The 48,008-nt window shown below is 59.8% G+C and carries 42 protein-coding genes; 22 read left to right on the top strand and 20 right to left on the bottom strand.

Going from position 1 to position 48,008, the window contains the following annotated elements; genetic code table 11:
* The first annotated feature begins 436 nt into the window (after positions 1-436).
* The 8 genes from HMPREF2857_RS01285 to HMPREF2857_RS01250 all read left to right on the top strand — a co-directional run bounded on the left by HMPREF2857_RS01285 (position 437) and on the right by HMPREF2857_RS01250 (position 9,547).
* Positions 437-1,822 (top strand): dipeptidase, encoded by a 1,386-nt coding sequence (locus HMPREF2857_RS01285; protein ID WP_069358940.1) that lies wholly within the window; start codon positions 437-439, stop codon positions 1,820-1,822.
* 237 nt (positions 1,823-2,059) lie between these two features.
* Positions 2,060-2,614, top strand: coding sequence for a 2-isopropylmalate synthase (locus tag HMPREF2857_RS01280; RefSeq protein WP_070642301.1), 555 nt, complete (start codon positions 2,060-2,062; stop codon positions 2,612-2,614).
* Between the two features lie 219 nt (positions 2,615-2,833).
* Positions 2,834-5,971 (top strand): Na+/H+ antiporter subunit A, encoded by a 3,138-nt coding sequence (locus HMPREF2857_RS01275; protein WP_070642299.1) that lies wholly within the window; start codon positions 2,834-2,836, stop codon positions 5,969-5,971.
* Positions 5,968-6,483 carry a Na(+)/H(+) antiporter subunit C gene (locus tag HMPREF2857_RS01270; protein WP_016421505.1) on the top strand — a complete coding sequence of 172 codons (516 nt, stop codon included), beginning with the start codon at positions 5,968-5,970 and terminating at the stop codon, positions 6,481-6,483. The genes HMPREF2857_RS01275 and HMPREF2857_RS01270 overlap by 4 nt, the downstream gene beginning before the upstream one ends.
* Entirely contained in the window at positions 6,473-8,179 is a 1,707-nt protein-coding gene (locus tag HMPREF2857_RS01265) for a Na+/H+ antiporter subunit D (RefSeq protein ID WP_070642296.1), read from the top strand. The genes HMPREF2857_RS01270 and HMPREF2857_RS01265 overlap by 11 nt, the downstream gene beginning before the upstream one ends.
* Positions 8,176-8,793, top strand: a complete 618-nt coding sequence (locus tag HMPREF2857_RS01260; protein WP_070642293.1) for a Na+/H+ antiporter subunit E — start codon at positions 8,176-8,178, stop codon at positions 8,791-8,793. Before HMPREF2857_RS01265 ends, HMPREF2857_RS01260 begins: the two co-directional genes overlap by 4 nt.
* Positions 8,790-9,200 carry a monovalent cation/H+ antiporter complex subunit F gene (locus HMPREF2857_RS01255; RefSeq protein ID WP_049189490.1) on the top strand — a complete coding sequence of 137 codons (411 nt, stop codon included), beginning with the start codon at positions 8,790-8,792 and terminating at the stop codon, positions 9,198-9,200. Before HMPREF2857_RS01260 ends, HMPREF2857_RS01255 begins: the two co-directional genes overlap by 4 nt.
* On the top strand, positions 9,197-9,547 hold the full coding sequence (locus HMPREF2857_RS01250) for a monovalent cation/H(+) antiporter subunit G (protein ID WP_016421509.1): 351 nt from the start codon (positions 9,197-9,199) through the stop codon (positions 9,545-9,547). The genes HMPREF2857_RS01255 and HMPREF2857_RS01250 overlap by 4 nt, the downstream gene beginning before the upstream one ends.
* Before the next feature lie 122 nt (positions 9,548-9,669).
* Here HMPREF2857_RS01250 and HMPREF2857_RS01245 read toward each other — a convergent pair whose 3' ends face one another.
* The 4 genes from HMPREF2857_RS01245 to HMPREF2857_RS01230 all read right to left on the bottom strand — a co-directional run bounded on the left by HMPREF2857_RS01245 (position 9,670) and on the right by HMPREF2857_RS01230 (position 13,007).
* Positions 9,670-10,893, bottom strand: a complete 1,224-nt coding sequence (locus HMPREF2857_RS01245) for a glutamate--cysteine ligase (RefSeq protein ID WP_016421510.1) — start codon at positions 10,891-10,893, stop codon at positions 9,670-9,672.
* A gap of 17 nt (positions 10,894-10,910) precedes the next feature.
* Positions 10,911-11,468: a hypothetical protein gene (locus tag HMPREF2857_RS01240; RefSeq protein WP_049169906.1), complete on the bottom strand. Its 558-nt coding sequence runs from the start codon at positions 11,466-11,468 to the stop codon at positions 10,911-10,913.
* Positions 11,469-11,693: 225 nt separating this feature from the next.
* Positions 11,694-12,620, bottom strand: coding sequence for a LytR C-terminal domain-containing protein (locus HMPREF2857_RS01235; protein ID WP_246819571.1), 927 nt, complete (start codon positions 12,618-12,620; stop codon positions 11,694-11,696).
* A gap of 42 nt (positions 12,621-12,662) precedes the next feature.
* The gene (locus HMPREF2857_RS01230) at positions 12,663-13,007 is read right to left on the bottom strand and encodes a DUF3263 domain-containing protein (protein WP_224786666.1); all 345 of its coding nucleotides are present in this window, start codon (positions 13,005-13,007) and stop codon (positions 12,663-12,665) included.
* A gap of 196 nt (positions 13,008-13,203) precedes the next feature.
* Here HMPREF2857_RS01230 and HMPREF2857_RS01225 point away from each other — a divergent pair, with 196 nt between their 5' ends.
* Both HMPREF2857_RS01225 and HMPREF2857_RS01220 read left to right on the top strand, forming a co-directional pair.
* On the top strand, positions 13,204-13,785 hold the full coding sequence (locus HMPREF2857_RS01225) for a peptide deformylase (RefSeq protein WP_069358948.1): 582 nt from the start codon (positions 13,204-13,206) through the stop codon (positions 13,783-13,785).
* Positions 13,786-13,788: 3 nt separating this feature from the next.
* A complete protein-coding gene (locus HMPREF2857_RS01220; protein ID WP_083310480.1) occupies positions 13,789-14,907 on the top strand; it encodes an N-acetylglutamate synthase, CG3035 family in 1,119 nt (372 codons plus the stop codon).
* A gap of 49 nt (positions 14,908-14,956) precedes the next feature.
* On the opposite strand, the gene HMPREF2857_RS01215 is transcribed toward HMPREF2857_RS01220, so the two are convergent.
* A complete protein-coding gene (locus HMPREF2857_RS01215) occupies positions 14,957-15,772 on the bottom strand; it encodes an RDD family protein (protein ID WP_246819570.1) in 816 nt (271 codons plus the stop codon).
* Between the two features lie 121 nt (positions 15,773-15,893).
* Here HMPREF2857_RS01215 and HMPREF2857_RS01210 point away from each other — a divergent pair, with 121 nt between their 5' ends.
* From HMPREF2857_RS01210 to HMPREF2857_RS01200, 3 genes are all read left to right on the top strand, one after another.
* The gene (locus HMPREF2857_RS01210) at positions 15,894-16,691 is read left to right on the top strand and encodes an exodeoxyribonuclease III (RefSeq protein WP_070642287.1); all 798 of its coding nucleotides are present in this window, start codon (positions 15,894-15,896) and stop codon (positions 16,689-16,691) included.
* A gap of 243 nt (positions 16,692-16,934) precedes the next feature.
* Complete coding sequence (locus HMPREF2857_RS01205) at positions 16,935-17,498, top strand: MarR family winged helix-turn-helix transcriptional regulator (RefSeq protein ID WP_016421518.1); 564 nt, start codon at positions 16,935-16,937, stop codon at positions 17,496-17,498.
* Positions 17,499-17,540: 42 nt separating this feature from the next.
* On the top strand, positions 17,541-17,858 hold the full coding sequence (locus tag HMPREF2857_RS01200) for a hypothetical protein (protein WP_172620224.1): 318 nt from the start codon (positions 17,541-17,543) through the stop codon (positions 17,856-17,858).
* 115 nt (positions 17,859-17,973) lie between these two features.
* Here the strand turns inward: HMPREF2857_RS01200 and HMPREF2857_RS01195 are convergent, their stop codons facing one another.
* Entirely contained in the window at positions 17,974-18,477 is a 504-nt protein-coding gene (locus HMPREF2857_RS01195) for an NUDIX domain-containing protein (protein ID WP_070642283.1), read from the bottom strand.
* 135 nt (positions 18,478-18,612) lie between these two features.
* Between HMPREF2857_RS01195 and HMPREF2857_RS01190 the strand changes: the two genes are divergently transcribed.
* The 4 genes from HMPREF2857_RS01190 to HMPREF2857_RS01175 all read left to right on the top strand — a co-directional run bounded on the left by HMPREF2857_RS01190 (position 18,613) and on the right by HMPREF2857_RS01175 (position 24,732).
* The gene (locus tag HMPREF2857_RS01190) at positions 18,613-20,229 is read left to right on the top strand and encodes a hypothetical protein (protein WP_070642280.1); all 1,617 of its coding nucleotides are present in this window, start codon (positions 18,613-18,615) and stop codon (positions 20,227-20,229) included.
* Complete coding sequence (locus HMPREF2857_RS01185; RefSeq protein WP_070642277.1) at positions 20,226-21,305, top strand: glutamate ABC transporter substrate-binding protein; 1,080 nt, start codon at positions 20,226-20,228, stop codon at positions 21,303-21,305. Before HMPREF2857_RS01190 ends, HMPREF2857_RS01185 begins: the two co-directional genes overlap by 4 nt.
* Complete coding sequence (locus tag HMPREF2857_RS01180; RefSeq protein WP_070642274.1) at positions 21,302-23,767, top strand: serine/threonine protein kinase; 2,466 nt, start codon at positions 21,302-21,304, stop codon at positions 23,765-23,767. Before HMPREF2857_RS01185 ends, HMPREF2857_RS01180 begins: the two co-directional genes overlap by 4 nt.
* A gap of 113 nt (positions 23,768-23,880) precedes the next feature.
* Positions 23,881-24,732 (top strand): L,D-transpeptidase, encoded by an 852-nt coding sequence (locus tag HMPREF2857_RS01175; RefSeq protein ID WP_016421524.1) that lies wholly within the window; start codon positions 23,881-23,883, stop codon positions 24,730-24,732.
* A 244-nt stretch (positions 24,733-24,976) separates the two neighbouring features.
* Here HMPREF2857_RS01175 and HMPREF2857_RS01170 read toward each other — a convergent pair whose 3' ends face one another.
* Both HMPREF2857_RS01170 and pta read right to left on the bottom strand, forming a co-directional pair.
* On the bottom strand, positions 24,977-26,173 hold the full coding sequence (locus tag HMPREF2857_RS01170) for an acetate kinase (RefSeq protein ID WP_069358955.1): 1,197 nt from the start codon (positions 26,171-26,173) through the stop codon (positions 24,977-24,979).
* A 5-nt stretch (positions 26,174-26,178) separates the two neighbouring features.
* Positions 26,179-27,504, bottom strand: a complete 1,326-nt coding sequence (gene pta, locus HMPREF2857_RS01165; protein WP_246818311.1) for a phosphate acetyltransferase — start codon at positions 27,502-27,504, stop codon at positions 26,179-26,181.
* A gap of 741 nt (positions 27,505-28,245) precedes the next feature.
* Between pta and HMPREF2857_RS01160 the strand changes: the two genes are divergently transcribed.
* Entirely contained in the window at positions 28,246-29,634 is a 1,389-nt protein-coding gene (locus tag HMPREF2857_RS01160; protein WP_070642271.1) for an FAD-dependent oxidoreductase, read from the top strand.
* A 33-nt stretch (positions 29,635-29,667) separates the two neighbouring features.
* On the opposite strand, the gene HMPREF2857_RS01155 is transcribed toward HMPREF2857_RS01160, so the two are convergent.
* The 6 genes from HMPREF2857_RS01155 to HMPREF2857_RS01130 all read right to left on the bottom strand — a co-directional run bounded on the left by HMPREF2857_RS01155 (position 29,668) and on the right by HMPREF2857_RS01130 (position 36,729).
* Positions 29,668-30,438: a sirohydrochlorin chelatase gene (locus HMPREF2857_RS01155; RefSeq protein WP_070642268.1), complete on the bottom strand. Its 771-nt coding sequence runs from the start codon at positions 30,436-30,438 to the stop codon at positions 29,668-29,670.
* 55 nt (positions 30,439-30,493) lie between these two features.
* Entirely contained in the window at positions 30,494-31,795 is a 1,302-nt protein-coding gene (locus HMPREF2857_RS01150) for a sulfate adenylyltransferase subunit 1 (RefSeq protein WP_070566331.1), read from the bottom strand.
* On the bottom strand, positions 31,795-32,721 hold the full coding sequence (gene cysD, locus HMPREF2857_RS01145; RefSeq protein WP_049189477.1) for a sulfate adenylyltransferase subunit CysD: 927 nt from the start codon (positions 32,719-32,721) through the stop codon (positions 31,795-31,797). The genes HMPREF2857_RS01150 and cysD overlap by 1 nt, the downstream gene beginning before the upstream one ends.
* 117 nt (positions 32,722-32,838) lie before the next feature.
* Positions 32,839-33,603 (bottom strand): phosphoadenylyl-sulfate reductase, encoded by a 765-nt coding sequence (locus HMPREF2857_RS01140; protein WP_048734528.1) that lies wholly within the window; start codon positions 33,601-33,603, stop codon positions 32,839-32,841.
* 250 nt (positions 33,604-33,853) lie between these two features.
* Positions 33,854-35,560, bottom strand: a complete 1,707-nt coding sequence (locus HMPREF2857_RS01135; protein WP_016421533.1) for a nitrite/sulfite reductase — start codon at positions 35,558-35,560, stop codon at positions 33,854-33,856.
* Between the two features lie 143 nt (positions 35,561-35,703).
* Entirely contained in the window at positions 35,704-36,729 is a 1,026-nt protein-coding gene (locus HMPREF2857_RS01130; protein ID WP_070642267.1) for a sulfite exporter TauE/SafE family protein, read from the bottom strand.
* A gap of 253 nt (positions 36,730-36,982) precedes the next feature.
* Between HMPREF2857_RS01130 and HMPREF2857_RS01125 the strand changes: the two genes are divergently transcribed.
* Together HMPREF2857_RS01125 and HMPREF2857_RS01120 are read left to right on the top strand one after the other, a co-directional pair.
* A complete protein-coding gene (locus HMPREF2857_RS01125; protein WP_069358961.1) occupies positions 36,983-38,488 on the top strand; it encodes an FAD-dependent oxidoreductase in 1,506 nt (501 codons plus the stop codon).
* Between the two features lie 64 nt (positions 38,489-38,552).
* Positions 38,553-39,056, top strand: coding sequence for a phosphoribosyltransferase (locus tag HMPREF2857_RS01120; protein WP_048734520.1), 504 nt, complete (start codon positions 38,553-38,555; stop codon positions 39,054-39,056).
* Between the two features lie 86 nt (positions 39,057-39,142).
* Here HMPREF2857_RS01120 and purT read toward each other — a convergent pair whose 3' ends face one another.
* The 6 genes from purT to HMPREF2857_RS01090 all read right to left on the bottom strand — a co-directional run bounded on the left by purT (position 39,143) and on the right by HMPREF2857_RS01090 (position 45,995).
* Entirely contained in the window at positions 39,143-40,363 is a 1,221-nt protein-coding gene (gene purT / locus HMPREF2857_RS01115) for a formate-dependent phosphoribosylglycinamide formyltransferase (protein WP_070642264.1), read from the bottom strand.
* Positions 40,364-40,479: 116 nt separating this feature from the next.
* Entirely contained in the window at positions 40,480-41,511 is a 1,032-nt protein-coding gene (locus HMPREF2857_RS01110; RefSeq protein WP_070642368.1) for a nucleoside hydrolase, read from the bottom strand.
* 96 nt (positions 41,512-41,607) lie between these two features.
* On the bottom strand, positions 41,608-42,864 hold the full coding sequence (locus HMPREF2857_RS01105) for a glycerophosphodiester phosphodiesterase family protein (protein ID WP_049169869.1): 1,257 nt from the start codon (positions 42,862-42,864) through the stop codon (positions 41,608-41,610).
* Positions 42,865-43,056: 192 nt separating this feature from the next.
* The gene (locus HMPREF2857_RS01100) at positions 43,057-43,695 is read right to left on the bottom strand and encodes an LppP/LprE family lipoprotein (RefSeq protein WP_070642262.1); all 639 of its coding nucleotides are present in this window, start codon (positions 43,693-43,695) and stop codon (positions 43,057-43,059) included.
* Between the two features lie 162 nt (positions 43,696-43,857).
* The gene (locus HMPREF2857_RS01095; protein ID WP_070642362.1) at positions 43,858-44,448 is read right to left on the bottom strand and encodes an LppP/LprE family lipoprotein; all 591 of its coding nucleotides are present in this window, start codon (positions 44,446-44,448) and stop codon (positions 43,858-43,860) included.
* A 257-nt stretch (positions 44,449-44,705) separates the two neighbouring features.
* Complete coding sequence (locus tag HMPREF2857_RS01090; protein WP_016421542.1) at positions 44,706-45,995, bottom strand: adenylosuccinate synthase; 1,290 nt, start codon at positions 45,993-45,995, stop codon at positions 44,706-44,708.
* Between the two features lie 51 nt (positions 45,996-46,046).
* On the opposite strand from HMPREF2857_RS01090, the gene HMPREF2857_RS01085 reads away from it, so the two are divergent.
* Together HMPREF2857_RS01085 and HMPREF2857_RS01080 are read left to right on the top strand one after the other, a co-directional pair.
* Positions 46,047-46,991, top strand: coding sequence for a hypothetical protein (locus tag HMPREF2857_RS01085; RefSeq protein WP_246819569.1), 945 nt, complete (start codon positions 46,047-46,049; stop codon positions 46,989-46,991).
* Between the two features lie 133 nt (positions 46,992-47,124).
* Positions 47,125-47,817 carry a DUF1707 SHOCT-like domain-containing protein gene (locus HMPREF2857_RS01080; RefSeq protein WP_070439015.1) on the top strand — a complete coding sequence of 231 codons (693 nt, stop codon included), beginning with the start codon at positions 47,125-47,127 and terminating at the stop codon, positions 47,815-47,817.
* Positions 47,818-48,008 lie beyond the last annotated feature (191 nt).

Raw genomic sequence — 48,008 nt, 5'->3', positions numbered from 1 at the left:
CGTTGCGACCCTTCGGGCCCAGCGTGACCTTGACAGCGTCTGCCAGGGTATTCAGACCCGTTTCGAGACCGCGGCGGGCCTCCTCGTCAAATGCAATCATCTTAGCCATGAGGTTTGAAGAATCCTCCGTCTATTTATGTGGCACTTACATTGGAAGTTGACCCAGGCGCCCGCGACGGCATGTGATTCGAGGGAAGCGCCGCCCTCTCCATCACCGGAGTCAACACTGTACTTTTTAACGACTTTTCAACACTTGTTTCAGCACACGCATACACAAGGTGTGAAGTTGTTTTTATTAGCACTCAATTAGAGCAAGTGCTAATTCACTTTTCTAGCACTCAACCCCATCGAGTGCAAGGTTAAGCATTGTCACTCCTGGCGTCACTCCTGATGCCACTTCCAACGCCATCATGGTTGTGCGCCTACACTGTCGCACATGAGCATTATTAATAAGGAACTCACGGAGACCCTGCGAGACCACATCTCCAGCCAACGCGAGACCATCCGCACCCAGCTGACCGAGCTGGTGGCCTTCCCCTCCGTACACGGCACCGAAGAAACCAAGCAGGCCTGCATTGACGCAGCTCAGGCGGTTACCGACATGTACGCAGAGCTGGGCATCGAACTGGAGGCGCACCACACCGTCGACGGCTCGATTGCACTGTCGGGTTTCGTCCCCGGGTCGTCGGAAAGCGCGAAGACCGTACTGCTCTACTCCCATTACGACGTTCAGCCGGCGGGCGACGAATCCGCCTGGACCGCAGATCCATGGACGCTCGACGAGCGCGACGGTCGCTGGTACGGCCGTGGCACCGCCGACTGCAAGGGCAACGTGGTCATGCACCTAGCTGCGCTGCGCGCGCTGCGTGACGACGCGCTTGCGGGCCGCGTCGACATGCCAAACATCAAGCTCATCGTGGAAGGTTCCGAGGAGCGCGGATCGGCGGGCCTGAACAACCTCATCGCCACGCAGCCGGAGCTTTTCGACGCCGACGTCATCCTCATTGCGGATGTCGGCAATGCCGAGGTTGGCCAGCCGACACTCGTGACCACCCTGCGCGGCACCGCTGATGTGGAAGTTCGCGTCGATGCGCTGGAGCAGCCGGTGCACTCGGGCATGTTCGGCGGCGCAGCTCCGGATGCACTGGCGGCGTTGATTCGTATGCTCGACAGCCTGCGCGATGAAAATGGCTTTACCTCTATTGACGGCCTGGACTGCTCGCAGCGCTGGGAGGGTCTGGACTACGCGCCAGAGACTTTCCGCGCCGACGCAGGTGTACTCGACGGCGTGGACCTAATTAGCAACGAGGACGCTTCCGTCTCTGACCTGACCTGGGCTCGCCCGTCTGTGATTGTGACCGGAATCGACTGCCCACCAGCGACCAATGCTGTCAACGCAATTTCATCGACTGCTATGGCGCACATCAACTTCCGCATCCCAGGCGGCGTCGACCCGGCCGAAGCACAGGAGGCACTGGAGAATCACCTGCGCGCGCATGCTCCGTGGGGCGTGAAGGTGACGGTCGAGCGCGACGAGCTAGCAAACCCATTCCGGGCCAATGTTGAGGGCAAGGTTGTGCAGCTGGTTGCCGACAGCCTGTCGGCCGCCTACGGCAAGGAGACGGCAAGCATGGGCGAGGGAGCCTCGATTCCGCTGTGCGCCACTTTGCTGGAGGCCGTACCAGGTGCTGACATCGCACTCTACGGTGTGGAAGAGCCACAGGCCCGCATTCACTCGGCCGACGAATCGGTGGACCCGAACGAGATTCGCGACATCGCTATTGGCGAGGCGGTTTTCCTAGCTTCCGTCAACGGAATTTAACGGGCACATCAAAAAATCTGTCAGATTATTAGATGAATGACTTGTGTCACATCTTTTTTCTGTAGTAAGGTTCGACCCATGCAGCAGAACATTCTTATTCGAGTAGCGAAGGCTACGAACCCCGGTGGAGGCCGACAGGACTGACCCCTCCACGCGGGGTCTCTGGCCGCAACTTCTCGAAGCACTTGGTTGGTCCGCCACTCACAGCAAAGCAATTAAGCAAAGGACCAGAAAAGAATGTTTTCCACTCGCACCCAGAAGAACATGTCCACTTCGACGACCTTCACGGGCAAGCGCCCTTCGTTGGAGCACCAGGACAACGGAAATGTGCGAACTTATTCCGACGATCCGTTTAGGGCTCGCTTCGGACATCGCCTGCCTCGTGGCTTGAGGCAGGAAGCTCGTGGCATGAACTGGCAGAAGTTCAAGGACATTTACTCCCCCACGAACGGCCCGGTTCAAATCAAGAATTTCGAGGCAACTCGTGGCACCCTGAGCCGCTGGAACTTCAACGCTGATTTGTCGCTGACCGACAAGGACGGCCGTACCCGTACCTTCACCCAGGAAATCACCGCTATGGGGCCGGTGTCGGCTTGCACCAACTTGCTGGCTGATGCAGGTTACCGCGTTGAAATCGTGGAGTTCCACCAGTTCGAGATTTTCGAGGCTACGGCTACCTTTGTCTACGCAGGTCACAACAATGACCATGTGTGGACCATGGGCTTTGGCCAGACTCCGGAAGCTTCCGTGCTCTCCGCTTTGGTCTGTGCTGCTAACCGCTTGCATGGCTAATGCGCAGCTGACATTCGAGTAGCGCACGAGTAATAAATGCGCCAATCTTGGGGCTTGGCAGTCGATTGCCAAGCCCTAAAAAATGCCCAAATCCTCACCCCCAAATTTTCACCACACCGGAAAAAATTTCCCGTTTTCTCACACTCGGTTAACCCCGTTTTGAATGCTTAAGTCCCTAAAACGGGGTTGCATGAACCGGTGTGTTCCGTTCATTATGGAATGGTGACTTCTCTCCTGTGCATCCTGTTCCTTACGGCAGCGATTGCACCATGGACGATTAAGTGGCTCGGAACCCGCGGGTTCCTCGTTCTCAGCCTCCCTCTGGCAGGTGGCGCTATCTACACCGGCGCCCATCTGGTTCGCTTAGCTCTAGCGAATGGAAACGGGGAAACTTCCGCCACCACGCAACCCGCCGTCACGCATTTTTCGTGGATGCCCATTATCCACTTGGATGTAAACCTGCGATTAGGTCCTATTGAATCGCTCTTCGGCACACTGGTTTTGACCATCGGCTTTCTCGTACTGGTGTATTGCTCCGGATACTTCGTCAATCCGCCGCCCGGAAAACGTCGTCGAATAGGCTCCTTCGCAGCCCAAATGGTTGCCTTCGCCGCGGCTATGTACGGGCTGGTCATCAGCGACAACATCATGCTGATGTTTGTCTTCTGGGAAATTACCTCGGTTCTTTCCTTCCTCCTGGTGGGCTACTACGCCGAGCGAGCTTCCTCCCGTCGCGCAGCAGGCCAGGCACTCCTGGTCACGACACTGGGCGGGCTAATCATGCTGGTCGGTATCGTCCTGATGGGAGTGACCACTGGGTTCTGGAACTTCTCCGACCTCACAGCACCTGGCGCGCTGACCACGTCACAGCTGAACTCCACAGCAATCTCCACCGCCGCAATCCTGCTGGTCATCGGCGCACTTTCTAAATCCGCTATCGCGCCCTTCCACTTCTGGCTGCCCGGCGCAATGGCCGCCCCTACCCCGGTTTCTTCCTTCCTGCATTCGGCAGCGATGGTCAAAGCCGGTGTGTTCCTGGTCGCCCGACTTGCGCCAACTTTCAATGCCACCAACGCGTGGCAACCAATCATCATCCCGCTCGGCCTTTTGACCATGATTATGGGCGGCTGGATGGCTCTGCGCCAGAAGGATCTCAAGCTGATCATGGCGTATGGCACTGTCAGCCAGTTGGGATTCATCATCACGGTAGCGTCGATAGGCACGCGTGCGACGATGCTGGCGGCCCTGGCGCTGACTCTCGGACACGCCATGTTCAAGGCCACTCTGTTTATGACGGCGGGAACGATTGACAGGCTGACTGGTACGCGCGATATCCGTAAGCTCTCTGGCTTGGGCAAGAAGTCGCCACAGTTGCTGGTGATTTCGATTCTCGCTGCCGCCTCGATGATGGGTGTGCCGCCGTTCTTCGGCTTTGTCGCCAAGGAAGCGGCGCTCGAGGCCACGCTCAATGCTGAACCACTGCACGGTATGCCGGCGGTGTTCACCACTATTGGCCTGGTCGTAGGCTCGATTCTGACCGTGGCGTACTCGCTCTACCTGCTGCGTGCCGCGTTTGCGACCAAGCCCAGCACGCACGCCAGCGGCGGTGGCACTTCCCCCGCCGTCGCCGAGATGGATTCCCCGACCTGGGATCAGATTGGCCCGGCATGGCTGCTGGCGCTGGCAGGTCTGGTTTTCGGTCTGATTCCGCGGGTCCTCGACTCGACTATCTCGCCCTACCTCACCAATGCCTACCCGAATGCGGAAGCAGAATCGCACCTGGCTCTCTGGCACGGTTTCACCCTTCCTCTGGCGCTGACAGCCACAATTCTGATCACAGGTGGCATCATGCACTGGCAGCGCAAACTGGTGCGTCAGCTACAGTTTGAACAGCCGGCTCTCGGTAGTGCCGATGCGCTTTACGACGGCATCCTGGACTTGGCCCGCCGTCTTTCTCTCCGTGCCACTGCTGCGACCCAGCGTGGTTCCCTTCCGTTGAATGAGGCGGTCATTTTGCTGACCCTCATCGTGCTGTCCATCGGCGCCTTGTTGCTCGGTGAGCGTGATGAGCTCCGGATGGAACTGTGGGACTCTGCACCGCAGGGCGCGGTCGCGTTGATTATGATCATCGCGGCTCTGGCCGCCACCCAACAGAAAAACAGGCTCTCCGGTGTCATCCTGGTAGGTGTGACCGGCTACGGCTTGGCCATTATCTTCGCCATGTACGGTGCACCTGATTTGGCTCTGACGCAGCTGCTGGTTGAGACGGTCTCAATGATTGTTTTCGTGTTGGTGCTGCGCACGCTCTCGCCGCGGGCACCGGCATCAAATCCGAGGTGGATACGACACCGTGCATGGCTGGCCATCGCAGTCGGTGTCACTGTCCCAGTGTTGGCCGCCTACGCTATGGGCTCCCGTCGTACTGAGCCAATCTCCGGCGACATTCCGCCGCTGGCTCACGACATTGGGCACGGCCAGAATGCGGTCAACGTACTTCTTGTCGATATCCGCGCCTGGGATACCTTCGGTGAAATCACCGTGCTGGTGATGGTGGCGCTGGGGATTACCTCGCTGGTATTCCGCACGCACACGATGCACATGCGCTCAAAGATTAAGCCACAGCGGAATCGTGCTCGCCGCAACACCCGCTGGTTGAACACCATCGATGAGTCCGGTGAAGCCGAGCGGTTGCGCTACCCAATCATGGTTCTGGTGGCATCGCGCGCGCTCTTCCCCGCCATGATGGTGGTTTCCATCTACCTCTTCTTCGCCGGCCACAACGATGTCGGTGGTGGCTTCGCAGGTGGCCTCGTGGCTGCGCTGGCACTGACCATGCGTTATCTCATCGGTGGGCATCGTGAACTGGCAGCAACTCTGCCAATTCCTACCGAGGTACTTCTCGGCGGCGGTCTGCTGGTGTCGGCTCTTAGCGCCGTATGGCCACTGTTCGTGGGTTGGGCTCCGCTGACTTCCTGGTACGGCTCGCGGGAAATTCCGCTGCTCGGCGACGTCACCGTTGTCTCCCCTATGCTCTTTGACCTGGGTGTGTACATGATTGTCGTTGGCACGATTGTCTACATCCTGCGCAGTTTGGGCGGCGGCATCGATGCTCAGATAAACCTTCGCGCTGAGCGTGATCGTTCACGTCGTGTGAATCGAGCCGCACTCGGCCAGTCCCGCCAGCTGCGCAGCAAGTTGGCGGCGGCTAAGCCCGCAGGTGTTAAGTCCGCAGGTGCTAAGCCCGCAGGCGTTAAACCTGCCGGCACTAAACCCGCAGGCACTGCCAACACAGCCACCTCGGAGGCCTCAGAACCGACAGCCCCAGCTAGGACCGAAGGAAAGGACACTCACCAGTGATTCTCAATTTTGTTCTGCTAGCTACTGTCGGCACGCTGATCGCCACAGGGGTGTACCTGTTCCTCGATCGTTCGTTGACCAGGATGCTCATGGGGCTGTTGCTGATGGGCAACGGTATCAACCTGCTCATCCTGCTTGGCTCTGGTGCACCGGGGCAACCACCGATCTGGGATAGAGAATCGCTAGTCAGCGATGCCCAGGCCGACTCGCTGCCTCAGGCCTTCATCCTCACCGCGATTGTTATCTCTATGGGCATGACCGCCTTCCTGCTGGCCCTGCTCTATCGCCAGCACCGCTACCACATCGGCGATCACGTGCAGGATGACCACGAAGACCGCAGTCTGGCACTGCGTCGCGCCAGCGACCCGTCGGCTGCTCCGGATCACGACAAGTCCGACGACCCCACCACCGGTCGTCCCACGGAGGCCGGAGATAACTTCGGTCCGGTCTGTTTCGAAAAACCCGTTACCCCACCATCCAACACCCCAGGAGGTGACGACGATGACGACTGAGCAATTAATCCTGGCGCTAATCCCGCTTCCTATCATCGTCCCCGCCGCCACCGCCGCAATTGCTCTGCTGCTGGCACGTTTTCCCAAAGCACAGCAGGCGATCGCGCTGTTTTCACTCGGCAGCCTGCTGGGAGTCGCCAGCGCACTGGTGTATCTCATCTACGCGCACGGCATCCACACGGTCCAGGTGGGCGGCTGGGACGCACCAATCGGCATCACGCTCGTGGCCGACAACCTCGCAGTGCTGATGATTACCGTCTCCCAGCTGGTCCTCTTTGCCGTGATGTGGTTCGGCATCGGCCAGGGTATTAGCGACGGTGACGAAGATGAGCCGATCTCCGTCTTCGTTCCGACGTACATGTTGCTCAACATGGGTGTCTCGATGGCCTTCCTGGCTGGCGACCTGTTCAACATGTATGTCGGTTTCGAGGTTCTGCTCGTAGCCTCCTACGTGCTGCTCACGCTGGGAGCATCGTCATCACGCACTCGCGCAGGCGTGTCGTATGTGATGGTCAACATGCTGTCCTCGATGGTGTTCCTGCTGGCGATTGGCCTGGTTTATCAAGCGGTCGGCACGGTGAACTTCGCGCATATTTCCCTGCGTATGGAGGACATTCCCGATGGCACCCGCACCGCAATCTTCGCAGTGTTGCTCGTTGCCTTCGCGGTGAAGGCGGCGGTGTTCCCGCTGTCGGCGTGGTTGCCAGACTCCTACCCCACCGCACCGTCCATGGTCACCGCAGTCTTCGCGGGTCTGCTGACGAAGGTGGGTGTCTACGCGATCATCCGCACGCGCAGTGTCGTCTTCCCCGACGGCAGGCTTGACGACGTCCTGATGTGGGCCGGCCTAGCGACAATGCTCATGGGCATTCTCGGCGCCATGGCCCAAAATGACATCAAACGTCTCTTGTCATTTACGCTGGTGTCCCACATCGGATACATGATCTTCGGTATTGCCGTCGGCAATACGCTGGGGCTCGGCGGCGCAATCTTCTACATCGTCCACCACATTCTGGTGCAGACGGCGTTGTTCCTGGTGGTCGGACTTATCGAACGCCAGGCGGGCTCCTCCTCCCTGCGCAGTCTCGGTGGCCTGGCCAAATCCTCGCCGCTGCTGGCGCTGCTATACCTCGTGCCCGCGCTCAACCTCGGTGGTATCCCACCGTTCTCGGGCTTCCTGGGCAAGGTCATGCTGATTGAGGCGGGTGCCCAAGACGGCTCCGCCACCGCGTGGATTCTGGTTGCGGGTTCGATTATCACTAGCCTGCTGACCCTCTACACCATGATTCTCGTCTGGTCGAAAGCCTTCTGGCGTGACCGTTCCGATGCCCCCGAGGGTGACACCGTGCTGGCGCAACCAGCTGCACTCCGGGAAAGGACGCAGATGGTCGCTATCGCAGAACGTGACGACGTCGGCCGGATGCCACTCGGCATGGTGATGCCGACGGCCCTACTGGTGATTGCCTCTGTGGGCGTGACTCTTCTGGCCGGACCGCTGTCTAATGTGGCTACCGAAGCGGCGAGCAACGTCGCGAATGTTGATGACTACCGCGCGGCAGTTCTCGGTATCGAATCGGCTGATGGCAAGGGACTGGAGCAGCTGAAGAACCCAGGCCGCACCAAGAGCCCGTGGGAGTCGGACCCGGTGACCGAACATGCCACCAGCACGTTGGAAGGAGCAGGTGAAAGCTCATGAGTAAAGCTCGCGCCAGGGTGGCCGCAAAACGACCACCGCGTATTTCAATCCTGTTGTTCCTGTTCACGCTGATTATTTGGGTCATGCTGTGGGGCGAAGTGACATTTGCCAATGTGCTTTCGGGAATCCTGGTAGCCACGTTGCTCAACCTCGCCATGCCTATCCCGCCAAACAGCGCGCTGGACATCAACTTCGGTGGCATGGTGCGACTGTTCGGTTCCTGGACAATCGACTTTGTGAAGGCCTCAATCAGTGTCTCCTGGCTGGCCATCCGACGAGCTGATCCACCACCGACGGCCATCATCAAGGTCCCTATGCGCACCAATGACGATATTTCGCTCACGACTGCAATGGCACTGATTAACTTGCAGCCGGGCGGCATCATCGCGGACATCGATAAGCGAGAAAAGACGCTGACCATGCACATTCTCGATGCGTCGTCGACAAGCAAGGTAGCCGAGCAAATCAACCAGCTGACACGAATCGAGCGTCGGGTTATTCGGGCGTTTGAAAACCGCGATGTCAACGAGCAACCGACCAAGCCGGTGCCAAGTGACAACCAGGCGAGCAGCGACAAGAGCGGCGAGAAGAGCAGCGAAAGGAGTAGCCGATGAACCCGGAAGTTTTTAACACTCTGCTCGGAGTGGCTGCCGCAGGCTATTTCATTGCGGTGATGATTACCCTCGGACACATGATCGCAGGCCCAAACTCGCTGGACCGCCTGGTGGCGCTGGAGTCGACGACTGCAATGCTGCAGGGCATGCTCGCTGCGTTCATGGCCTGGAGCTTGGACACTTCGGTGGTCTACCCAATGCTCATCATTGCGCTGCTCGGTTTCCTGTCTTCGCTGGCGGTCGCCAAGTTCCGTGTTCCGGATGACGGAAAGCAGCCCGCAAAGAGCTCCCGGAAGGGTGCGACGAAAGCAGCCGGAAAGGTCGCCACAAAGAAAACCGCACAGAAAGCGGCGCCTAAGGCAACACCGACAACGGCTCCAAAAACAGCGAAGGGAGAGTCCAAATGATTCTCGTGGCAGACATTATCGCCATCACACTCATTCTCACCGGAATGCTACTGTGCGTTGCAGCGTCCGTGGGATTGATACGCTTCCGCGACACCATCAGTCGGATGCACGCATCCTCCAAGCCACAAACACTGGGGCTAATTTTGACGCTGTCGGGCTCGCTTGTACACGTCGCCACGCACGCGTCAGCTCACACAACTACTAGCAGTGACTTGGCTCTATTGACCCTGATTATCCTGTTTGCTCTGGGAACATCGCCGATTGTTAGTAACCGCGTTGGCCACGAGGCGTTCAAGGAGAGGCTCGTCGACGAGGACAGCCTGGCCCGCGATGACAGCCGAGAATAACGAGAGGACAATGGCCTTAAGTTACTGACTGGGTTTATGACAAAGTGACTAGGTTTATGCACCTCAAAAGTGCTATAAGCCTAGTCACTATTTTTGTCTAGGAACACACCGCTTAACGACGGCTAGTCGTCTACTTGCTCGTGGAAATCTGCAGGCGCTATCGGATGCCCGGCGCGCAGTTCCTGCACCGCAAGATCCACGGCGGCACGCCACGGGGTGTGGCCAATGCGCTCTTCGTTCGCCCGTACGTCGTCCTCGGTAGCCATGGACGGCAGCGCCCCGGCCGCATCCGCCACAGTGCGCTGCCGCTCGTATGCCGCGCCCATTTCCACGATGTTGTTGACGAATTCCAGTTCGGCTCGGCAACCCAGTTCGTCGGCAAGCGGGGCGAGTTGAACCACAAGTTCACGGAGTTCGTCGCGAACCCACCGCTCGTCGGTATCGCGATTGACGATGACCAGCGCGTCCATGCCGTAGCGGGCGGCGCGCCACTTGTTTTCGGCGATGTGCCAGGACTGCAGCGACGGTAGCTCCTCGCCAGCCTCCCACATGCGGTCGTAGTAAACCGTCAGACAGTGCGTCAATGCCACGATAGCGGCGAGTTCCTGCAGGTTAGAGGTAGCGTCAGCGACACGAATCTCAATGGTGCCGTACTTTGATGCCGGGCGAATGTCCAAGTGCATCGAGCCGGTGTGGTTGATGACGCCGGAGCGGGACTGGTCGTGCATGTAGGACTCCCACTCGGGCCACGTGTAAATCGCCGGCGGCTGACCAGCGGTGGGAAGCTGCTGGTAGAGCAGGCTTCGGTTGGAAGCGTACCCCATGTCCTCGCCGTTCCAGGCCGGTGAGGAGGCAGACAGCGCCAACATGTGCGGCAGCTTCGTTGCCAGGGCCTGAATGATCGGCCAAACGCGTTCGGAATCCTTAATGCCAACGTGGACGTGGACTCCCCAGATGATCATCTGGTTGCCCCACCACTGAGTGCGGTTGATGATTTCGGAGTAGTGCCCCTTGGCGCTGACCTGCTGAGCAGTACCGCGGGCGAACGGATGCGAGCCCGATGACCACACATCCACCCCAACGCGGTCAGCGGCATCGAGAACCATGTCCAGCTGGCTTTGGAGCTCCGCTACGGCATCGGGCACGTTCATGTGCACACCGGTGACGAGCTCCACTGTGTTGGCGAGGAACTCGCGCTGGAGCCCATGTCCGGGATGCTCCGCATCGATGATGTCGAGCACCTCGGCGGCAGCGGGAGCGGTGTCGCGCGTTCGTCGGTCAACGAACGCCACTTCCCATTCCACTCCCAGAGATGGCTGCGCCGATCCGGAAAATTGCTCAGTCATACCGCTATTTTTTCACACTAGGAGTCGTTTTCCTCAGTTGGCTCCGTCCAGGTGACGGTTTTTGCGCACGAGGCAAGGTCACCGTTGGAATCGACAAGCGCAACTGTGGTGAAACTGTCTTCATCCACCTTGGACGGAACGTTCCAGACATCTGCATTCCGTTTGTCATCGACGTGCACTTCGCCGATGACACCCAACCCTTCGGTTGCGGGGCTGCCGATGCCACTGCAGCCAGATGCACCACGCGCCTGCACTGTGTACTTGCCCTTATCCAAGGTAGTGAACTGACCTTTTTCGTCGGAAAGGCCCATCCATCCCTTGGCGCTCATGACCTGTACAGTTGCCAGCATTTTCATTGATCCGTCGTCGTTTGTTCGGATGAAGTTATAGGCGCTGACTCGCTCGGTCAGCTTCGGTGCAGCCGGATCTACGCTCACTGGCGCAGTGCTTGTCGACGCGCCTGCGTTCCCGTCCTTGTCGCTGCTGGATTCAACCCCCGAGCAGGACACCAACAGTGTTGCAGCACAACCCAACGCGGTGGCGACAGCAACACGACGACGCTTTACGGCGAACATAAAAACCTCACAGACCTCACTGGCTACTAGCAGAATACTAGTACCCCTTTTTCAGCCGTGATCTGTTTGAGACTGCAAAATATGCAAAAGCCCCGCCTAAGCCATGAAATGTGTGGCTTACGCGGGGCTTGGGAAGCTATGGGGGGGGCTTCGTACCACGGCGGCAGGTCTTGACGCCTAGGCCGCAGACCTTAGTGAGAGACCGAAGTCCGGTGGGCCGGGAGTCTAGTGAGCCGGGTCAGTGGCGACCACGACGATTCCCGCCGGAACGTCCCGGAGACGGTCATCGCGAGGTGCGGCTTCCCAACCGTTGTCGTGCGCGATCTGCTCAGCAGCGGCCTTTTCCTCTTCGTTCCTCGGGTCGAAGTAGACGGTGGTCTTCTCCCACACACCCATCTTCTCTTCAGGAGCGTTGCCGGTCTCGCCGGCACCCCAGCCCTGCTCACCCATCTGCTTGGACAGGTCATCGGCAAGGCCCACGACCTCAGAGTTGTTCAGGACACTGACCTTGACAGTCTTGCGGTCAATCTGTGGCGCTTCGTTGGCCTCATCCTGTGCCGGCGGATTCTCCGCGGGAGGAACCGGTTTGCCTGGCTCATTTGCCGGCGGCGGCAGGACCTCGCCGTCACCATCTCCAGCAGCACCATCCTTTGCCGGATCACTGCCGTTGGCCGATTCAGCAGGCGCACCAGAGTCAGCCGGAGCGGATGCCGAGGTGTCATTCTGGCCGGTGTTCTCAGCATCGTCGCCACGCGTGCTGAGTGCGTAGGCACCGTAGGCGACCAGGCACACGCCGATAGCGAGCAGCACAATAGCGAGAACACGCATGTAGCGGCCATCACCGGCACCGTCGCCGATGTCGCCGTCATCAACACCATCAGCAGCTGCGGAATTGCTAGCAGCAGCCCGAGAGCCAGCACCGGTAGTGGCGGCAGCGGTGGCACCAGCAGCGGCTGCGCCAGCGGCCGGAGCCGCAGATCTGAGCGCTGCGTGTTGAGCATCCGACGGCTCGGAGTACGCATGAGCGCCGCCAGCGGCCGGAGCCTCCGCGTAATCGCTGTACTCATCGAAGTCGTCGTAGTCGTCATCGAGTCGATGACGGCCCGGACGCGGCGAATTCTGAGGGTTTAGTTGGTCAGACACATCCCACATCCTATATGTTCTGCCGCCGAACCGTGAAGTGAAACTTGAACCTTACGCGTCGTGGTTGTCCCGCACGGCGCGCAGCCGATGAACCAACACGGGTTCGGCAGCTTCGGCTGCCGGAGAGTCGAGAAGTCGCGAAAGTACCTGGTGGTAGCGGATTGTGTTGTTTCCAAAGTCCTCGGCAAAGCGACGCCGAATTGCCTCCTGCCGCGCACCGGCCATACGCGGTCCGCGGCGGGCAACTTTCAGCCATTCTTTCTCAAAATCCAGCATTTTCTGAGCCAAAACGGGTTCAATGCCGCTGGTATCACCCACGAGTCCGAGATGTTCGGATGAGTCAAGCCGCCGCTCGGCCTCAGGTTCGTGGCTGCCACCTATGGGCTTCTTGCTCACCACTTTCCGCACCCCGCTTTCCTTCTCACTCGCGCTGATCCTCTATTCTGCACGACACTGCCTATGCAGATACTTAGTGAAGATACATAGTAAGGCCCAGCCCCCACCTCACCTACGCCCCACCTACAACTCCCTGACACAACTCAGACATCACCAGGCGATTTAGAAAACATGGACGCCGAGTAGAATCAGCGGCATGACTATCCGTCCCATTGTGATTGCCGGAGACCCCGTTCTCCACACTCCTACCCAGCCGGTAACCGAGGACGTCTCCGAGCTGCGCGAGCTCATCGAGGACATGTACGAAACCATGGACCGCGCCCACGGTGTGGGGCTGGCTGCCAACCAGGTGGGTGTCGGCAAGCGTCTGTTCGTCTACAACTGCCCCGATGACGACGACGTCTGGCACCGCGGCTGCGTCATCAATCCGGTGCTGACCACCAGTGAAATCCCGAAGACCATGCCTAACGACGACGGCTCCGATGACGAAGGTTGCCTCTCTGTGCCCGGCCTGTCCTTCCCCACCAACCGTGCGGAGAAGGCTGTTGTCACCGGCCTGGATGAAAACGGCGAAGAGGTCCGCATCGAGGCCACCGGTTTCTTCGCCCGCTGCATGCAGCACGAGGTCGGCCACCTGGATGGGTTCCTCTACACCGATTGCCTCACCGGTCGTTGGAAGCGCATGGCCAAGAAGGAAATCAAGCGCGCCGGTTGGACCGAGGGCGGCCTGACCTGGATGCCGGGCGTGGATCCGGATCCGTTCGGCCACGAGGATTAGATCGTGGCGGATAGGCAATTGGAGTCGTCGGTAAGCGAAAATGCAGCACAGAAGCTCCCGATTTCCCGCTGGGGCGTCGGTGAAGTGGCGATGGGACGTCGTGTCATTGTGCGGCGCGCGCTAACCGATGAAGAGGCGCTGGCCAGCGGCAAGAACACTACGGACGTCATTGGGCATGTGCTCAGCATGGATCCGTTCGTCGTGCGTCCACAGGTTTGTGCTGGCGTGCGTGCCGACGAGTCCGTGGCAGCGGTGGACTTTAGCGATAAGCACATTTTGATTGTGAAGGCCCTGCCGGATCATCCGGTGCGCAATTCGGATATTCGCGCCGTGGAAACTGCGACAGCGAAGGCCTTCCCGGGGATTGCGCACGTGGTGGAGTCGGGCTGGCTGCTGCGTGCGGGCGATGGCATTACGGAACGTTCCAACTCCGCGCTGCCGTTCGAACCCGGAGCCAGCACTCAGCCGGTGCCGCTGGAGAAAATTAAGTCGTTTTACAATTCCCACGATTTGCCGGTACGGATTGCGGTTCCGGACCGGATCGCCAAGCCTGCACAGGCACTGGTCGCAGGACCGGAGTGGACGGTCGGGCCGGACATTGTGGTTATGACGCGCTCGCTCGATGGGGACTTGCCGCCTGCTGAATTGGCAGCTGAATCCAACACCACCGAGTTGGCAGACGTGCAGGTGGACATCGCTGATCAGCCTGACGACGACTGGCTGGAGCTCTACCATTTCCGCGGCACTACACTGCCCGAGCATGCGCTGCAGTTCCTGCGCAATGAAATTGATGGCCGCATGTGTTTCGGGCGGCTCCAAGTCCCTGATGACAGTGCACTTGAGGGCATGCGCACAGTAGCTATTACGCGCGGCACGCTGACCGAATCGGAGGACGGCCGCGTGTGGCTCGGATTCTCCGCCGTGGAAGTCGCAGCCGATATGCGCCGCCGAGGACTTGGCACCCTACTGGGAATTCAGATGATGCACTGGGGTGCGCAGCACGGGGCAGATTCTGCATATCTGCAGGTATTGGGCTCGAATGAGGCTGGCATTGCTCTGTACCGGACGCTCGGTTTTACCGAGCACCACCGGCACCGCTACGCGGAGCTGACAGGGGCTTAGGTCTCGGGGCTCGCGTTTCGCCCCTTCCCCGCTCACCCTGATGATCGCGCTACTTCCCGCGCTTAACCCGTTTAGTCCGCTTCAGCTGCTTGCCCTGCTGCTCCTTGTTCTCCATGCGGCGCTGTCCGCGCTGCAGCTCGCGCGTCTCCGGCTTTTCCACCACTCGAGTGCGAACCGAGAGTTCATGACGACCTCTCCCCAGCGGATCGCGTGAGGCAGCCATCGCAATCCAGCCAGCCAGGCCCGCAGAGACAAACCAACCGGCGACCGGAATCATCGACGGCAGAATCCAGGCATTGCGCACAAAACCATCGCGGGCTGAAACTGGCATCCCGTGTGCACCTTCAATTTTCATGCCCATGGCGTGCTTACCCGGCGACCCGTCGAAGATGGAGTCCCCCGCCACGCGGTAGAGGTAAAAACCACCGGGACCGAGGAAGAGGCTGATCAGCATCACCATTACGCCGCTGTCGGATGTCCCCGCGATGCTAGCGAGAACTGCAATAGAGGCAATCAACGCAGTGTAGATGACAGAATCCACCAGCAGCGCGCCACCACGACGCACCACAGGGGCATTGGCCAGATTGGGATCGAAGCCCAGGTGTACTGCCATTTGAGCGGTCAGCGGTGCAACTTTGGGGTTAGTGCTGAGCTCACCGAAGGAAGACACCCCGTAGCTAGCGGGGTACCCGCTCTCGTAGCCGACCGGAATGTTTGCTACCGGATATGGCACTTCCTGATACGGCATTGCCGCATCGTACGCCGCATATGCGTCGTGCTCCCGATAAGCATTCCTGCCACTACTACTCAGGTAATCCGCCGGACTGTACTCGCCGCCGTAACGGCGATCGTCCCAGTTAGCCAACCTCGAAACTCCCTTTCCTACCGGGCTTCCGCCCACCTAGTCCGCTTTTGTCCGCCTATTTTGTCACTGCTTTATTCAACGCATGAGGCCGCCGTTTCGTTCCCCTTTTACAATCGTTGATATGCGAATCTGTGTCTGGAACGTCAATTCGGCTCGAACCCGCCTCGACCGAATGGTGGAAATGCTGCGCCGGAATGACATTGATATCCTGGCTGTCCAGGAAACCAAGTGCAAGGACGACCAGTTCCCCACCGCTGCTTTTGAAGAGCTGGGATACCAAGTCGCCCACCACGGCCTGAATCAGTGGAATGGCGTTGCCATCATCTCCCGCGTCGGCCTCGACGATATCCAGGCAGGGTTCCCCGGTCAGCCCGGTTTCAACAAGGACCCCGACGCAACTCCCGCATTGGAGGCCCGCCATATCGCCGCTACCTGCGGTGGCGTGCGCGTCCACAGCCTCTACATCCCAAATGGCCGCGACATCACCGACCCGCACTTCGAGTACAAGCTCGAATTTCTGGAGCAGCTCCGTCAGCACATCATCGCCACGCTTGACGACGACCCGGAGGCCACCTTCATGATGGGCGGCGACTTCAACATCGCCCCGACCGACAGCGATGTCTGGTCAATGGCAGCCTTCGCGGGGAAAACACATGTCACACCACCTGAACGCGCAGCCTTCTATGCGCTGGAGCAGGCGGGCATGAAGGAGGTAACTCGCCAATTCACCCCAAACCAGTGGACCTACTGGGATTACAAAGCTGGCCGCTTTTTCAAAGATGAGGGCATGCGCATCGACTTCCAGCTCGCCTCCCCCGCCCTCGCGGCAAAGGCGTCCGCCGGATTCATCGACATCGAAGAGCGTCAGGGCAAAGGCGCATCCGACCATGCTCCGGTGATTGTGGATTACGAAGTGTAGATAAACGCGGCGGAAAAGCGCGTAGGCCTAGTTCCTACTAGGGGGTGTCGCTGGGGCCGTCGTAAAGCGGAGTCCTTGCTGCCAGCCCCTAAAATCAGGGGCAGAAATGTGCGATAAAGCACCCGCACAACACTTATGAGTCTAACTTTTTGTTCAATCTACAAATTTTCACCACAGAAAGTTATTTCGACGATATAAGGTGTTTATTCAGAACATCAATTCATTACGTCGGGAAGGAAGATCATGACTTCTGCACGCTCCCCTCAGCGCACCACCACCCCGGAGCCAGCGAGCGGCTTCCCCACCGCGGATGACTCAACTGAGTCCGATGAATCCCTGCGCGAAAGCGTGCAGAAGATTTCCATCGGCCTGTATGACTTCCTTGCGTCGACTCGCCGCCTCGGTGAGCGCCCGAATGCCAGGATGGACATTTCCCAGTCGGAAATGGAAGTACTGCACTTTATTTCGACCCACCCGGGCTGCGGCGTATCCGACATTGCACGCCTGCGTTTCCTGCGCCCGTCCAACGTTTCGGCAACAGTCCGCCGTCTACTCGACAACGGGCTAATTGAACGCGAGAACAATGCAAAGGATCGCCGTGCGCAGAACCTCTATGTCTCCAGCGATGGCGAGACCCTGCTGGAGCAGCTTATCGACCACTGGGGTGCGCTGGTGTACGAAATTGTGCGGACAATGTCGCAAAAGGACGTGCGTGCGCTAATTAAGGCACTGCCTTCGCTGCTGAAGCTGGCGGAACACTCGGAAAGCTATGTTGAGGAGCACCAGCGCCGCCAGGAGCCGTTCTAAAAGCGCGCCGCTAAACCCTTCTTACTAGGTACGATGATGCTCATGGCTATTACTTTGAAGAAGGCAAAAGACGTAAAGACCGCTCCATTGGTGGCCACCGGCCTCATCGGCGGCTGGCTCACTGCTCGCGAAACAGGCATTCGCCCGCTCGGTGGCGTCATCTTGGGCGCCGCCGGCGCATATGCAGCACGCACCTGGAACGCAAAGACCGGCGCCCTGGGAGCCACTGGTCTGGTGGCCGCCTACCTCGGCGCTTTCGGCCTCTCACACCCGCTGGCTAAGAAGATTGGCGCATGGCCGTCCGTCCTGACCGTCACCGCGCTGGCTGCTGGCGCAGCAGCAGTTGCCGACTCCAAGTAAGCAACAAGCAGACAAGCCGCTCTCCCGACTTAAAAGTCACACCGGGGAGCGGCTTTGGTGTGCCAATCTCAGCGTGCAGCCTCAATGGGCGGTGTAAACCTCAGACCTTAGCCACCTAGTCAAGGCCCTCCAGCAATTTCTCGAGGTGCGCGCGCACCCGGGGCCACGATTCCACGAAAGGCGGCAGCAGATCGAGGCTGTCGACGTCGTCAAGCGGAATCCAGCGCAGCTCCAGGGACTCTTCGTTCGGATGCGTCTCCAGCTCTTCGGCAGCTAGTGCGTAGACCGTGTGGTACTTCCAGCCACCGGCGAGCTCGGGACGGTCCGGATCGGCCGGGAAGGGGCCGGTGGTGACCTGCGTGTCCAGGATGCGAAGCTGATGCTCCAGCAGCCCAGTTTCCTCAGCTGTTTCACGCAGCGCGGTCGCCTCAGGAGTCTCATGAGAATCACAAGCCCCACCAGGAACACCCCACGTTAGGGGGAACGATGTCCAGTCAGCTCGATACTGCATAAGCACAGTGCGCTGAGGGCTCACAATCAGCAGCCCTGCAGCTCCGAAGCGTCCCCAGCAGCGCGTACCGTTGGGGCCGGCCGCCCACCCATTTCCATCCTGAAGCATGTCTCCACCCTACGCCAGATACCCTTGTGTTTTCCGTCACAAGCCCGAGCGACTAAGATTTGCAGGGAACTAACGTTGCTCTGAGCGGAGAGATTGTCGCAGGCGACTTCGGTCACGTCGGAAGGACACGTGCACATGGGTGAAACCACTTCAAGTGCGCCTCATTCCCGCGCCCACGACAAAAGCCGAAACCCATTCCACCGCAAGAATCGCGCTCCACGCCGTACTCGTTTCAGCGGTCGCACCACTCCCGGTGGCGAAAGCTTAGACACACACACTGCGGCTCAGGCGGCAAAGGAATCGAAAGATACTCCCGTCTCCACCCCGACTCCCGAGAGTGCAGCACCAGCAACGGCCGCAACCCCAACAGCCCTGGCAGACTCTCCGCGCGATACAGACCTGCGCGTGGATGCCCTGGAGATTGGCCCGCGCAACCGGAGATTGACACGTTTTCTCGGTGAGCGCCTCTATGACAAGCTCGGCCCGTCGGCCACGTATGTGCGCCGGTCAGCGTCATTTTTGATAACGTCGCCGGGCCGATTGACCATAGTTGCTCTCATCCTCATCGTCGCTATCCTGGCCGCCGGTCTATCCATGTGGCAAACAACCTCGCAACGCCAGCAGCAGCTGACCCGAATTTCGCAGCTGAGCGAGCCGATGGCCAATGCCTCGCAGAATCTCTATGCCTCGCTGACGATTGCCGATGCGTCCGCCAACACCGCTTTTTCCCGCGGCACGCTCAACAGCAGCCAGGACTTGGTCAGCAACTTCGACGATGTCATCGCACAAGCATCCATGTCCGCTACCCGCGCAGCTACGGGCATTGAAAACGTCGATGATCCAGAGATGAAGGATGTCGCGACTGTACAGCGACTGTTGCCGGTCTACACCGGCATGGTCGAGACAGCTCGCGCGAATGCGCGCCAGGGCAACCCCGTCAGTGTCGCGTACCTCGCCTCTGCCTCAAACTTGATGCAGGTCCAGATTCTGCCAGCTGCAAAATCGCTCTACGAACGCACCAGTACCACGACTAATGAGGAGCAGCGCGAACTATCGAAGCCACCTCTTTTCCCGATGTCAGGCCTGGCAGCGGCAATTTTGATGCTGCTAATCACACAGTGGTGGCTGACTCGCCGCACCGGTCGACTATTCAACGTCGGCCTGTTTGGTGCAACCATGCTGATGGCCATCGCGCTTGTCGGTGTGGGAATCGCCACCACTCAGCCGTGGCAGTCCAACTCTCTCTTCGGAGAGCAGCGCCCGGACGTTCATGCCCTAACCCAAGTACGCATTGATGCCCAGCAGCTACGCGCCAGCGAAACCCTCGGCTTAGTGCGCCGTCAGCCCGCGGATGCGGAGTCCTTCTCGCAGTCGGTGCGCACCCTGGTCGGCGAGCTGGAAAGAGTGGACGCCAACGCGCCGGACGACGATGTCAGAGCCGCCATCCACGGTATCTACAGCTGGGAGTCCGGCCACAACCTGATGATGGAGCACTTGAGTTCAGGCGACTACGCCGGTGCGGTTCGCATCGCGACCGATGTGGATAATGCCAGCTCGTCGGCGACTGCGTTCAACCAGGTCGATGAGTCGCTACAGAATTCCATCGCCGAGTCCCGCCTGACCGCCCGTGAGAACCTCGACCAATCCCGTCGCGCTATCGCGGCACTATCCCTCGCCACGGTTACGCTGACCGTCATCGCGGCAGTTCTGGTTGTTTTCGGCTTCCGACACCGGCTTCTGGAGTACCTATGATTGTTTCGTTCTCCCCGTCGCTCCACAGTCTCGCCGGTTGGCGGCGCAGGGCCGTCCTTGGTGCACTCGCCATCGCCGGGCTCACCGTCAGTGCCTGCGCGACCGATTCGCTTGCCGACGATCCCTACTCGCGCACAATCCTGGAGGCCACCGGTGACTTCCCCCTGCCACCGGGCGCGTTCTACGACAAAGCCTCCTCGAGGAAGCCTGCGGCAGAACCCAACACCCCAGATCTGTCCACACTCGCCCCCGATGACCAAACACCGGAAGAGCGAATCCCGGAGATTTACCAGCGCGGCCGCATCATCGTTGGTGTTGACCAATCATTGAACCTGCTCAGCTTCCGCGACTTCAGCACTGGAGAGCTCTCGGGGTTTGAAGTATCCCTGGCACAAGAGATTGCCCGGGACATCTTTGACAATCCCGATGCTGTCGAGTTTCGGTTCGTCGACAGCAACGAACGCACTGCCGCACTCGAAGACGGCACTGTCGATGTCGTTTTGCGCACTATGACGGTCACCGATGCCCGGCGCGAAAGGGTGCTGTTCTCCACACCGTATTTGACAGCACGAGCTGGAGTTCTAGTCTCTTCGCCGGGTGGCGATGCTTCCCCCGAGGACGTCGAGGACGGTCGCATCTGCGTTTCCCGGGGATCCACTACCGAGGATTTGATTCGACGGCTCTCGCCGAACAATACGCTGCTGTTGGTCGGTAACTGGTCGGACTGCCTCATTTCACTTCAAAACAGCCAGGCAGAGATTGTCGTTGCCGATGACACCATTCTCGCTGGTATCAACGACCAAGATCCGGCCACCGCCATTGTCCAGCGGGGCTTGAACGAGGAAAGCTACGCGGCCGGTGTATCCAAGGGGAACCCAGGCCTAGTTCGCCAAATCAACGCGACCCTGGAGCGTATGGCGAGCGACGGCACCTGGCAGTCCCTCTACGACACTTGGTTCGGCCCCTTCCTGCCAAGCGGTACACAGCCATCGCCACAGTACAGCGACGACGAAGACATACTTGGAATCTCCCCCACACCGGAAGCTGCTCCAGAAGGCGAGGTGGATAACCGATGAGCGACGAAAACCAGTACTCCGAGCATGCCCAGCAAGCCCAGCATCCCCAGTACACGCCGGAGCCCCAGGAGGATGCTCACGCAGAGGCAGAGGCAGCTGCCACTCAGGCCGTCGCCTTCGACCCATTCGCCGATGAAGACAACGAACAAGAGCCCGGCACTGCCGCTGTCGCCTTCGACCCTTTTGCGGACGATGATGACGATGACGAAGAGTTCGATATCGCCGAATTGTTGGGGCGCGGGGGCTCGTCGTCAAGCGCGACGACCCAACCCGGCGCCCAGACGCCAGATCCGTCGATGGCCTCGCACCGGAAAGCGTTGGAGGACTTCCGCCGGAGGCGATCGAATGCACACCGCGGACGCACTGTCGCCGACGGCATGGTGCACCTGCCGTACATCACAACGCAGGATCCGCGCGATGCAGTAATGAGTGATGAGAAGATTCGAGCGACGAATAAGCCGGCGCCGAGCCTGAAAGCCGGCGATATCGTGGCGGATCAGTACGAGATCGTAGGCCCAATTGCCCACGGCGGGCTCGGCTGGATTTACCTGGCGATTGACCACAATGTCTCGGATCGTTGGGTCGTGCTCAAGGGCATGATGGCAGCGAAAAACGAGAAGGATTTCGCCGTAGTCCAGGCGGAACGCGAGTTCCTCGCGGAAATCTCGCATCCGGGAATTGTGAAGATTATCAACTTCATCGATGAGACGGACGCCAACAGCGCCACCGGCTTCATTGTGATGGAGTACGTCGGCGGCCCGTCGTTACGCAAGCAGCGACGGAGCTACCCAGACGGCGTCATGCCCTGTGACCTAGCGATTGGCTACATCCTGGAGCTGCTCCCCGCGCTGGATTACCTGCACTCGCGCGGCGTTGTCTACAACGATTTGAAGCCGGACAACGTGCTGCTCAGCGAAGACCACGTCACGCTTATCGACGTTGGCGCGGTCACCGGCATCGGCGCCTACGGCCATATCTACGGCACGCCCGGTTTCCAGGCGCCGGAGATTGCCACGACGGGACCGACGATTGCCAGCGATATCTACACAGTCGGCCGCACGCTGGCCTCGCTGATTCTGAAGTTGCCGGCGACCAACGGCGTCTACGACCCGGGGCTACCCTCACCTGTCGAAGAGCCTCTATTCCGCCGTTTTTACTCGCTCTACCGCTTCCTACTACGCGCTTGCCACGAGAACCCGGAGGCTCGCTTCGGTTCTGCTGAAGAGATGAGTGTCCAGCTCATCGGCGTATTGCGCGAGATTCTGGCGGTGCGCGACGGCGTGCAATTCCCGCAGGCGGTGTCGAATTTCTCGCCGCAGCGTTCCACGTACGGCACCAAGCACCTGGTGTTCCGCACCGATCAGCTTGTCGACGGCATCACCCGCGGCGTGGAAATCACTCCGCAAGAAGTGACCTTCGCGCTGCCTGTACCACTGATTAACCCGACAGATCCGGGTGCGCGCATCTTGAGTGCCTCGTCATTTACGGAGCCCAACGAACTTATCGAGGCACTGACCAATGCTCTGTCCGAACCCGAGTATGGTTCTTCGGTGGAAATTCCACTGGGCATCGTGCGTGCAAAACTGGACCTCGGATTAATTGATGAGGCCCGCGACAGCCTCTGCGATGTCTCTGACCGTTTGCAGCGCGATTGGCGTTATCACTGGTACGAGGGCGTGACTTATTTGCTTCTCGACCAATTCAACGATGCCCTCGCCTCGTTCCACCACGTGCTGACGATGCTGCCCGGCGAGCCCGCCCCGAAGTTGGCGCTGGCAGCGACTCTCGAGTTGATTCAACAGCGCTTGGGCATCGCCAACGCATCTCTCCTCGAGCCAGCTGTCGCCCGCGCCGCCGCGAACTTGAGCAGCGCGCTGGATAATGTCGCTGCCGATACGCCCGAAATCTTCTCCCCCGCCTGGGCCAGCGAGTCCCTGTCACCTCAGACGATTCGTTTCAACACCCTGCGTCTCTACGCCGTCGTGTGGGCGGCCAACCCGACGACGGTATCCTCCGCCTTCGGGCTAGCTCGTCAGCTGGCCTCTGAGCGCCAACACGAAATGGCTATATCCCAGCTTGACCGCGTACCCGGTAACTCCCGTCACCATCGCATGGCACGTTTGACGACGATTCTGATGCTCACCTCCGGGATGCCCTCCGAGTTAACTGAATCGAGAATTCGCCGTGCTGCGCGTCGTCTGGTGGAGCTGCCGACGAATGAACCGCGCATGCCACAGCTGCGCATCGCCGTGATGGCGTCCGCGCTGAACTGGTTGCGCAGCTCGAACCTCGACCATGCAGCTAGCTCCAATGGTCTTTTCGATGCGCCCTTTACCGTGGCCGGCCTGCGTGAAGGATTGGAAAAAGACTTACGGATGCTGGCACGCTCTTCGCAGTTTCCGCGACACCGCTACAACTTGGTGGATATCGCAAATCTCATTCGGCCACGGACTTGGCGTTAGCTCTCTAACAGCTCCTTACCGAACCTGGTCAAACATGCTGTTGTGGGCCTGAGCGCCACCCCAGAATTGGTGAATAAAGAGAGAATTGCCTTTCGTGGTTTAAGATATCCTCTATGTTTGCCTCTTCGAAATCCTCTCTCCGCAGCGCTAAGCGCGTAATTATCAGCGCTGCAGCCCTCACCACCGCCTTTGGTATTGGGGCCGGCACTGCCGTTGCCCTGCCGGTTTCCCCAGACCTGCAGTCGCTTAGCCAGAGTGTTCGGGACCTCAAGCTGCCGGAGATCTCGACTCTGAATTCGGGCGACCTTGCCCCTGAGCTCTCTGAGGTACTGGATTCCTCTTCGGTGAAGCTGCCGGATTCGGTCGTCGCTCTGATTAATGAAAACTTCAAGTTCGCTGAAAACAACAAGCAGGTGGCGGACAAGGTCAAAACTCAGCTGCTGAACGCCATCGACAGCCTGCCGTTGCCAGCCGCACAGAAGGCCGAAGCCACCCGCGTTGTCAACGAGATTTTCGGTTTGCTGGGGGGCCAGGACGAGCCGTCGCAGCCTGAGCCGGCGCCTGCCCCTGCTCCACAGCCAGAGCAGAAGCCACGCCCTGAACCACGCCCAGAGCCAAACAACCCGTGCCCGCCGAGCGCCCGTGCATGCGTTGACCTGGCTAACCAGAAGACCTGGCTGCAGGAAAATGGCAACATCACCTACGGTCCGGTGCCAATGTCCTCCGGTATGCCAGGTTACGAAACCACCCGTGGCCACCTGAGCGTTACCCGCAAGGTCCGCGATGAGTGGTCCCGTCCTTACAACGGTCCGATGCCGTTCTCGGTGTACTTCACCAACGACGGCGAAGCTTTCCACGAGGGCTCTGTTAATCAGATGTCCCACGGCTGCATCCACCTGAACCACGATGATGCTGTGAAGTACTTCGATACCCTGCAGGTCGGCGACGGCGTCTACATCTGGTAGTTATCTGCGCTGATGCGTTGAAACGATGACCGGGTGACTGAGCCTGTTGAGGCATAGGCGCAGTCGCCCCGGCGGTGAAAAATGAGCTCGCCCCACTAGGTTCTTCCAGTTTGGAAGGCAGTGGGAGCGAGCTCGTTTTTGTTGGGTCACAGCTGCGGATTCAACAGATGGGGCATCTAGCAGCCGTCGATTACGGAGGGTTACAGGAGCCCCTGTCTACTCGTCAGGGCTCCTGTCCAAAAACCTACTCCACGAAGCTCATTGCGTAGCGAGCAATGGCCAGTTCCTCGTTGGTCGGTACCACGAAGACCTTGACCTTGGAGTCCTCCGCCGAAATCAGACGCGGGCCGTCATTCGGCTGGGAGTTGAGCTCGTCATCAATCTTGATACCGAAGTTCTCAAGCTCAGCCATCGAATCACGGCGGATACCGACGTGGTTCTCACCGACACCGGCGGTGAAGGTGATGGCATCGAGGCGACCGAGAATCAGCATGTAAGAGCCAATGTAGCGGCGCAGCTGGTGGACATACATCTGGTATGCAGCCCAAGCATCCGGGTCGTGGTCATCCATGCGCTCCTGCAGGACTCGGAAGTCATTGACACCAGAGACACCCTTCAGACCGGACTGGCGGTTGCACAGATTGTCGATCTCGTCGATGCTCATGCCGTTGCGGTAGAGGTGGAAGATGACGCCCGGGTCAATGTCACCGGTACGAGTGCCCATCATCAGACCAGCCAGCGGGGTCAGCCCCATCGAGGTATCCACCGCCTGGCCACCTCGGATAGCCGCACACGACGCACCATTACCCAGGTGCAGCGTAATCTGGTTGATTTCCTCTGCCGGCTTATTCAGAAGGTCCGGCACCTGCTTGGAAACAAACTCATGCGAGGTGCCGTGGAAGCCGTAACGACGGATATCAAACTTCGATGCGACCTCTGCGTTGAGCGGGTACAGAGCAGCAGCTGGCGGCATGGTGTGGAAGAAACCAGTGTCGAAGACGGCGACGTGAGGCACGTCCGGAAGCAGCTTGCGAGACTCTTCGATGCCTACGATATTGGCCGGGTTGTGCAGCGGCGCCAGCGGAATAAGGTCGCGGATCATGCCGACGATTTCGTCGGTAATCAGCTCCGGTCCAGAGAACAGGCGACCACCGTGAACGACGCGGTGACCGACGGCCGCAATATCCACCGACTCCGGACCAACACCGTGCTCATCCATCAGCTCGAACGCGCGGTCAAGACCACTGGCGTGGTCAGCGATAGGCTCGGTGATTTCAATCTTCTGTCCGGAGAACTTCAGATTAATAATGCCGTCTTCTTCACCAATGCGCTCCACCAGACCGGAGACATACGGCGGCTGCGTTGAGTCCTTCTCCGGATCTACCAGCTGAAACTTGATAGAGGAGGAACCGGAGTTCAAAACAAGTACGTGACGGGACATAATAATTAGTTTCCTCCAGCCTGAATAGCGGTAATTGCAACCGTGTTGATGATGTCCGGCACCGTGGCGCCACGGGAAAGGTCGTTGACCGGCTTGTTCAAGCCCTGCAGAATCGGGCCGATTGCCAATGCACCACCACAGCGCTGGGCAATCTTGTAACCGATGTTACCGGCGTCCAGATCCGGGAACACGAAAACAGTTGCCTTACCCGCAACGGAGGAATCCGGCATCTTCTTCGCAGCCACAGACGGGTCAATAGCAGCATCGAACTGCAGCGGACCATCGACAGCGAGCTCCGGAGCCAGCTCCTTGGCCTTGGCCAGACCCGCCTTCACACGGTCCACATCCTCACCTGTGCCGGATGCTCCAGTGGAGTAGCTCAGCATGGCGACGCGGGCGTCGATGCCGAAGGAAGCTGCAGTCTCGGCGGATACTACCGCGATTTCACCCAGCTGTTCCGGAGCAGGCTTCGGCAGCACCGCACAGTCCGCAAAACCCCACAGCGAGTTGTCCATAACCATGAGGAACAGTGACGACACCGTGGAAGCCGACGGCTTGGTCTTAATGATTTGCAAGGACGGACGAATGGTGTGCGCAGTTGTGTGGGCTGCACCGGACACCATGCCGTCGACAAGCCCATTGTGAATCATCATCGTCGCGAAGTAGGAGATGTCCTGCATCGTCTCACGGGCCTGCTCCAGCGTGACCCCCTTGGCCTTGCGCATCTCTGCGAACTGTTCCGCGAACTGCTCAACATATTCGGAGGTCTGCGGGTTCCAGAGATGGGCGGCGTCGATGTCAAAACCCAGTTCGGCGGCGCGTGCCTTCATCGCATCCGGGTCGCCGAGGATAGTGAGCTCACAGATGTCCTCGCGCAGGAGGTAATCAGCGGCTTCAAGAATGCGGTCATCGTCCCCCTCTGGCAGCACAATGTGGCGTTTATCAGCCTTGGCGCGCTGCAATAGCCACCACTGGAAACGCTGTGGAGTCATCACTGCGGTGACCTCGCGGCTTACGACCTTGCGCAGCCCCTCAGCATCGTCAACGGCAACAACGGGAACGTCGAGCTCGAGAGTCTTAGCAGCCTCAGCTGCCTCCTCCCCTGTAAGGACAACTGCGAGTACCTCGCTGTGACGCTGAGCTGCACTGCTGAGAGCCAAACGAACGCGAGCCTTTGCGGCCTCTGTGTGGCAGCCCTCGCCACCAGCGACAACGATGACACCGGCGCCGGCGACGGTGGCAATGCGGAAGTCAAAATCGAGGTTGCCGGAGCCGGTCAGAACAGCCGCTCCCTCGTTAGCAGCGCGGTCAGCCTCAACAGCACTGACGATGGTGTCAAGCGCGGATTCCGGATCCACAACAACCTGATCCACGGTGGCGCCGTGCGCCCCACCGACAGTGTGGAGGCAACGTGCCCCACCCAGTGCCTCAGACAATGCCGTAATGACATCTTGCAGATTGTCTGCGCGGTCCACTGAAGTAATCAGGACTGCGGAGTTGTTGGTGGACGCTTGGGCGTTCTTATCGCTCACCGACGTTCCTTTCTCGCACTGCGCTTAATCGTTGACTTATTTAAACGTTGACTTGGCTCGAGCCGTTGGACTGCCGGAGGCTCAAGACCATGCTGAGCTTCTAATCCTGCTGAATCTAATCCCGCTGAGTCCCAAATCATTATTTTCATCTTATTGTGAGTCACCTTACATCTCACGGCGGACTCAAACCTCTTTGGTTACCCCTGGTAGCCACACTTTTCCCCACAGTTTCCAACAATTTTCCCGCATAATCGCGGCTTTTATGCGGTTTTTCTAGTGAACTAGCCCAAATTCCCACATTAGACGTGACTAAGGTCACATTTAGTTTTGTATGCCTTCAAAAGCATCTCACCGATGATGTGATGCTCGCCTCTCGATTTTTCGTAAGTTATCGCTACGATTGGGGGCGCTACCATTGGGAATGTCGAATAAACCGATAGCTCACCAATAACTCCTTTCCCCACGAGGTCACCGCTGGCAGCTACTTATGCCGCGGCCTCGTGGCCGTCGTAAAGCATTAGAGAAAGAAGGACACACTTCATGAATCGCCCGCTCCGCGTTGCCGTAATTGGCTCTGGCCCGGCCGGTGTTTATGCTTCCGATGCACTGATGAAATCCAGTACTGACGTGGAAGTCGATCTGTTTGAAAAGATGCCGGCTCCATTCGGTCTAATCCGCTACGGCGTCGCCCCCGACCACCCACGCATCAAAGGCATCATCATGGCCTTGCACCGCGTGATGGAAAAGCCGGAGCTGCGCCTATTTTCCAACGTTGAGTTCGGCAAGGACATCACACTCGACGAATTAAAGGAGCATTACGACGCCGTCATCTTCGCCACCGGTGCCGTCGGCGACCGCGCACTGCCAACGCCGGGAGCGGACCTGCCGGAGCACTTCGGCGCAGGCGAGTTCGTGGGCTTCTACGACGGCAACCCACTGTTTGAGCGCACCTGGGACCTCTCGGCGGAGTCCGTGGCCGTCGTCGGAGTCGGCAACGTCGCGCTGGATGTCTCTCGAATCCTGGCGAAGACCGGCGAGGAACTGCACGTCACAGAGATTCCGGACAATGTCTACGAGGTTCTGAAGACCAATAAGGCCAAGGAAGTCCACGTCTTCGGTCGACGTGGCCCGGCACAGGCAAAGTTCACTCCGCTGGAACTCAAGGAACTGGACTACTCACCAAACGTCGAGGTCGTTGTCGATCCGCGCGATATTGACTACGACTCCGCGTCCGAGATTATGCGTCGCAACTCCAAGATCACTGACCAGGTCTGCACCATCCTGGAGAACTACGCCATCCGCGAACCAAAAAACGCACCGCACAAGCTCTACATTCACTTCTTCGAGTCGCCAGTGGAAATCCTCAGCGAGGAGGGCGCCGACGGCGAGCAGCATGTGGTCGGCTTGCGCACCCAGCGCATGGAATATGACGGCGCTGGCGGACTGCGGCCGACCGGCGAGGCTACCGACTGGAAGGTCGGCGCTGTCTACTCCGCCGTGGGCTACCGCTCTGATGCACTGCCGGGTATCCCGTTCGACAACGTGAAGAATGTCATTTCCAACGTCGGTGGTCGAGTCATCGAATCCGACAACACCGAGGATGAAGCAGCCGAGGCCATCACTGGCCTCTACACCACCGGTTGGGTTCGCCGCGGACCGGTCGGCCTGATTGGTAATACCAAGGGCGATGCCAACGAGGCCGTAGCCAATCTGCTGGCCGATGCCGCTGAGGGCAAGAAATTCAACCCGTCGAAGCCGGAGTTGTCCGCTGTCAACGAGCTGCTGGAGTCCAAGGGTATCGACTACCTGGACTGGGAAGGTTGGCACAAGCTCGATGCTGCCGAACGCACCGCCGGCGAGGCCGAGGGTCGCGAACGCAAGAAGTACGTCGAGTGGGATGAGATGGTCACCCACTCCAAGGGCGAGTAACGGCGAGTAACTAGGACGGATAAAAAGCGTCGGCTACGCCACTACCTTCACGTCCGTGTACGCGGCGCGCGAGTCCCAGCGGCAGCACACAATCGGCGCCAACAGCTCGGCCAATGGCTCACCAAAAGCCACCTGACCAGCACCGTCGGCAGCGCCTGCATCGATGACTCGATCCCACAATAGGCCCGGCGCGGTAAACAGCGGCACCACTACGAGTCCGCGTCCGCGCTTGGCCGCGCGCTCCTGCGCCGCGGCCACAGCATCGGCTCCCTTGGTTTTCTCAGGACCGACCACGAATGCCGCGCTCACATGTCCCGGCAGCATCCCGCCAAGGTTTGCCGCAAACTGGTGCACCGCCGCATTGGCATCCTCATCAGAGGAGCCGACCCCCATCACCAGCGCATCGACCGGCCAGGAAAAAGATGCATTCTCCGCCGCTTCGATGATTCGCTTTACGACGGCGCGCTTCGTGCCGTCGCCAAGCCCGAGTCCTTCAGCCACTGTGATGTCAACACCATGCCGATCGCAGAGTCGAACCTGCTCGGGAACGTCGACTCGCGAGTGGAACGCATCGGTGAACAGCAGCGGTACGGCCAGTGCCTGAGTCTCGCCGGCAGCGGCGAGCTCGGCACAGACGGTATCCAGTGAGGGCTCGTCGAGGTCCAGCCAGGCGAGGCGAATCTGAGAGGGCGCATCCAGACGGGTGAGCGGCATCTTCTCGCGCACGAGCGCGACCACGTCTTCGAGCACCGGTTTGGTCTCTGAGTGCCGAGAACCGTGCGCAAGCAGAATCAGTGCGGTCATCGATGGTCTCCTCAGGCTCGCTAGCTGTGCTTTCTGGTTTCTCTACCTGGCAGCTCTACTGGGCAGCGCCACGCACGAGGCCTGCGGTGAGGGTGTCACCGGTGCCCGGCTCGATGAGCAGGAACGCACCGACACGACCACCGACGCGGTAGACATCGACCGGCAGCGGCTGTGCGACCTCGACGGTGATCTCAGCGACGTCGTTGACTGCAAGCTGATCAGCTACACCGGTGGGCTCACCGGTTTCGATGTCGATGAGCGCATCGACGGAAGCGATACGACCACGCACCAGCGCGGCACCGTAGCGCACCTCTACGACGCGACCGACTGCCAACGGCTTGTCTGCAAGGTGGACGGCCACGGCGGAGAAACGGCGCACGTCTTCCGGGCGCGTGCCACTGATGAGGTCGCCACGGGCGAGGTCGAACTCGGCATCCAGGCTGATGGCCGCCGACTGGCCGGCCACGGCCTCAGTGACATCCTCAGCTGCCACAGTGATCTTCGTGACCGTAGCCTGACGGTTGGCGTCTACGGAGACAACATCGCCCACACGCACGCTACCTGCGGCGATACGGCCGGCGTAACCACGGTATTCAGTGGCGTGATCGCGAATGACATAGTCGATGGGCAGGCGCAGGTCAGCCTCGGCATCGGTTTCCAGGTCGGCACCGATGTTGAGGTTTTCCAGCAGCTCCAGCACGGTCGGACCCTCGTACCACGGAGTGTGCTCAGAAGAATCGACAATGTTGTCGCCGACCAGAGCCGACACTGGAACAACGAAGGTGTTCTGCAGACCCAGGCGCTCTGCTAGTGCTGCCACATCCGACTCAATCTTGCGGAAGGCCTCTTCGCTGTAGTCCAGCAAGTCAATCTTGTTGACAGCAAAGATTACGTGGCGAACGCCCAGCAGACCGGCCACCGTTGCGTGACGCTTGGTCTGCGTCACGACGCCGTTGCGCGCGTCGATAAGCAAAACGACGGCCTCGGCGGTGGACATACCAGTGATGGTGTTTCGGGTGTACTGCTCGTGACCAGGGCAGTCGGCGAGGATGAACGAGCGGACGTCGGTGGCGAAGTAGCGGTAGGCGACGTCGATGGTGATGCCCTGCTCGCGCTCGGCCCGCAGACCGTCGACCAGCAGCGACAGGTCAGGGTTTTCCTGACCGCGCGCCTGTGAGGAGGCGACGACGGCCTCGTACTGGTCAGCGAGGATGTTCTTCGTGTCGTGCAGCAGGCGACCGACGAAGGTGGACTTACCGTCGTCGACGGAGCCAGCGGTGCACAGGCGAAGAGTGCGACGAGCGCGAGTGGCGCGGTCAGCGGTAATCAGGGTAGCTGGGGAATTTGGCTGGCTCATCAGAAGTAACCTTCCTTCTTGCGGTCTTCCATGGAGGATTCGGACAACTTGTCATCTGCGCGGGTAGCGCCGCGCTCGGTGAGCTTGGATGTGCGAAGTTCCTCCATGACCTCCGCAATAGTGGTGGCAGTCGATTCGACAGCGCCGGTGCAGCTCATGTCACCGACAGTGCGGTAGCGGACAGTGCGAACCTCGAGGGTCTCGCCGTCGCGGGGGCCACCCCACTCGCCCGGCGCCAACCACATACCGCCGCGGTTGAACACCTCACGCTCGTGGGCGAAGTAGATGGGAGGCAGTTCGATGTCACGGGCTTCGATATAGGCCCAGACGTCGGCCTCGGTCCAGTTCGAGATCGGGAAAACGCGAACGTTCTCTCCGGCGGCGTGGCGACCGTTGTAGAGGCCCCACAGCTCAGGGCGCTGACGGCGTGGATCCCAACCGCCGAAGGAGTCGCGGACGGAGAACACGCGCTCCTTTGCGCGGGCCTTCTCCTCATCGCGGCGGGCGCCACCGAGAACGGCATCGTAACCGCGGTTGGCAATGGTCTCCACCAGCGGCACGGTCTGCAAGGGGTTGCGGGTGCCGTCGGCACGCTCGGTGAGCACGCCGCTGTCGATCCAGTCTTGGACCTTGGCTACGTGCAGCTTGATGCCCGGCTGAGCGGCAATCTTGTCGCGGAATTCAATAACTTCGGGGAAGTTGTGGCCGGTGTCGACGTGGAGCAGCTCCAGCGGGATACCCGCCGGTGCGAAGGCGCGCTTGGCCAGCTCGAGCACGACGACGGAATCCTTTCCGCCGGAGAAAAGTAGTGCCGGACGCTCGAACTGACCGGCGGTCTGGCGAATAATGTCGATGGCCTCGGCTTCCAGCTCGGCAAGCCGCGGGTCGAGGCGGTTTTGTACGGAAACGGTGGTTGAGCTAGTCATGGGGGTTCTTTCTGTTGGGGCTGTGTTGGCTGTTGTAACTGCGCTGTTTTAGCTGATATCGGTTATCGGCGGGCGGCTAGTGGCTGGCGGCAAGTAGCTGTCTGCTAGCCGCTCGAACTAGAGGTGCAATCCGCACTCAGTCTTCTCGGAGCCCGCCCAGCGACCCGAGCGCGGATCCGCGCCCTCTGCCACTCGCGCGGTGCATGTCGCGCAGCCAATCGACGGGAACCCCTGTTGCGTCAGCGGATGCACAATGAGGTCGTTGTCCTCGATGTACTGGGCAACATCCTCATCTGTCCAGGTGGCCAACGGGTTGAGCTTGATGCGACCAGTCTTGTCGATCTCCAGTACCGGCGTGTGTGCGCGGGTCGGCGCGTCGACGCGCTTCAGACCTGTGACCCAGCCCTCGTAGGGGCGCTTCACGGCAGACAGCGGCTCGACCTTCCGCAATGCGCAGCATCGCGTCGGGTCGGTCTTGTACAGATCGACGCCCTCTTCGGCGTCCTGCTCGGCGCGGGTGCGCTTCGGCTCAATCGACAGCAGTCGGTTGTCGTAACGCTGTGCGACCTGCTCTGCCACGTCGAGGGTCTCCGGGAAGTGGTAACCGGTATCCAGGAAAATCAGATCTGCCTCCGGCGCGTGCCGAGCAGCCAGTTCCGCCAACACTGTGTCCTGCATCGACAGGGTCACGGCCAGTGGCGTGTGCAGGTGCTCCGCACCCCATTCCAGTACTTCCCCAGCAGTGGCGGTCTCCAGCTTGGAGCCCCACTCCAGTGCGAGCTCAATCAGACGGCGAGCAGTTTCCGGGTTGTCCAGCGCGTCTTCACGCGCGAGCGCCTCCTGAGTCTTAATGACCTCAGCGGTTTTCAGTCCCGTGCTCATGACGCCACCTTTCTATCGATATGTCCGTGCAGTTTCACTGTGAATACCCGGCAGCATTCGCGACATTGCCAGGCGTAATCGGTTTCCAGGTCGGGCCACAGATCATCACCGCCGCAGTAAGGGCAATGCATCACCGCACCCCGGTTCGGATTGGGGTGTGCGCTTCGGCCACCGATCCCCAGTCGCGCTGGCGTCTCGTCTTTTTCGCTTAACGACGGCCCCTGCGGCCGAACCCCATTGGGAGATTCACTCACTTCAGGTCCTCCTCATCAGCACGGACAATCCACTCGCGGAACTGTTCACCCTCGTGGCGCTGCTCCTTGAAGTGATTGACGACGCGCTCGATGTAGTCACCCAGTTCTGCCGAGGTGACCTTGTGTCCGCGAACCTTGCGGCCGAAGTTGGCATCGAGCCCCAGCGAACCACCGAGGTGAACCTGGAAACCCTCGACACGGTTGCCCTCGTCGTCGGTGACAATCTGCCCCTTGAGTCCGATGTCGGCAATCTGCGTGCGGGCGCAGGCATTCGGGCAGCCATTGAGCGCAATGGTGATTGGGACGTCGAGGTCACCGAGGCGTTCCTCCAAGTCGCCCACCAAATCAATTGCGCGCTGGCGCGTGGTGACAAGTGCGAGCTTGCAGAACTCTAGGCCGGTGCAGGCCAGGATGCCCCGTCGGAAAGCTGAGGGCTTGGCAGACAGGCCAATTTCGTCGAGTTCTGCGAGCAGGGAGTCGACCTGGTCGTCGGCGACGTCGAGGAGAATGAGCTCCTTCATCACGGTGGTGCGGACGCGGGAAACACCGTGGCGCTCGGCGATGTCGGCGAGTTTGACCAGGTCAGAGCCCGGAACACGGCCAACAGCGGGCTTAACACCGACGTAGTTGAGACCGTCGGCCTGCTTGTGCACGCCGATGTGGTCACGGTCGCCCTCGAAAGGTTCGGGTGCGGGGCCGTCGATAAGCTTGCGGTTGAGGTAGTCGTCTTCGAGTACCTGGCGGAACTTCTCCGCGCCCCATTCGGCAACGAGGAACTTCAGACGCGCACGATTGCGCAGGCGACGGTAGCCGTAGTCCCGGAAGATGCGGCACACGCCCGCCCATACCTCGGGAACCTCGTCCTCTGGGATCCAGGCGCCGAGACGCTGGGCGAGCATCGGGTTGGTGGAGAGACCACCACCGACCCAAACGTCGAAACCGGGGCCGTGCTCTGGATGATTGACACCGACGAAGGCAACGTCCTGGACCTCGTGGGTGACATCGAGACGCGGGGAACCGGAAACTGCCGACTTAAACTTACGCGGTAGGTTGGAGAACTCGTCGCCGGAGAGGTACTCCTCCTTGATGCGGCGGATGGCGTTGGTGCCGTCGACAATTTCATCGGCCGCAACACCGGCAACCGGGCTGCCTAGAATAACGCGGGGAACGTCGCCGCAGCCAAAGTTGGTGTCGAGACCAACTCGCTCAAGGCGGTCCCAGATCTCCGGCATATCTTCGACGCGAATCCAGTGCAGCTGGACGTTCTGGCGGTCGGAGAAGTCCGCAGTGTCGCGGGCGAAGTCGCGGGAAATCTCGCCGATGGTGCGAATGCCCTCGGTGGTGGTCTGGCCACCGTCGAGGCGGACGCGGAGCATAAAGTACTTGTCCTGCAGCTCGGCGTTGGTCTTCACGCCGGTGTGCTCACCGCTAAGCCCCTGCTTGCGCTGGGTGTAGAGGCCAATCCACTTAAAGCGAGGCGCTAGGTCCTCCGCGGGGATGGAGTCAAACCCCTGCTTGGAGTAGATGTCGATAACACGCTGCTTAACGGCGATGCCAGCATCTTCTTTCTTAATGCGCTCGTCGTCGTTAAGTGGCTCGCGGCCGTCGATAAGCCACTGCCCCTGTGGCTTCGGTGCGCGCTTCTTACGTCGGGTAGCCGCTGCGGAAGCTGGACGCTCGGCGGTTTTCGTAGGAGAGCTCATGGGGAATCTACCGAATCACTTTCGTTTTGTTCTCGTTGACCGAATTAGTTTCTAATCTTTATAGACCGTTTGGTCTACGTTGCATTGCAGGCAACATTAGACCGACCAGTCTGGCTAGTGCAAGCCGGGACACGCTCGGATACCTAGCGGACCCCCGCTTCGCCCACGCGGACACCGTTTTTCGCACCCACTTTGACACCTTCAGAAGCATCCTCGGCCCCGACATCAACCGAAGCGGGTGATGGAGATCCAGAACTAGGCACATCAGCCGAGGAAGACTGAGAAGTCGGCTCAAGCTGGATCCGCTGACGCAAACCCGGAAGAGTGTCGTGCGAACGCGCCCACAGCACCAGCGCGACGACAACAAAAGCCCACACAAGCAGCACTGTCGCCAGCACGCCACCAGAAACCAGCGACGAAAACAGAGTGCGAATATTCAGCCCCACCAACACGCCGCCGATCGCAATCCCAAGCAGCCGCGGATTAATGCGCCCCACCAGGTACGCAGCCAAGGGTGCCGCAATCACACCACCGCACAACAAACCAATTACCGGTGCGGCATGCTGGGTGAATTCCTCCCGCAGCTTGGGCAAAAAGCCCAGTACAGCCGCCGAGGCAACGAGAAATTCCGCCGCAGAGACAGTACCGATAATCTTGCGCGGCTGGTCAGCCTCAGCGCCGAGCAAAGTTGAGGTGGTAACAGGCCCCCAACCACCGCCTCCAGTGGAATCAAGCAGGCCACCAAAGAGCCCCAACGGAGCGAGCTTCTTCGCCCCCCAGGCCTTCTTCTTGCGCTTAACATTGGCCAAAAAGGCGAAGCGGATTATCACCCACAGACCGAGGAAAAGCAAGATTGTCGAGGTCACAGGCGTCGCAGCATCACCGTCGAGATTCGCCAAAAAGGTCGCACCAATAAAGGCACCGATAGCACCCGGCACGCCAAGACTCAGCGCACGTCGCCAGTCGACATTGCCGAATCGCCAGTGTGAAATACCGGAGGCCAGTGTCGTACCCACCTCTGCTACGTGAACCACCGCCGACGCAGTGGCAGCACTACTACCAGCGACAATAAACAGCGAAGTAGCGGTGACACCGAAAGCCATCCCCAGAGTGCCGTCGACTAATTGCGCGCCAAGGCCGATTAGCACGAAGATTATGAGTTTTTCCATGACAAGCCCTTCCCCGCTTACCCAACCAGAGCCTGCCGTTGCCACGATGCCCGCACGACGAGCCCCTTTCAGAGCTCATTCAGCAGAAGCGATGCGCAGCAAAACCCTCTCAAGCCAAAGCAGTGATTCTTGCGGTGTTTTGTGTTTGCTTTTTGTAGACCAGTTTGTCTATATTCTGTTTCAGCAAGCATAGACCGATTGGTCTACGATAAGCAATCGCGACAAAGAAAACGTAGAAAAAGGATTCCACCCAATGACCAACGACCAGACTGCAGCCCAGAACACGGCCGCTTCCTCACTGCCCGATCTCGCCAACTCCACCACGCCGCTGCGTGTAGCCGTGGTTGGCTCGGGTCCGGCCGGTATCTACGCCTCCGACGCGCTGATGAAGTCCGGCCGCGATGTCGCCATCGACCTCTACGAGCGCCTTCCAGTGCCGTTCGGCCTCATCCGCTACGGTGTTGCGCCAGACCACCCGCGAATCAAGGGCATCATTAAGTCCCTCCACCGAGTGCTGGACAAGCCGCAGGTTCGACTACTGGGCAACGTGGACGTCGGCAAGCAGGTCAGCGTTGATGAACTGCGCCAGTTCTACGACGCCATCATCTTCGCCACTGGCGCGACCGGCGACCGTGATCTGAACATCCCGGGCTCGGACCTGCCGGAGCACTACGGCGCCGGTGAGTTCGTAGGTTTCTACGACTCCCACCCGGAGTTTGCTCGCGAATGGGACCTCTCTGCTGAGTCGGTCGCTGTGATCGGCGTCGGTAACGTGGGCCTCGACGTCGCCCGTATTCTCGCCAAGACTGCCGATGAGCTGCACGTCACCGAAATCGCCGACAACGTCTACGACGGCCTGGCAAAGAATGCCGCCCGCGAAGTCCATGTCTTTGGCCGTCGCGGTCCGGCTCAGGCAAAGTTCACTCCACTGGAGCTGAAGGAACTGGACCACTCTGACACCATTGAGGTTGTCGTGAATCCGGAGGACATCCAGTACGATGCCGCCTCCGAAACGTCCCGTCGCGAGTCCAAGATCACCGATCAGGTCTGTACGATTCTGGAAAACTACGCCATCCGCGAGCCAAAGGGCGCCCCGCACAAGCTCTTCATCCACTTCTTCGAGTCCCCGGTCGAAATCATCGGCGAGACCGGTGAAGATGGAGTACAGCACGTCAGCGCTATCCGCACCGAACGCACCGAACTCGACGGCGAGGGTGGCGTCCGCGGCACCGGCAAGTTCACCGAATGGCCGGTCGGTGCGGTCTACCGCGCAGTCGGCTACCGCTCCGACGCAGTCACCGGCGTACCGTTCGACACCGGCACGCACACCATCCCAGATGCCGGCGGCCGCGTGCTTGACGACATCGACGGCAACCACATCCAGGGCCTGTACACCACCGGCTGGATTCGCCGTGGCCCGGTCGGCCTAATCGGTAACACCAAGGGCGATGCCAACGAAGCTGTCGGCAACCTCATCGCCGACTGGGAGGCAGGTCGCCTGGCCGCACCTGCAAAGCCCACGCATAACGACGTCGACGAGTTCCTGGCCGACAAGGGCCTCCAGGTCACCACCTGGGAGGGCTGGCACGCACTCGACGCCGCCGAGCGTGCCGCGGGCGAAGCCGAAGGCCGCGAGCGCAAGAAGCTGGTCGAGTGGGCTGACATGGTTACGGCCTCCACGGTCGTCGCAAAGCAGCCAGATGCCGATGACGTGGCCGAAGCTGTGCACGAAGCTGTTGTGGAGACCGTCGCGAGCTAGCGCATCGGGTCTAACCGGACAGTTGATTATGCACGTCAGTCGATTTTCGGATTAGAGTTAATACATGGCTTATCATGCAGACTCATCCAACCTGGACGTCAAGGAAGTTCTGACCTGGGAAGGCTTCGGCGTCGCCTCCCGTGAACTGGCACAGCAGATTGTCGACTCGGACTTCGACCCGGAGATTATTATCGCCGTGGCCCGCGGTGGCCTGCTGCCAGCAGGCGCACTCAGCTACACCATGGGCGTCAAGCTCTCTGACGCCATCAACGTCGAGTTCTACACCGACGTGGCGGAGACCCTGCCGGATCCGGTTCTGCTGGAGCCGCTGCTGGACATCGAATCGATTTCCAACCGCCGCCTGCTGGTCGTCGACGATGTGGCTGACTCCGGTCGCACGCTGCATCTGGTGCTCGACCTGCTCAAGAAGCACGGCGCTGAAGTCCGTTCCGCTGTGCTCTACGGCAAGTCCCGCTCGGAGATTGCACCGGACTACGTCTGGAAGCACACCGATGACTGGATCGTCTTCCCCTGGTCGGCCGAGCCACCGGTACAGAAGTCCAAATAGCTCACGCGCTGCCGGAGGCGCACAAAAAAGTGCGCTGCAGCGTTCCTTTCCCAAGCAACACCAGCAGCGCACACTAGGTCGTCGAACTACCCCAGTTCGACGACCTTAATCTTTGATGCCGCCTCCGATGCACGCTCACGAGCAGCGTCGACAGAATCTGCGGTCGAAACAGCAACACCCATGCGGCGACGCGGACCGGCAAACGGCTTACCAAAGATACGAATGTCTGTCTCCGGAATAGCCATGGCCTCAGCCAGGCCGGTGTAGCCCGGCTGCTCGATGTCAGCACCGCCGTAGACGACAGCGGAGGCTCCCGGGGACACCAGCGTGACGTCGATAGGCAGCCCCAGCACGGCACGCGCGTGCAGCTCGAACTCGGAGAAGCGCTGGGTGCCCATGGTGACCATGCCGGTGTCATGCGGGCGCGGGCTGACCTCGGAGAACCACACCTCATCGCCTCGGACGAACAGCTCGACGCCGAAGATACCGCGGCCGCCCAGCGCGTTGGTGATGCGCGCGGCGACAGAGCGAGCATTGTCCAGGGCGTTTTCGCTCATGGCAGCCGGTTGCCAGGACTCAACGTAGTCACCATCCTGCTGACGGTGGCCGATGGGCTCACAGAACCACGTTGCCCCCTCGCCGGTCTCCGGATCAACGGAGCGCACGGTCAGCAGCGTAATCTCATAGTCGAAATCGACGAAGCCCTCCACGATGACGCGACCGGACTCGACGCGACCGCCACTCATGGCGTAATCCCACGCGGCCTGGACATCTTCCGGCGAACGCAGCGTGGACTGTCCCTTGCCCGAGGAACTCATGACCGGCTTGACCACGCATGGGAAGCCAATCTCATCAACAGCTGCGGTGAACTCATCAAAGCTGGAGGCGAAGTGATAGCGGGAAGTCGGCAGCCCGACCTCTTCCGCAGCCAGGCGGCGAATACCCTCTCGGTTCATGGTCAGCTGAGTCGCCCGTGTGGTCGGAATAACGGTGACATCCAGCGTCTCATCTTCCTCAACCTCTGCCAGCACCTCGGTTGCCAGGGCCTCAATCTCAGGGACGATGAAGTGGGGCTTGACCTGGAGAATCAGGTCCCGCAGTGCGCTGGGGTCCGACATATTCAACACGTAGGCGTGGTGAGCTACCTGGTGTGCCGGTGCATGCTCGTAGCGATCGGCAGCGTGCACCTCAACGCCAAGACGCTGGAAAGCAATGGTCACCTCCTTGCCGAGCTCGCCAGAGCCGAGCAGCAGCACTCGCGTTGCTCCCGGCTGGTACGGGGTTCCGGTGACTTCAGGGGTGAACATCGAGATAAATTCGCTTTCGTCTACGGCACATACGCTGCGCAACCAGCAGCTGTTAAATTGATTGCCTCCAGCATACGACAGCGAGCTGATTCACCGCGGCGGGCACGGGCGGGAACCTAGCGCGGGAACACCCGCTGAAACTCAGCCAGCGCCACCTCACGGTCAGCGGCCAGGACAACATTCGCCACCGCTCCGGCTGAATCCTCCACCACCTGGCCGCGGCGTGCTGGCTCATCTGCAAAGGTTCGCTTATCGACGCCCACGAGACGCATCTTCTCCACTTCCCCTGTCACCGCACCGACGGCCACCATCGCAGCGAAGAGGTCATGAACCTGCGCCTTGTAACCGACTCCAACTCCCTGGTGGAACTCAAAGTAGAACTTCAGCGAGCGGCGCAGAACACGCAGCAGCTCCGAGTTCATACCGGCATCTCGCCAGGATTCAATCTCAGTATCACTAATGGTGATGGTCTCGGTGACATTGAGCGGAACCAGCGTCGGCACCGGCGCGCCTGCGGCGGTGGCGATGCTGCGCACGGCATCCTCCGGGCGCTCGACGGCCACAGCGCCCGCGGTGCCGAAGACCTCGATGACCGCGGTGGGGTCAACCCAGAAGTTCCATTCCGCAAACTCGGTAACGTTACCGTGGTACTCCACAGCACCACCCATAATGGTCACGCCGTCGAGCTCCCGCATGAGTTCCGGGTACTTCTTCAAAGCGGCCACGTAGGTGGTCATAGGGCCAGTGATCAGCAGGTGCACCTTCTCCCCCGTCGACCGTGCCTGCTCGATGACCTGGCGCCACAGCGCCAGCGGATCCGCCGCTCCTGCGCGCCCCGGTTCGTAGATGACGGCCGGTGGCGCCAGGTTGTAGCCCAGCCCGTACGGGCCATGAGTCTCAGGCGTGGTGGTCAGCTCACGGTCAGCGGGCCCCTCGAAACCGCTGACGACCGGAACCTCCGGACAACCACAAAGATTCAGCATGTACTTGGTATTACGGGCAGACCATGCCGCAGTGGTGTTACCACCTGCGCAGGTCACACCCACCAGCTCGATCTCGCCTGCGGTATGCAACCCCGCGAGGTAGACGAGAGCAAGACTGTCATCGATACCCGTGTCAACGTCGGCAAGCACTTTCAAACGCGTCATAAGGTCAAGTGTGACACGAAACACGCTCGGCCCGCAGAGCTAAACATGGGCAAAACAGGGATACAGACGAGTTTCCGCTGGTGCTGGCCGGGTTTACTAGTTCGTCGACATCGCTGCATCACCCACCGGAGCAGGCTCCGGCAGCGGCATATTCAGCTCGGCCAAGACCTCGCGCAGTCGCGTCGGGTAGTCGGTGATGATGCCGTCGACACCAGCGGCAATCTGCTCGCGCATGGTCTCCTTTTCGTTCACCGTCCATGGCACCACCTTCATGCCGGCCTCATGCGCACGGGAGATTAGCTCCGGCGTGGCGACCGGGTGGTAGTCAGCATCCGACGGTGTCTTGCCGTAAGGAATGCTGTGCGTCGGCGAGAGCACCTGCACGCCGAGCTGCTTGGCGGCCTCGATGATGTCGCCATTGACCTCGTCGTAATTGACATCGCCGATCCAAGGAGAATCCTTCTTCCAGGTGGTTTCGTCCCACAGCATGACCAGCGGAATCTCCGGGTTCCGTTCCGCGACCAGCGGCAGCGAGCGCCAATCGAAGGATTGAATCATCACACGATCAGCCACACCCGCGCGGTCAATCTCGTCGAGAATCACATCGACGAACTCCTGCGGTTCTGCCGAGTCAGCGCGCTTTTCGCCCTCGATCTTGGTCTCAATGTTGAAGTGGATGTCCTGGTTGTCCTTAGTCAGCTCGAACAGCTCCGGCAGGGTCATCATCCTATTGCCCTTGATTGGCTCCGCATCCGGGAAGTCCTCGAGCTTCTTGTCACAGACCAGGGTTTGTACCTGCTCATAGGTGAGATCATGTACGAGCTTGCCGACGTACGGGTACTGCGGATCCCCCTCCGTCACTGGCTCGGTGTCCGAGCACTTATCGTCTTGGATCTCCGGATCGTGCCAGACCATAGGCACGCCATCCTTCGTCAGGACGATGTCCAGCTCCAACGTCGTAACGCCCAGCTCCAACGAGTTGATCATCGCCTGCTTGGACTCCTCCGTCCACTCACCGCGACCACCACGGTGCGACTGCAGATCAAAACCCTCCGGCAGCTTAGCCATCGCAGCCGGCCGCACATTCGCGGCCGCATTCAGCTCAGCGACCTGCTGCTTTTCAAAGGTCTTCTCTTCGCTCGACGTAGTGCTGACCGCGCTTGCGCTGCTTGACGACGATGCCGCGTCGTTGTCTGCATCATTGCTGCAGGCTGCAATAGGAGAAATAGCAAACGCGCCCATAGCGATGGCCGCGATTGCGCGGCGCGTGCCGTGGACGCGTGAATTCTGAGGCTGCTCGCTCTGCTTGGTCCGTTCGTCAAACATGGAGTCAGATGAGTTGCGAGAAGACATGGCCGGTGATTTTCCTCTTTGGGCGTAGTATTAGCGACTTCATAGCGACGGCATAGTACCGACAACACAGTGTCGACAAACTACCGTCGGAGGTTTACGGAACACAGAAATCTGGGTGAAAACTGTGTGGTGCGCCACTACTTTAAAACGGCCTGACAGCACTCGCATCTGGAGAGAGTGCGGGGTGAGCGTTTAATTTCCCTCTGCCTTTGGAATCTCGCCTTCTTGAGCGACCTCTGCCCCATCCCAGGAGTACGTAACGGGAGCGTTGTACTGGTCTTTAAAGGCGAAGGCACCGCCGTCTTCGATCATTTTATTGACATCGAAGAAATTAACGGTCACAGTTTTGCCATCGCCTTCGACCGAGTTGATTGTCTGCGGACCACCGGCGGTACCCACGTACTCGCCCTTATGAAACAGCAGCACTGCACCAGCGGTAGTTGAATGCGTAATTTCATTCTGTACTGCTGAGGCAAAGGTCAACTCGCTGGTGGTATCCCAGTTCGTATCGTCCGTGACTGTCCAACCGCTGCCATTGCCACCTTCCATTGAGTTCAGGTCGGCAACCGCTTCTTCGAAAGCCTCTTCCTGAGTTGGCGCAGAAGAACCCCCATCGGAGTCGTTGTCATCGACATCCGGATTGGGGGTATCTGCACTTTCACTGTCATCCTCGACAGTGGTGGTCGTAGTGATGGTCGTCGTTTCTTGATCTACCTGAGAAGCAGAGGTCGGTGCTGCGGTCTCATCAGTGGAGCAACCGGACAAAGCCACTACACCTGCGACCGCCGCGCTAACCAGCATCGACCCGCGACGAACTGAATGACCACTCATGGCTGGAACCTCTTCTGTTCTCTCAAGTTTTCTCAAGCACTGCGCTACGACGGAGCATTACTTTCTCATGTCCGACTCTGAATTGAGTTTACTTGGGAAAACTCAAGAGACCCCGGGAGTGTCCAAGAATTTTCGAAAGCTCTCGAAAATTCTCGGGAGTCCTTAGGAAGCAGGCTTCGCGCCGCCGGGAATCTTGCCCTCGTGGACGACGTGATCTCCGTTCCAGAAGAAGTGAACATTAGAGGTGAACTTGGCCGCATCAGCGTTCGGCGCACCTGCGGCCTCCTGGGCCTCCCAGTCGTGGTAGATGACCGAGATGTTCTTACCATCAGGGGTCGGCGTCACCTTGTTGATGTGCTGAGGCCGGTCAGAGTCCGTACCAATGAACTCACCCTTGTGGAACATCAACAGCACAGTGGAGGACTGAGCGTTTCCCTGCTTGGCCTGATCTGCGAGAGCAAAGCTCAAATCGCTACACGGGCTGAAGTTGGAGGTGCCAGTGTACTTCCACCCATCATGGTTGTTCGGACGCTCCCTGTTGACCTTATCCAGGGCCTCTTGGATTTCAGGTGCAGCCGGGTTCGGGGTACAGCGATCCGCCTTCGCGGGAGCTGGAGCCGGCGCCGGTGCTGGGGCCGGTTCCGCCTGAGCCGCAGGAGCTGCAACGGCTCCACCTACTGCGGAGAAAATCATCGCGCCGGAAAGTACGGCGGAACTTGCCAGTCGTTGTACTCGGTGTCCTGTGTTTTGCATGAAAACCACACGCCTTCTGTCGTTTGGACTTCTGTCGTTGGACCACGCGGTGAGGCCTACGATACAAAAATGACTCTGGGATGCCAGTGTCAACTGACAATTCCCAGAGCCTTCTCGTGGTTAGCAAATGTTCTTTTTTACAGCAGCCAGCGGTTTCGACACCGAAGATTTTTTATCTAACAGTTCGATAAAGTCGGGTCGAAAGCCGGACTATTTTCCGGCTAGTTCGCCACTGTCCCCAGACTAAGTGTCCAGCGCTAGTTGTCCAGCACATCGTGGACAACGATGGTCTGGTCACGACCCGGGCCAACACCGATGTAGGAAATGCGAGCGCCGGAGAGCTCCTCCAGGCGGTTCAGGTAATCCTTGGCCTTGTCCGGCAGCTCATCGAAGGTGCGGCAGCCAGTGATGTCTTCGTCCCACGCAGGCATGGTCTCGTAAATCGGGACAGCGTGGTGGAACTCCGACTGGGTGAGTGGCATTTCGTCGTGACGCACGCCATCAACGTCGTAAGCGACACAAATCGGAATCTCGCCGATACCAGTCAGGACATCCAGCTTGGTGATGAACAGATCCGTGAAACCGTTGACGCGCGCGGCGTAGCGAGCCAGCACCGAGTCGTACCAACCACAGCGGCGCTTACGGCCGGTGTTGACTCCGACCTCACCGCCGGTGGTCTGCAGGTACTCGCCCCACTTGTCGAACAGCTCCGTCGGGAACGGGCCAGCACCGACGCGGGTGGTGTAGGCCTTCATGATGCCCAGCACCGAAGTGATCTTCGTCGGGCCGATACCGGTGCCCACGCAGGCACCACCAGCGGTTGGGTTCGAGGAGGTCACGAACGGGTAGGTGCCGTGGTCGACATCGAGCATGGTGGCCTGGCCGCCCTCCATGAGGACGTGCTTGCCGGCGTCCAAAGCCTGATTGAGCTCAAACTCCGAGTCGATAATCATCGGGCGCAGACGATCGGCGAAGCCCATGAAGTAATCAAAGACCTCATCCGGATCGATGGCGCGGCGGTTGTACAGCTTGACCAGAATCTGGTTCTTCTGAGCCAGCGAAGACTCAATCTTCTGGCGCAGAATCGACTCATCCAGAATGTCCTGGACACGCAAGCCCGTACGGCCGACCTTGTCTGCGTACGTCGGGCCGATACCGCGGCCAGTAGTGCCGATAGCGCGCTTACCCAGGAAGCGCTCGGTCACGCGATCCAGTGTCTGGTGGTACGGAGCAACCATGTGGGCATTGCCCGAAACGCGCAGGCGGGACGCCTTTGCACCGCGAGCTTCGAGGCCATCAATCTCGTCGAAAAGCGCCTCGAGGTTGACCACACAGCCGTTACCGATAATCGGCACAGCGTTTTCCGACAGCACACCCGCCGGAAGCAGCTTCAGCTCGTACTTCTCACCGCCAACGACAACGGTGTGGCCGGCGTTGTTGCCACCGTTGGGCTTGACGACGTAGTCGACGCGGCCACCGAGAATATCGGTTGCTTTGCCCTTGCCCTCGTCGCCCCACTGGGCACCGACGATAATGATTGCGGCCATAGTCCTACTTCAACTCCTGGGATTGCAGACGACGCATTAGAGTGTAGTCCTATGCGTATTGTTGTGCTGCAGTGTGGCCCCGATGTACCCGCGTTTTCCCAATTGCTCCGCCAATCATGGTCTACATCAGCACCGTCCACACCATCAGCACCAGCTACTCCGGCACCACCCGCCTATGCGCTTCACGACGTCGCGATGATCCCCACCCGCAAGGAGCTGGCTTTCATCGACGACCTGGCCAAGGACGTACTGCCTGTCGATACAGCTCCGACGCCGGAGGAAATCTCCAAGCAGAAGAAAGTCGACCACTTAGGCGCTCCTCAACCCGCTCCGCAAAAGCCGAGCGAGCCGTTACGAATTGTGGTCGTTGGCACCGACGCGGCATTGGCTGCCGTGGCAACCTACCTGATGCGCAAGAACCTCCTGTGGATTGAAGTGGCACATGTCCCCACCGCGCCCTCGACCGCGGCCAAAAACTGGGGCATCGAAGGAGGGGAAGGGCTCGATGCGGCGGCCGCGCTCACACGCCCGACGACGCCAGTGCCGCTGATCCGCGATGACACCGGCCACGCAATTGTTGGTTACGCCCTACTGACAGAGCCGGGAATTACCGGAGTGTCCTCAGCAAACGGGTTTACTGGCGAGGTCTATGTCGACGAGCATCAGATGTTCTCCGGCACATCCACCGGCCTACAGATTCGACCTACCCCCGATGCCCCGGGCATCGTTGCGGCCGAAGTTCCGGCGCCGGATGCGGAAATCGGTAACGAGGATGGAGTCGGCAAAGGCCTGCTGAGCCGACTCGGATTGGGGCGCGGTGGCCGTCGTAAAGCGAAAGAAGCCCCGGCCCGCGAGCTACACCGTCCGATGACGGGTCGGGCAGTTCAAGTTGGTGGCCTGGGCTTCCGATATGTGCGCGATGGAGTCGAGTCTCGAAAGCCGCGAGAGAAGACAACTATGTACCGACACCTTCGCGACTTGCAGATTGTGCGCTAACTGCGTCGGGCAATAGCCACGGTCTGCCCATGAGAAAGTGGCTTGCGCGAAAGCGGCCTGCGCGAAAGTTCGAGTACAGATAACATTTGGGTGTTAAAGCCACTGCCCGCCACTGCCTCGATAGGACAGCATCATGACTGACAACACCCCACGGCTACGCGCTGGCGACCAAGCCCGCCACACTGCGCTGGAACGCTTGGAATGGGCATTCCGCGATGGCCAGATTGACTTTGCGGAATTGCAGGAGCGCACCGAGAAAGCCCAAAAGGCGACGTACATCGATGAGTTGCCCGCATTGACACAAGACTTGTCGCTGCCCGCGAACCTGGCCGAGCCGACTCCACATGCGCACCCAAACCCTAACCTGCGCCCGAACCTACACAGCGTCCCGGACGAGCACCATTCAGTGGCACCAAATGCAGCCAGCAATCATCAGCCAGCTCGGATTGATAGCTCCGCTGCGGCAACTGGTTCGAAGCTCTCCATCGGCATCTTTGGCGGCACCGACAAGAGAGGCCCTTGGACGTGCGCTCCCACGCACACCACGGTAGCGGCCTTCGGCGGGACTGGCTTGGATTTCCGCGAGGCCATCCTGACCGCGGAAACCACTGTCGTCAACATTGGCTGCGCCTTCGGTGGAGTCGACGTCATTGTCCCCGACCACTACCAAGTTGATGTCGACGTGCTGCCCATCTTCGGCGGCACGGATGTTACTGGAAAGCCGGGACGTCACCTTCCAGCTCCTGGCGCCGGACAGGCTCCGAAGATTATTGTGCGCGGCTTCGTCGCTTTCGGTGGCGTCGAGGTCAAGCGCGTACCGCACTAGAGCACGCTGCAGTAGCACGTGGGCAGTAGCATGTGCGCCGGAGCACGTGGGAAGTAACCGCCTGGCGCCTAGCTGTGATGTCCAGGGACGTTGTTCTGGCCCCCGCCCGTAATGACACCGTGCCGATTCAAGAAGTATCTGTCCAGACCGCTTGCCATTGAAGGCATGTTAGAGTTTGGGGCATGTCGAGT

The organism is Corynebacterium sp. HMSC076C10, from assembly GCF_001812455.1.
GTDB classification, from domain to species: domain Bacteria; phylum Actinomycetota; class Actinomycetes; order Mycobacteriales; family Mycobacteriaceae; genus Corynebacterium; species Corynebacterium jeikeium_D.
Note: the sequence above shows the minus strand (reverse complement) of the source record. Positions and strands in the feature narration are given on the sequence as shown.

What these genes read in the sequence shown, in the direction of transcription:
- HMPREF2857_RS01180 (WP_070642274.1), top strand. Translation starts at nt 21,302, where the DNA reads ATGAGCGACGAAAACCAGTACTCCGAGCATGCCCAGCAAGCCCAGCAT.
- HMPREF2857_RS01105 (WP_049169869.1), bottom strand. Translation starts at nt 42,864, where the DNA reads ATGTCTTCTCGCAACTCATCTGACTCCATGTTTGACGAACGGACCAAG.
- HMPREF2857_RS01110 (WP_070642368.1), bottom strand. Translation starts at nt 41,511, where the DNA reads ATGACGCGTTTGAAAGTGCTTGCCGACGTTGACACGGGTATCGATGAC.
- HMPREF2857_RS01195 (WP_070642283.1), bottom strand. Translation starts at nt 18,477, where the DNA reads ATGCTTCAGGATGGAAATGGGTGGGCGGCCGGCCCCAACGGTACGCGC.
- HMPREF2857_RS01120 (WP_048734520.1), top strand. Translation starts at nt 38,553, where the DNA reads ATGGCTTATCATGCAGACTCATCCAACCTGGACGTCAAGGAAGTTCTG.
- HMPREF2857_RS01155 (WP_070642268.1), bottom strand. Translation starts at nt 30,438, where the DNA reads ATGACCGCACTGATTCTGCTTGCGCACGGTTCTCGGCACTCAGAGACC.
- HMPREF2857_RS01240 (WP_049169906.1), bottom strand. Translation starts at nt 11,468, where the DNA reads ATGTTCGCCGTAAAGCGTCGTCGTGTTGCTGTCGCCACCGCGTTGGGT.
- HMPREF2857_RS01205 (WP_016421518.1), top strand. Translation starts at nt 16,935, where the DNA reads ATGACTTCTGCACGCTCCCCTCAGCGCACCACCACCCCGGAGCCAGCG.
- HMPREF2857_RS01100 (WP_070642262.1), bottom strand. Translation starts at nt 43,695, where the DNA reads ATGAGTGGTCATTCAGTTCGTCGCGGGTCGATGCTGGTTAGCGCGGCG.
- HMPREF2857_RS01255 (WP_049189490.1), top strand. Translation starts at nt 8,790, where the DNA reads ATGAACCCGGAAGTTTTTAACACTCTGCTCGGAGTGGCTGCCGCAGGC.
- HMPREF2857_RS01170 (WP_069358955.1), bottom strand. Translation starts at nt 26,173, where the DNA reads ATGTCCCGTCACGTACTTGTTTTGAACTCCGGTTCCTCCTCTATCAAG.
- HMPREF2857_RS01130 (WP_070642267.1), bottom strand. Translation starts at nt 36,729, where the DNA reads ATGGAAAAACTCATAATCTTCGTGCTAATCGGCCTTGGCGCGCAATTA.
- HMPREF2857_RS01090 (WP_016421542.1), bottom strand. Translation starts at nt 45,995, where the DNA reads ATGGCCGCAATCATTATCGTCGGTGCCCAGTGGGGCGACGAGGGCAAG.
- HMPREF2857_RS01280 (WP_070642301.1), top strand. Translation starts at nt 2,060, where the DNA reads ATGTTTTCCACTCGCACCCAGAAGAACATGTCCACTTCGACGACCTTC.
- HMPREF2857_RS01275 (WP_070642299.1), top strand. Translation starts at nt 2,834, where the DNA reads ATGGTGACTTCTCTCCTGTGCATCCTGTTCCTTACGGCAGCGATTGCA.
- HMPREF2857_RS01245 (WP_016421510.1), bottom strand. Translation starts at nt 10,893, where the DNA reads ATGACTGAGCAATTTTCCGGATCGGCGCAGCCATCTCTGGGAGTGGAA.
- HMPREF2857_RS01285 (WP_069358940.1), top strand. Translation starts at nt 437, where the DNA reads ATGAGCATTATTAATAAGGAACTCACGGAGACCCTGCGAGACCACATC.
- HMPREF2857_RS01235 (WP_246819571.1), bottom strand. Translation starts at nt 12,620, where the DNA reads ATGTGGGATGTGTCTGACCAACTAAACCCTCAGAATTCGCCGCGTCCG.
- HMPREF2857_RS01160 (WP_070642271.1), top strand. Translation starts at nt 28,246, where the DNA reads ATGAATCGCCCGCTCCGCGTTGCCGTAATTGGCTCTGGCCCGGCCGGT.
- HMPREF2857_RS01210 (WP_070642287.1), top strand. Translation starts at nt 15,894, where the DNA reads ATGCGAATCTGTGTCTGGAACGTCAATTCGGCTCGAACCCGCCTCGAC.
- HMPREF2857_RS01080 (WP_070439015.1), top strand. Translation starts at nt 47,125, where the DNA reads ATGACTGACAACACCCCACGGCTACGCGCTGGCGACCAAGCCCGCCAC.
- HMPREF2857_RS01125 (WP_069358961.1), top strand. Translation starts at nt 36,983, where the DNA reads ATGACCAACGACCAGACTGCAGCCCAGAACACGGCCGCTTCCTCACTG.
- HMPREF2857_RS01140 (WP_048734528.1), bottom strand. Translation starts at nt 33,603, where the DNA reads ATGAGCACGGGACTGAAAACCGCTGAGGTCATTAAGACTCAGGAGGCG.
- HMPREF2857_RS01150 (WP_070566331.1), bottom strand. Translation starts at nt 31,795, where the DNA reads ATGAGCCAGCCAAATTCCCCAGCTACCCTGATTACCGCTGACCGCGCC.
- HMPREF2857_RS01265 (WP_070642296.1), top strand. Translation starts at nt 6,473, where the DNA reads ATGACGACTGAGCAATTAATCCTGGCGCTAATCCCGCTTCCTATCATC.
- HMPREF2857_RS01135 (WP_016421533.1), bottom strand. Translation starts at nt 35,560, where the DNA reads ATGAGCTCTCCTACGAAAACCGCCGAGCGTCCAGCTTCCGCAGCGGCT.
- purT (WP_070642264.1), bottom strand. Translation starts at nt 40,363, where the DNA reads ATGTTCACCCCTGAAGTCACCGGAACCCCGTACCAGCCGGGAGCAACG.
- HMPREF2857_RS01260 (WP_070642293.1), top strand. Translation starts at nt 8,176, where the DNA reads ATGAGTAAAGCTCGCGCCAGGGTGGCCGCAAAACGACCACCGCGTATT.
- HMPREF2857_RS01095 (WP_070642362.1), bottom strand. Translation starts at nt 44,448, where the DNA reads ATGCAAAACACAGGACACCGAGTACAACGACTGGCAAGTTCCGCCGTA.
- HMPREF2857_RS01250 (WP_016421509.1), top strand. Translation starts at nt 9,197, where the DNA reads ATGATTCTCGTGGCAGACATTATCGCCATCACACTCATTCTCACCGGA.
- HMPREF2857_RS01200 (WP_172620224.1), top strand. Translation starts at nt 17,541, where the DNA reads ATGGCTATTACTTTGAAGAAGGCAAAAGACGTAAAGACCGCTCCATTG.
- HMPREF2857_RS01190 (WP_070642280.1), top strand. Translation starts at nt 18,613, where the DNA reads ATGGGTGAAACCACTTCAAGTGCGCCTCATTCCCGCGCCCACGACAAA.
- HMPREF2857_RS01185 (WP_070642277.1), top strand. Translation starts at nt 20,226, where the DNA reads ATGATTGTTTCGTTCTCCCCGTCGCTCCACAGTCTCGCCGGTTGGCGG.
- cysD (WP_049189477.1), bottom strand. Translation starts at nt 32,721, where the DNA reads ATGACTAGCTCAACCACCGTTTCCGTACAAAACCGCCTCGACCCGCGG.
- HMPREF2857_RS01175 (WP_016421524.1), top strand. Translation starts at nt 23,881, where the DNA reads ATGTTTGCCTCTTCGAAATCCTCTCTCCGCAGCGCTAAGCGCGTAATT.
- HMPREF2857_RS01225 (WP_069358948.1), top strand. Translation starts at nt 13,204, where the DNA reads ATGACTATCCGTCCCATTGTGATTGCCGGAGACCCCGTTCTCCACACT.
- HMPREF2857_RS01085 (WP_246819569.1), top strand. Translation starts at nt 46,047, where the DNA reads ATGCGTATTGTTGTGCTGCAGTGTGGCCCCGATGTACCCGCGTTTTCC.